42 protein-coding genes and 1 pseudogene (1 of these 43 running past the window's edge) are annotated in these 57,671 nt (G+C 73.1%); 32 read left to right on the top strand and 11 right to left on the bottom strand.

What is annotated here, in order from left to right; genetic code table 11:
• Window positions 1–9: the start of a GNAT family N-acetyltransferase gene (locus tag ABZ990_RS12785; protein ID WP_361229670.1), read on the bottom strand. 486 nt of this gene lie to the left of the window's left edge; 9 of the gene's 495 nt are visible here — the first part of the coding sequence; its start codon is at window positions 7–9; the stop codon falls past the left edge of the window.
• A gap of 60 nt (window positions 10–69) precedes the next feature.
• Between ABZ990_RS12785 and ABZ990_RS12780 the strand changes: the two genes are divergently transcribed.
• Window positions 70–873 (top strand): exodeoxyribonuclease III, encoded by an 804-nt coding sequence (locus tag ABZ990_RS12780; RefSeq protein WP_361229667.1) that lies wholly within the window; start codon window positions 70–72, stop codon window positions 871–873.
• A 126-nt stretch (window positions 874–999) separates the two neighbouring features.
• Here ABZ990_RS12780 and ABZ990_RS12775 read toward each other — a convergent pair whose 3' ends face one another.
• A complete protein-coding gene (locus ABZ990_RS12775; RefSeq protein ID WP_361229853.1) occupies window positions 1,000–1,614 on the bottom strand; it encodes a MerR family transcriptional regulator in 615 nt (204 codons plus the stop codon).
• Window positions 1,615–2,031: 417 nt separating this feature from the next.
• Between ABZ990_RS12775 and ABZ990_RS12770 the strand changes: the two genes are divergently transcribed.
• The 5 genes from ABZ990_RS12770 to ABZ990_RS12750 all read left to right on the top strand — a co-directional run bounded on the left by ABZ990_RS12770 (window position 2,032) and on the right by ABZ990_RS12750 (window position 6,669).
• Window positions 2,032–3,567, top strand: coding sequence for an NAD(P)/FAD-dependent oxidoreductase (locus ABZ990_RS12770; RefSeq protein WP_361229665.1), 1,536 nt, complete (start codon window positions 2,032–2,034; stop codon window positions 3,565–3,567).
• Between the two features lie 44 nt (window positions 3,568–3,611).
• Entirely contained in the window at window positions 3,612–4,646 is a 1,035-nt protein-coding gene (locus tag ABZ990_RS12765) for an alpha/beta fold hydrolase (RefSeq protein ID WP_361229851.1), read from the top strand.
• A complete protein-coding gene (locus tag ABZ990_RS12760) occupies window positions 4,643–5,524 on the top strand; it encodes an SDR family oxidoreductase (protein WP_361229662.1) in 882 nt (293 codons plus the stop codon). The genes ABZ990_RS12765 and ABZ990_RS12760 overlap by 4 nt, the downstream gene beginning before the upstream one ends.
• 176 nt (window positions 5,525–5,700) lie before the next feature.
• The gene (locus tag ABZ990_RS12755; protein WP_361229659.1) at window positions 5,701–5,880 is read left to right on the top strand and encodes a hypothetical protein; all 180 of its coding nucleotides are present in this window, start codon (window positions 5,701–5,703) and stop codon (window positions 5,878–5,880) included.
• Between the two features lie 237 nt (window positions 5,881–6,117).
• The gene (locus ABZ990_RS12750) at window positions 6,118–6,669 is read left to right on the top strand and encodes a GNAT family N-acetyltransferase (RefSeq protein WP_361229657.1); all 552 of its coding nucleotides are present in this window, start codon (window positions 6,118–6,120) and stop codon (window positions 6,667–6,669) included.
• On the opposite strand, the gene ABZ990_RS12745 is transcribed toward ABZ990_RS12750, so the two are convergent.
• Entirely contained in the window at window positions 6,612–10,829 is a 4,218-nt protein-coding gene (locus ABZ990_RS12745; protein WP_361229654.1) for a S41 family peptidase, read from the bottom strand. The two genes, ABZ990_RS12750 and ABZ990_RS12745, sit on opposite strands and share 58 nt — an antisense overlap.
• 331 nt (window positions 10,830–11,160) lie before the next feature.
• Between ABZ990_RS12745 and ABZ990_RS12740 the strand changes: the two genes are divergently transcribed.
• Together ABZ990_RS12740 and ABZ990_RS12735 are read left to right on the top strand one after the other, a co-directional pair.
• Window positions 11,161–11,733: a TetR/AcrR family transcriptional regulator gene (locus ABZ990_RS12740; protein ID WP_361229651.1), complete on the top strand. Its 573-nt coding sequence runs from the start codon at window positions 11,161–11,163 to the stop codon at window positions 11,731–11,733.
• A 130-nt stretch (window positions 11,734–11,863) separates the two neighbouring features.
• Window positions 11,864–14,137 (top strand): MMPL family transporter, encoded by a 2,274-nt coding sequence (locus tag ABZ990_RS12735; protein ID WP_361229648.1) that lies wholly within the window; start codon window positions 11,864–11,866, stop codon window positions 14,135–14,137.
• Window positions 14,138–14,270: 133 nt separating this feature from the next.
• Here ABZ990_RS12735 and ABZ990_RS12730 read toward each other — a convergent pair whose 3' ends face one another.
• Complete coding sequence (locus ABZ990_RS12730) at window positions 14,271–14,726, bottom strand: SsgA family sporulation/cell division regulator (RefSeq protein ID WP_361229645.1); 456 nt, start codon at window positions 14,724–14,726, stop codon at window positions 14,271–14,273.
• A 284-nt stretch (window positions 14,727–15,010) separates the two neighbouring features.
• Between ABZ990_RS12730 and ABZ990_RS12725 the strand changes: the two genes are divergently transcribed.
• From ABZ990_RS12725 to ABZ990_RS12705, 5 genes are all read left to right on the top strand, one after another.
• Window positions 15,011–16,153 (top strand): energy-coupling factor ABC transporter permease, encoded by a 1,143-nt coding sequence (locus ABZ990_RS12725; RefSeq protein ID WP_361229642.1) that lies wholly within the window; start codon window positions 15,011–15,013, stop codon window positions 16,151–16,153.
• Window position 16,154: 1 nt separating this feature from the next.
• Window positions 16,155–16,916: a cobalt ECF transporter T component CbiQ gene (gene cbiQ / locus ABZ990_RS12720; protein ID WP_361229640.1), complete on the top strand. Its 762-nt coding sequence runs from the start codon at window positions 16,155–16,157 to the stop codon at window positions 16,914–16,916.
• Window positions 16,913–17,737, top strand: a complete 825-nt coding sequence (locus ABZ990_RS12715) for an ABC transporter ATP-binding protein (RefSeq protein ID WP_361229637.1) — start codon at window positions 16,913–16,915, stop codon at window positions 17,735–17,737. Before cbiQ ends, ABZ990_RS12715 begins: the two co-directional genes overlap by 4 nt.
• A gap of 185 nt (window positions 17,738–17,922) precedes the next feature.
• Entirely contained in the window at window positions 17,923–19,119 is a 1,197-nt protein-coding gene (locus ABZ990_RS12710) for a serine hydrolase domain-containing protein (RefSeq protein ID WP_361229634.1), read from the top strand.
• Between the two features lie 7 nt (window positions 19,120–19,126).
• Window positions 19,127–19,924, top strand: coding sequence for an SDR family oxidoreductase (locus ABZ990_RS12705; RefSeq protein ID WP_361229632.1), 798 nt, complete (start codon window positions 19,127–19,129; stop codon window positions 19,922–19,924).
• 86 nt (window positions 19,925–20,010) lie between these two features.
• Here the strand turns inward: ABZ990_RS12705 and ABZ990_RS12700 are convergent, their stop codons facing one another.
• Window positions 20,011–20,667, bottom strand: a complete 657-nt coding sequence (locus ABZ990_RS12700) for a YdcF family protein (RefSeq protein WP_361229629.1) — start codon at window positions 20,665–20,667, stop codon at window positions 20,011–20,013.
• 255 nt (window positions 20,668–20,922) lie between these two features.
• On the opposite strand from ABZ990_RS12700, the gene ABZ990_RS12695 reads away from it, so the two are divergent.
• From ABZ990_RS12695 to ABZ990_RS12685, 3 genes are all read left to right on the top strand, one after another.
• The gene (locus ABZ990_RS12695) at window positions 20,923–22,656 is read left to right on the top strand and encodes a hypothetical protein (protein ID WP_361229626.1); all 1,734 of its coding nucleotides are present in this window, start codon (window positions 20,923–20,925) and stop codon (window positions 22,654–22,656) included.
• A gap of 311 nt (window positions 22,657–22,967) precedes the next feature.
• The gene (locus tag ABZ990_RS12690; RefSeq protein ID WP_361229623.1) at window positions 22,968–25,343 is read left to right on the top strand and encodes an FAD-dependent oxidoreductase; all 2,376 of its coding nucleotides are present in this window, start codon (window positions 22,968–22,970) and stop codon (window positions 25,341–25,343) included.
• Window positions 25,340–26,347, top strand: a complete 1,008-nt coding sequence (locus ABZ990_RS12685; protein WP_361229620.1) for a formyl transferase — start codon at window positions 25,340–25,342, stop codon at window positions 26,345–26,347. The genes ABZ990_RS12690 and ABZ990_RS12685 overlap by 4 nt, the downstream gene beginning before the upstream one ends.
• An 89-nt stretch (window positions 26,348–26,436) precedes the next feature.
• Here ABZ990_RS12685 and ABZ990_RS12680 read toward each other — a convergent pair whose 3' ends face one another.
• The 5 genes from ABZ990_RS12680 to ABZ990_RS12660 form a co-directional block, all read right to left on the bottom strand.
• Entirely contained in the window at window positions 26,437–27,327 is an 891-nt protein-coding gene (locus tag ABZ990_RS12680) for an EamA family transporter (protein WP_361229617.1), read from the bottom strand.
• A complete protein-coding gene (locus ABZ990_RS12675) occupies window positions 27,324–27,866 on the bottom strand; it encodes a YbaK/EbsC family protein (protein WP_361229614.1) in 543 nt (180 codons plus the stop codon). The genes ABZ990_RS12680 and ABZ990_RS12675 overlap by 4 nt, the downstream gene beginning before the upstream one ends.
• 134 nt (window positions 27,867–28,000) lie before the next feature.
• Window positions 28,001–29,668: a penicillin-binding transpeptidase domain-containing protein gene (locus ABZ990_RS12670; protein WP_361229611.1), complete on the bottom strand. Its 1,668-nt coding sequence runs from the start codon at window positions 29,666–29,668 to the stop codon at window positions 28,001–28,003.
• Between the two features lie 302 nt (window positions 29,669–29,970).
• Window positions 29,971–31,533, bottom strand: coding sequence for an MFS transporter (locus ABZ990_RS12665; protein ID WP_361229608.1), 1,563 nt, complete (start codon window positions 31,531–31,533; stop codon window positions 29,971–29,973).
• Between the two features lie 384 nt (window positions 31,534–31,917).
• Window positions 31,918–33,675, bottom strand: coding sequence for a phospholipid carrier-dependent glycosyltransferase (locus tag ABZ990_RS12660; RefSeq protein WP_361229605.1), 1,758 nt, complete (start codon window positions 33,673–33,675; stop codon window positions 31,918–31,920).
• Between the two features lie 235 nt (window positions 33,676–33,910).
• Here ABZ990_RS12660 and rsmI point away from each other — a divergent pair, with 235 nt between their 5' ends.
• From rsmI to ABZ990_RS12620, 8 genes are all read left to right on the top strand, one after another.
• Window positions 33,911–34,804 (top strand): 16S rRNA (cytidine(1402)-2'-O)-methyltransferase, encoded by an 894-nt coding sequence (rsmI, locus tag ABZ990_RS12655; RefSeq protein ID WP_361229602.1) that lies wholly within the window; start codon window positions 33,911–33,913, stop codon window positions 34,802–34,804.
• Between the two features lie 227 nt (window positions 34,805–35,031).
• Window positions 35,032–35,469: a hypothetical protein gene (locus ABZ990_RS12650; protein ID WP_361229600.1), complete on the top strand. Its 438-nt coding sequence runs from the start codon at window positions 35,032–35,034 to the stop codon at window positions 35,467–35,469.
• Window positions 35,470–35,606: 137 nt separating this feature from the next.
• Window positions 35,607–36,476, top strand: coding sequence for a TatD family hydrolase (locus ABZ990_RS12645; protein ID WP_361229597.1), 870 nt, complete (start codon window positions 35,607–35,609; stop codon window positions 36,474–36,476).
• 136 nt (window positions 36,477–36,612) lie between these two features.
• A complete protein-coding gene (locus ABZ990_RS12640) occupies window positions 36,613–37,761 on the top strand; it encodes a ubiquitin-like domain-containing protein (RefSeq protein ID WP_361229594.1) in 1,149 nt (382 codons plus the stop codon).
• Between the two features lie 512 nt (window positions 37,762–38,273).
• Complete coding sequence (gene rsmA / locus ABZ990_RS12635; RefSeq protein ID WP_361229591.1) at window positions 38,274–39,179, top strand: 16S rRNA (adenine(1518)-N(6)/adenine(1519)-N(6))-dimethyltransferase RsmA; 906 nt, start codon at window positions 38,274–38,276, stop codon at window positions 39,177–39,179.
• Complete coding sequence (locus ABZ990_RS12630) at window positions 39,176–40,075, top strand: 4-(cytidine 5'-diphospho)-2-C-methyl-D-erythritol kinase (RefSeq protein WP_361229588.1); 900 nt, start codon at window positions 39,176–39,178, stop codon at window positions 40,073–40,075. The genes rsmA and ABZ990_RS12630 overlap by 4 nt, the downstream gene beginning before the upstream one ends.
• Window positions 40,076–40,353: 278 nt before the next feature.
• Window positions 40,354–43,809: a hypothetical protein gene (locus ABZ990_RS12625; RefSeq protein WP_361229585.1), complete on the top strand. Its 3,456-nt coding sequence runs from the start codon at window positions 40,354–40,356 to the stop codon at window positions 43,807–43,809.
• Between the two features lie 299 nt (window positions 43,810–44,108).
• Window positions 44,109–45,410 (top strand): acyltransferase, encoded by a 1,302-nt coding sequence (locus ABZ990_RS12620; protein WP_361229582.1) that lies wholly within the window; start codon window positions 44,109–44,111, stop codon window positions 45,408–45,410.
• On the opposite strand, the gene ABZ990_RS12615 is transcribed toward ABZ990_RS12620, so the two are convergent.
• Complete coding sequence (locus tag ABZ990_RS12615; RefSeq protein WP_361229579.1) at window positions 45,407–46,084, bottom strand: Uma2 family endonuclease; 678 nt, start codon at window positions 46,082–46,084, stop codon at window positions 45,407–45,409. The genes ABZ990_RS12620 and ABZ990_RS12615 overlap by 4 nt on opposite strands.
• Window positions 46,085–46,207: 123 nt before the next feature.
• Between ABZ990_RS12615 and ABZ990_RS12610 the strand changes: the two genes are divergently transcribed.
• From ABZ990_RS12610 to ABZ990_RS12575, 8 genes and pseudogenes are all read left to right on the top strand, one after another.
• Window positions 46,208–48,031: an ABC-F family ATP-binding cassette domain-containing protein gene (locus ABZ990_RS12610; protein WP_361229576.1), complete on the top strand. Its 1,824-nt coding sequence runs from the start codon at window positions 46,208–46,210 to the stop codon at window positions 48,029–48,031.
• 186 nt (window positions 48,032–48,217) lie between these two features.
• Window positions 48,218–50,227, top strand: a complete 2,010-nt coding sequence (locus ABZ990_RS12605; protein ID WP_361229573.1) for a hypothetical protein — start codon at window positions 48,218–48,220, stop codon at window positions 50,225–50,227.
• 266 nt (window positions 50,228–50,493) lie between these two features.
• A complete protein-coding gene (locus tag ABZ990_RS12600; RefSeq protein ID WP_361229571.1) occupies window positions 50,494–52,377 on the top strand; it encodes a PQQ-binding-like beta-propeller repeat protein in 1,884 nt (627 codons plus the stop codon).
• Between the two features lie 401 nt (window positions 52,378–52,778).
• A complete protein-coding gene (locus ABZ990_RS12595; RefSeq protein ID WP_361229568.1) occupies window positions 52,779–53,558 on the top strand; it encodes a response regulator transcription factor in 780 nt (259 codons plus the stop codon).
• Window positions 53,559–53,744: 186 nt separating this feature from the next.
• Window positions 53,745–54,779, top strand: coding sequence for a galactose-1-phosphate uridylyltransferase (gene galT, locus ABZ990_RS12590; protein ID WP_361229565.1), 1,035 nt, complete (start codon window positions 53,745–53,747; stop codon window positions 54,777–54,779).
• The gene (gene galE, locus ABZ990_RS12585) at window positions 54,776–55,744 is read left to right on the top strand and encodes a UDP-glucose 4-epimerase GalE (protein WP_361229562.1); all 969 of its coding nucleotides are present in this window, start codon (window positions 54,776–54,778) and stop codon (window positions 55,742–55,744) included. The genes galT and galE overlap by 4 nt, the downstream gene beginning before the upstream one ends.
• Window positions 55,745–55,753: 9 nt before the next feature.
• Window positions 55,754–56,938 (top strand): galactokinase, encoded by a 1,185-nt coding sequence (gene galK / locus ABZ990_RS12580; RefSeq protein ID WP_361229560.1) that lies wholly within the window; start codon window positions 55,754–55,756, stop codon window positions 56,936–56,938.
• Window positions 56,939–57,543: 605 nt separating this feature from the next.
• Window positions 57,544–57,671, top strand: a pseudogene (locus tag ABZ990_RS12575) (DNA-binding response regulator); the annotation flags it as partial.

Here is a 57,671-nt window from a genome sequence, read left to right as displayed (position 1 = left end):
GATCTGCATGCCGTAAATCGCACTTCTGTTCGTTCGGAGCTCGGGTGGAGGTGCCGGTATTCTCCCGGGATGCTCACTGTGACCACCGTGAATGTCAATGGTCTGCGTGCCGCCGCCAAGAAGGGCTTCGTCGAGTGGCTGGCCGGCACCTCCGCGGACGCGGTCTGCCTCCAGGAGGTGCGCGCCGAGGAGGCGCAGCTGCCCGCCGCGGCCGGTGCCCCGGAGGGCTGGTTCGTCACCCATGCCCCCGCCGCCGCCAAGGGGCGCGCCGGTGTCTCGCTCTACACGCGGCGCGAGCCCGACGCCGTGCGCGTCGGCTTCGGCTCCGAGGAGTTCGACGGGAGCGGCCGCTACATCGAGGCCGATCTGCCGGGTGTCGTCGTCGCCAGCCTCTACCTGCCGTCCGGCGAGGTCGGCACCGAGCGGCAGGACGAGAAGATCCGCTTCATGGACGAGTTCCTGCCCTACCTGAAGGGGCTCAGGGAGCGGGCCGCCGCCGACGGGCGCGAGGTCGTCGTCTGCGGCGACTGGAACATCGCCCACCACGAGGCCGACCTCAAGAACTGGAAGGCCAACCAGAAGAACGCCGGCTTCCTCCCCGAGGAGCGGGCGTGGCTCGGCCGGGTCCTCGACGAGGGCGACGGCGGGTACGTGGACGTCTTCCGCGCCCTCCACCCCGACCAGGACGGTCCGTACTCCTGGTGGTCCTACCGGGGCCGGGCCTTCGACAACGACAGCGGCTGGCGCATCGACTACCAGATGGTGACGCCCGGGCTCGCCGCCAAGGCCGTCAAGGCGGAGGTCGAGCGGGCCGCCACGCACGCGGAGCGCTGGAGCGACCACGCGCCCGTCACCGTCGTCTACGAGCTGTAGACGTACGTACGAGCCGGGGGCCCGCGGCCCGGAGGGTTCGCGCGCGCCCCGGCTCCCCGCGCTCCGGCTTTTCGCGCCCTTGCGCCCCTGCGCCCCGGCTGTCCGGCTGTCCGGCCGGCCGGCGGGTCAGGGGCGCAGGCGTCGGTCCAGGGCGAGGGAGAGTTCCGCCTCCACCACGCTCTTGGCCAGCGGGCGCAGCCGGCGCGCGTCCTCGGGGCCGGCGTAGGTGCCGAGCAGCTCGGTGAACAGGTCCGCCAGTTCCTCCACGTGCTCGCGCACCCGTCCGCCCGCCTTCAGGACGGCGGCCAGCGGGACGCCCTCGCGCACGAGCGCGGCGGAGACGTCGAGGAGGCGGCGGCTGATGTGGACGATGTCCTGGCCGTCGGTGGCCAGGTAGCCGAGGTCGAGGGCCAGGGCCAGGTTCTCGGGGGTGACCTCGCCGGCGAAGTGGTCGGCCAGTTCCTCCGGCGTGAGGCGGACCGGCTCCTCCTCGGTGGGCGGGCCGAGTTCGAGGACCTCGCCGACGTTCCGTCCGGACTCGAAGGCGGCGGTGAGGTCGGCGATGCCGTTGAGGGTGTGGCCGCGTTCGAGGAGGGCGGCGATGGTGCGCAGACGGGCCAGGTGGTGGTCGTCGTACCAGGCGATCCGGCCCTCGCGGCGCGGTGGCGGGATCAGTCCGCGTTCACGGTAGAAGCGCAGGGTGCGTACGGTGATGCCGGCCTCGGCGGCCAGGTCGGCCATCCGGTACTCGCGTGTCGCTCCAGAGGGTCCCGCCGGCCCGGCCGTACCCGAAGGCACGGCGGCTCCTGCCGTCCCTGCTGCCCCCGCCGTTCCCGTTGTCCCGGCCGTTCCCGTGTCCGTCCGCGTCCCGCCGGAGCCGGGCGCGGGCGGGGTCTGCCCCGCGGTCTTCTCTGCGGTCTCCCCCGCGGTCCGGCCCACGGCCCGGCCCACGGCCCGGCTCACGGTCCGGCCCACGGGCTGTCCCGGGGTCCGTCCTGGGGCCTGTTCTCCCGATCGTTTCGCCACGGCCGCCAGCCTATGTTGTACCGCCGGTAACTTTCCCTCGCCCAACCCCTACCGCTTGGTATGTGGGTGCCCTACAGTCCAATCGTGCCAGTGATCGCTGGCGGAATCTTGGCCGGGCGCACGGGAGGCGGCGTGGCGAAGCACGAGCACGTACGAGTGGCGGTGATCGGATCGGGATTCGGTGGACTCGGAGCCGCCGTCCGGCTGCGCCGCGAGGGGATTACCGACTTCGTCGTCCTGGAACGGGCCGACTCCGTGGGCGGCACATGGCGGGACAACAGCTACCCCGGCTGCGCCTGCGACGTCCCCTCCCACCTCTACTCCTTCTCCTTCGCACCCAACCCCGACTGGCCGCGCACCTTCTCCGGGCAGCGCCACATCCGCGCGTACCTGGAGCACGTCACCGACACCTTCGGGATCCGGCCGCATCTGCGTCTGGGGCACGAGGTCGTGCGGTCGGTCTGGAACGCGGACGAACTGCGCTGGGACATCGAGACCAGCCGCGGCACCTTCTCCGCCGACGTCGTCGTCTCCGCCACCGGCCCGCTCTCCGACCCGAAGATTCCCGACATCCCGGGGCTCGCGGACTTTACCGGCAAGATCTTCCACTCCGCCCAGTGGGACCACGACTACGACCTCACGGGCAAGCGGGTCGCCATGGTCGGAACCGGCGCCTCCGCCATCCAGATCGTTCCCTCGATCCAGCCCCGGGTGAGCCGTCTTACCGTCTTCCAGCGCACACCCCCGTGGGTCATGCCCCGCGTGGACCGCGCCATCAGCGCCCCCGAGCGCTGGCTGCACCGGCAGCTGCCGTTCACCACGGCCGCCCGCCGCGGCCTGCTGTGGGGCATTCGAGAGCTGCAGGTCAGCGCGTTCACCAAGCGCCCCGACGAGCTGGGCCTGATCGAACGGCTCGCCAAGGCGAACATCGCCCGGGCGGTCAAGGACCCGGCCCTGCGGGCCAAGCTGACCCCCTCGTACCGCCTCGGCTGCAAGCGCATCCTGCTGTCCAACGCGTACTACCCGGCGCTCACCCGCCCCAACGTCGACGTCGTCGCCTCCGGCCTCAAGGAGGTCCGGGGGAACACCGTGGTCGCCGCCGACGGTACGGAGACCGAGGTCGACGCGATTGTCTTCGGCACCGGCTTCCACGTCACCGACATGCCGATCGCCGAGCGGGTCGTCGGTGCGGACGGCCGCACGCTCGCCGAGCAGTGGAAGGGCGGCATGGAGGCGCTGCGCGGCGCCACCGCCGCCGGGTTCCCCAACTTCATGACGATCATCGGCCCCAACACCGGCCTCGGGAACTCCTCGATGATCCTCATGATCGAGTCCCAGCTGAACTACATGGCCGACTATCTGCGCCGGCTGAACACGATCGGCGGGCGTTCGGCCCTCGACGCCCGGCCCTCCGCCGTCGGCGTCTGGAACCGCCGGGTGCAGTCCCGGATGCAGCGGACGGTGTGGAAGGCGGGCGGCTGCGACAGCTGGTACCTGGACGCCAACGGCCGCAACACCACGCTGTGGCCGGGCACGACCTCCGAGTTCCGGCGCGAGACGCGGTCCGTCGACCTCTCCGAGTACGAGGTGCTGCGCGCCCCCGAGACCCCTGAAGCCTCCGAAGCCACGGCGGCCGGCTCCACGCGCGCGAAGGAGGCGGTCCAGTGAGCCGGGTGGCCGGGGCGGCGAAGATTCCGCCCGTGCGTACGTCGATGGTGACCTCCGCCGACGGGGCGGCCGTCCATGTCGAGGAGTACGGGCCGGCCGGCGCGCCGGTCGTCGTCCTCTCGCATGGCTGGACCTGCAGTACCCGTTTCTGGGACGCGCAGATACGGGACCTGGCCGCCGACCACCGGGTTGTCGTGTACGACCAGCGGGGGCACGGCGGCTCCCCGGCCCCGGCCCCGGTCTCGGCTGGGGTTGGCTCCGGCGTCGGATCCGGGGCGGCGGGGGTCGGTACGACCGGCCGGGGCTACTCGACCGAGGCGCTCGCCGACGACCTGGAGGCCGTACTCGCGGCCACCCTCGGCCCCGGCGAACGCGCGGTCCTGGTCGGCCACTCCATGGGCGGCATGACCATCATGGCCGCCGCCCGCCGGCCCCTTCTGCGGCAGCACGCGGCCGCCGCGCTGCTCTGCTCGACGGGGCCCGCGCGGCTGACCGCCGAGGCACTCGTCGTACCGCTGGGGCCGGGCGGACTGCGGACCCGTCTCACCGGCGCCGTGCTCGGCGCGAAGGCGCCGCTCGGGCCGGTCACGCCGGTGTCCCGGCGGATCCTCAAGTACGCCACGATGGGCCCGGCCAGCCCGCCCGAGCGGGTCGACGCCTGCGCGCGCCTCGTGCACGCGTGCCCGCGCGGGGCCCGTTACGGCTGGTCGCAGGTGCTGGCGACGCTCGATCTCGACGCGGAGGTGCGGGAGCTGCGGCTGCCGGTGTCCGTGGTCGTCGGCAGCGATGACCGGCTCACCCCGCCCGTGCACGCCCGCCGCCTGGCCGCCGCGCTGCCGCACTGCACGGGCCTGACGGTGCTTCCGGGCATGGGGCATATGACACCCGTGGAGGCGCCGGAGGCCATCACGGGGCAGATCCGCGAACTGACCCTCGCGTACCTGGGAGTGAAGCAGGACGAGCGGGGGGAGCCTGCCGAGCCGGGCGAGCGGAGCGGTGCGGCCGCAGTGGCCGCAGCGGCGGCGGTGGACGGCGGCGGAGACGGAGACGGACGCGAGAACGAGGAGGCAGGGGCATGAGCAGGATGAACCTCGAAGGACAGGTCGCGGTCGTCACCGGCGGCGCCCGCGGTGTCGGCGAGCTCCTCGCGCGCAAACTCTCCGCGCGCGGCGCGAAGATCGCGCTGGTCGGTCTGGAGCCGGAGCTGCTGAAGGAGGTCGCCGGGCGGCTGCACACCGAGGCCGACTGGTGGCACGCCGATGTCACCGACCACGAGGCGATGGCGCGGGTGGCGGCGGAGGTGAAGGAGCGGTTCGGCAAGGTCGACATCGTCGTCGCCAACGCCGGTGTCGCGGCGGGCGGTCCGTTCGTGGACTCCGACCCGGTCGCGTGGCGGCGGGTCATCGAGGTCAATCTGATCGGCGGGGCCGTGACCGCGCGGGCGTTCCTGCCCGTACTGATGGAGTCGCGCGGCTACTTCCTCCAGATCGCCTCGCTGGCCGCGATGACACCGGCGCCGATGATGACGGCGTACTGCGCCTCGAAGTCGGGCGTCGAGGCGTTCGCGCACAGTCTGCGTGCCGAGGTCGCGTACAAGGGGGTGAAGGTCGGGGTCGGTTATCTGTCGTGGACCGACACCGACATGGTGCGCGGCGCCGATCAGGACGACGTCATGCGGGAGTTGCGGTCCCGGCTGCCGTGGCCGGCGAACCGCACGTATCCGCTCGGGCCGGCAGTGGACCGGATCGTCGCGGGGGTCGAGCGGCGCTCGGCCCATGTGTACGCGCAGTGGTGGCTGCGCGGCATGCAGTCGAGCCGCGGCTATCTGCCGGGCCTCATCGCCGGGGTCGGGCAGCGCGAGATGCGGCGCTTCGAGCCGCGCCTCGGGGCGGTGTCGAAGGGGCTGGTCGGCGCGGGCGGAGCGGCCGACGAACGGACCCGATCCGAACGGGTGTGACGGCGGCCCCGCCGTCGAGAGCGGAGCGAGGGCGGGGTGCGGGGGCGCGTCGGCGCTGTCGTGACCGCGCGTGTCTGATCGACATGCGCAGCGTGGTGGGCCGTGTCAGTCTGGTCGAGGCCCGAGGGGTACGAACCCCGGGCCTCCCCCCCCACCCCCGTCTAGGAGTGACGTTCATGGGCATCAAGGACCAGTTCCAGGACAAGGAGCAGCAGCTCCAGAGCCGCGGCAGGCAGCAGATGGGCAGCGCGAAGGACGAGGCGTCCGAGCGCGCGGCACAGGCCAAGGACCGTGCGCGGCAGGGCCGGAACAAGCCCCAGGGCGGTCAGGACGAGCCGCAGGACCGTCGGGGCTGACCCCGGCCCGCGAGTGAGGCGCACCCGGGACGCCGGGTGCGCCTTCGCGCGTCCGGGGTGGGGTCTGGGGGTGGGCCGGGACCGTGCCTGGGGCGGGCCGGGACCGTGCCTGGGGACGGGTCCGGGGGCGGGTCCGGGGTGGGGACATGGCGGAGTCGTAGTACGACAATCCGAGTTTAAAGAAGTCCTGTGGATAACTTGCTGCACGGAACCGGCCCGGTACGTACGGTGATCCACATGTCCGTCACAGAACTCGCCCTTGAGCGACTGCGATCCGACCACGCGCCCGCCCTGCTCGCCTTCGAGCGGGACAACCGGGCCTACTTCTCCGCGTCCGTGCCCGATCGCGGGGACGCGTATTTCGCCGGGTTCGACGCCCGGCACCAGGCCCTGCTCGACGAACAGGAGAGCGGGACGATCGCCTTCCATGTACTGGTGGGGGACGACGGGGAGATAGTCGGGCGGTTCAATCTCGTCGATCTGGCCGACGGGAGCGCCGAACTGGGCTACCGGGTGGCCGAGAAGGCCACCGGGCGCGGTGTGGCGACCGCGGGGATACGGGAGTTGTGCCGCCTGGCCCGGGAGGAGTACGGGCTGAGCCGGCTGACCGCCGTCACCACCCTCGACAACGGGCCGTCCCGGGCGGTGCTGACCCGGGTCGGGTTCGGTGCCGTCGGAGGGGTGACCCTCCCGGGCGCGGGCGGTGACGGCGGGGACCAGCCGGGGATCGCCTACGAGCTGGACCTCGGCGGCAGTCTGGGCCTGGAGAGGTCCGGCACGGCCTCGTAGCCGGGCGGGCTCGCGGCCGGGTTCTCCTCCAGCAGGGCCAGCGCCACGACGACGGCGTCGTCGAGCTGGGCGTGCCGGCCCTCGGCCCAGTCGAGCGGGGTGCGCAGGGCCGCGAGGTCCGGCGACACGCCGTGGTTCTCGATGGACCAGCCGTACTCGGGGAACCAGGCCGCGTTCATGGGGACGGTGATCTGGGTGCCGTCGCCCAGCAGATGGCGGCCCGTCATGCCGACGACACCGCCCCAGGTGCGCTGGCCGACGACGGGGCCGAGCCGGAGCAGCTTGAAAGCGGCGGTGATCATGTCGCCGTCGGAGGAGGTGGCCTCGTCGGCCAGGGCGACGACGGGGCCGCGCGGAGCGTTGGAGGTGTACGAGACGGGCTGGGCGTTACGGGTGAGGTCCCAGCCCAGGATCCTGCGGGTGAGTTTCTCTATCACCAGCTCGCTGATGTGGCCGCCGGCATTGCCCCGGACGTCCACGATGAGAGCCGGCCGGGAGACCTCCATGCGCAGGTCGCGGTTGAACTGGGCCCAGCCGGAGCCGCCCATGTCGGGGATGTGGAGGTAGCCGCAGCGGCCGCCGCTGAGTTCCCGGACGACGGCCCGCCGTTTGGCCACCCAGTCCTGGTAGCGCAGGGGCCGTTCGTCGATGAGGGGGACGACGGCGATCCGCCGGGGGGGACCCTCGCCCTCGGCGGGGCTGAAGGTGAGTTCGACGGTGGTGCCGCCCGTTCCGGAAAGGAGGGGGTAGGGGCCGGCGACGGGGTCGACGGGGCGGCCGTCGACATGGGTGAGGGCCGCTCCCTCACGGATGCCGGTGCCGGCGAGCGGCGAACGGGCCTTGGAGTCGGAGGAGTCGCCGGGCAGGATCCGCTTGACCGTCCAGTTGCCGTCCCGAGGAAGGAGATTGACACCGAGCAGGCCCTGCGGGCGCTGGTACTGGGGCGGCCCCTCGTTGCGCCGCGCCGGGGTGACGTACGCGTGGGAGGTGCCCAGCTCGCCGAGGACCTCGCGCAGGAGGTCGGCGAACTCGTCGGGTGAGGCGACCCGTTCGACCAGGGGCCGGTACTGGTCGAGCACGGCCGTCCAGTCGACGCCGCCCATGTCCGGTTCCCAGAAGTAGGCGCGGATGATCCGGCCCGCCTCGTCGAACGCCTGCCGCCACTCGGCGGCCGGGTCCACCTCGTGCACGATGCGCCGCAGATCGAGGTAGACGGTGGAGTCGGCGTCACCCATCTCGGCGGCGGGCACCGCCCGCAGGTCGCCCTCGTCGACCACGACGAGCCGGGAGCCGTCGCCGCTGAGGGCGAACCAGTCGAGGTGGCCCACGAGTTCGGTCTTGCGGGCCTTGGGGATGTTGTAGTGCTCCAGCGTGGGGCGGGGGGAGGGATCGGACGGATTGGCGAAGGTCTCGCCGAGCGCGCCGGAGATCGGCCAGCGCAGCCACACCAGGCCGCCGCCGGCGACGGGCTGGAGAGCGGAGTACTTGGAGGCGGTCACGGGGAAGGGCGTGACCCGGTCGGGGAGTCCCTCGACCTCGACGGTGACCGTGCCGTCCCCGGCGCCGGCCTCCTCGTCGGCGGGGTCCATACCGCCGCCGGCGGGCCGCCCGTCGGGGAGCAACGCGAAGGGAGAGGGAGTCGCGGAGGACAGCGGTACGAGATAGGGACGGCAGCCCAGCGGGAAGGACAGGTCGCCGGTGTGCACGTCGTACACCGGGTCGAAGCCGCGCCAGGAGAGGAAGGCGAGATAGCGGCCGTCGCGAGTGAAGACCGGGTTCTCGTCCTCGAAGCGCCCGTTGGTGACGTCCACGACGACACCGGCCCCGGTGCCGGAGATGCGAGCCATCTTGATGGAGCGCAGCGAGCGGCCGATACCGGGGTGGGACCAGGTGAGCCAGGCGCCGTCGGGGGAGAAGGCGAGGTCGCGGACGGGGCCGTTGACGGAGCGGATCAGTTCGGTGACCTGTCCGGCGCCGGTGTCCGAGGAGCCGCCGGAGGCTTCGGCGTCGGTTCCGGCGGCTGGGCTGGCGGGGCTGGTGGGGCTGGTCGGGCTGCCGGTGGGGCTGTCGGAGTCGGCGGGGGCACCGGAGCCGCTTGGGGCGGTCGAGCCGTCCGAGCTGCCTGGGGCAACCGGGTTGCTTGGGGCGCCCGAGCCGGTCGGAGTTCCTGTGGCGTTGAGGGCTTCGCCGGCCTCGGAGGTGGCGGCAGTCGCGGCGGCGGTGGGAGTAGCGGGGGCTTCGGGAGGTGACGCGTCGCCGGAGCCGTCGTTGCCCCCGGCGGTCCCGGCGGTCCCGGCGGTCCCGGCGGTCCCGGCGGTCCCGGCGGTCCCGGCGGTCCCGGCGGTCCCGGCGCCTGCCGGGGAGCCGGCGGGCGTGGGCGGGTTGGTGGTGGCGGAGGGTGGGGGCGGGGGTGGGGTGGGAGGGGAGGGGGAGGGGGAGGGGGAGGGGGAGGGGGCCCCCACCCCCTCGGTTTCCTCGGACTCCTTGGTTCTCCCGGCGCCCCCAGCCTTCTCGGTTCCCCCAGCCCTCTCGGCTCCCTCGGACTTCCCGGCCCCTGCGGGCCCCTCGGCGTCCGTCGCCCCCTCAGTCCTCGCCGGTCCGCCGGCCCCCGCAGTCCCCTCGGCTTCAGTCGCCCTTCCCGCACCCGCACCCGTGTCCGCGTCCACACTCGCCCCCGCCCCCGCCCCCGCAGCCGTACCCGTCCCCGTCTCCATCCCTGCACCCGCACCCGCACCCGCGCCGCCCCCCGAAGCCTCCTCAGCCCCGGGAGCAGCGACAGTGCCGTGGCTGCCCAGCGGCGAGGTGGTGAAGGGTTCCGTCAGGGGGAGTGGGGCGGCGGTGAGGGGGTCCGGTGGTGCGGAGGGGAGCACGTCGGTGAGGGCGAGGGGAGCGGTGCCGGGTTCCTCGGTGAGGTCGATCAGGAGAAGGCGGCCGTCGTTGGAGGCGATGGCGAGGCGTTCGCCGTCGGGGTCGGAGACCATCTCCTCGACCCGGCCGAGGACACCCGACGCCAGCCGGCGGGGTGCGCGGCCGCCGCTGGCGCGCGGCAGGTAGGCGATCTCGACGGCGTCCTCGCCGTCGGCGTCGGTGACGTAGGCGACCTGTCCGCTGCTGCCCAGCATCTCGGGCAGCCGGACCCGTACGCCGGGGGTGTCGGCGATGGTGCGGGCCGGGCCGTCGCGGTGGGTGAGCCAGTAGAGGCTGCCGCGCACGGTGACGGCGCTGGCCCGGCCGGTCTCGTCGACGGACAGGCCGTCGACGTGATGGGCGGCGGGCACCTGGTAGGGGCGCCGTCCGGTGCGCGGTCCGCCGAGGCGTACGTCGATGCGGCGCGGCCGGGCGCCGGCGGTCAGGTCGTCGACGATCCACAGCTCGCCCGCGCACTGGTAGACCACCCGCCGCCCGTCGCTGGACGCGCCCCGGGCGTAGAACTCGTCGTGGTCGGTGTGGCGGCGCAGGTCGGTGCCGTCCGGGAGGCAGGAGTAGAGGTTGCCGATGCCTTCGTGGTCGGAGAGGAACGCGATCCGGGTCCCGCCGGGTTCGCCGTCGGGCGCGGCGACGAACAGGGGGGCTTCGAGGTGGCCGCCGAGGTGGGGGAGGAGCCGTTCGCCGTGCAGCCACAGCCGGCCCATGGCGCCGCCGCGGTAGCGCTTCCAGGACGCGGGCTCGTGCGGGGGCGTGCCGGAGAGGAGCAGGGTGCGCCGCCGGCCGTCGAGGTCGGCGACGGCGATGTCGGAGACCGGCCCCCAGGGCATGCGGCCGCCGGGGGAGCCGTCGGTGGGCACGGTGTAGGCCCAGGAGTAGTAGGAGAACGGCTGGTTGTGCGAGGAGACGGCGAGGATGTCCCCGTCCGGGGACCATCCGCAGACCCGGGTGTCCGTGGAGCCCCAGTAGGTGAGCCGCCTGGACGGCCCGCCGTCCACGGGGGCGAGATGGATCTCGGGGTCGAGACTGCGCCAGCTCGTATAGGCGATGTGGCGTCCGTCGGGGGAGAAGCGCGGGTGGCCGATCCGGGTGCGGTCGACGGTGATCCGCCAGGCCCGGTCCGGCCGGTGGCCCTCGGGAGCGAGCGGCGCGACCCAGAGGTCGTCCTCGGCTGCGAAGCACAGCAGCTCGCCGTGGAGGTGCGGGAAGCGGAGGTAGGCGCGGTCGTCACTCACGTCCTCATGCTTTCCGCGTGAAGGGGGTGCGGCAACTCGTACGTCAGTCCCATCGTTCCCGCTCCGGCTGTGGTTCAGGACACGTACGAAACGGTTTCGTTTCGCTGAGAGGCCGGGGGTATCGTCGAGGGGTACGAGTACGAAACCGTTTCGTTCATCGTGGCCGTCCCCATCCCTCGATGCCCGCGCGGCTCGGACTCGTCACCCATCCCACACGCCCGGTCCCACCCGTCCCACCCCGTCCCACCCGTCCTCGTCTCGTCGACGTGTACGGACGCCGGGCGCGGACACCGGGGTACCGGAACACCGAGTACGGACCAGGAGGCCGGACATGGCACGCAGCAGGCTCACTCCCGAGCGGGAGACCGAGCTGTACGCGGCCGTGCTCGATCTGCTGCGGGAAGTCGGGTACGACGCGCTCACCATGGACGCCGTCGCCGCCCGTACCCACTGCAGCAAGGCCACCCTCTATCGCCAGTGGGGCGGAAAGCCCGAACTGGTCGCGAGGGCCCTGCGCCGCGGCAAGCCGGTCGCGCTCGCCGGGATCGACACCGGCACCCTGCGCGGTGACCTCATGGCGGGCCTGGAAGCGTCGGACGACTGCCGGCTGGAACAGGACTCCGCCCTGATGCGGGGCCTGATCCACGCGGTCCACCACAACCCCGAACTGCTCCAGGCGCTGCACGAACTGCTCATCGAACCCGAGATCACCGGGCTCGACGAGATGCTCGGGCGGGCCGTCCGCAGAGGCGAGATCGACGCCGGCAACCCGGCGCTGAAACTCGTTCCCCACATGATGATCGGCGCGTTCATCACCCGCCCGCTGATCGATGGGCAACCGGTGGACCTGGAGTTCCTCCGGTCCTACGTCGACGCCGTCGTGCTCCCTTCGCTCGGCGCCTGACACCCCCCGTAAGCCCCGAAAATCCCGCAAGTCCCGTAAACCCTGCCCCGCAAACCCTGACGTCGCACCGCTCACGCCGTCGGGCCGGCTCCCCATGCCCTGACCCCTCGATACCGGGAGTACGCCCCCCGTGGCCACGTTCCTCTACAAGCTCGGCCGGTCCGCCTTCCGGCGCCGCCGGCTCGTCGCCCTGCTCTGGGTGGCGCTGCTGGCGATCGCCGGAGTCGGCGCCGCCACCGCGCCGACCGCGACCTCCAGCTCCTTCTCCATACCCGGCACCGAGGCCCAGCGCGCCTTCGACCTGCTCGAAGAACGCTTCCCCGGCGCCAGCGCCGACGGCGCCACCGCGCGCGTCGTCTACCAGGCCCCGGCCGGCCAGAAGATGACGGACCCGGCGAACAAGGCCAAGGTCGAGCGCACGGTCGCCGACCTGAAGGCCGGTTCGAAGGAGATCGCCCAGGTCGTCGATCCGTTCGCGGTGAACGCGGTCTCCCAGGACGGCAGGACCGCCTACGTCTCCGTCGCGTACAAGGTCAACGCGATGGAGCTGTCGGACGCGAGCCGTGACGCGCTCAAGGAGACCGGCGCGAAGGCGCAGGGCCAGGGCCTGACCGTCGAGATCGGCGGCGACGCGCTGCAGAGCATGCCGGAGACCGGACCCGGCGAGGTCGTCGGCGTGGTCATCGCGGGCTTCGTGCTCGTCGTCACCTTCGGCTCGCTCGTCGCGGCCGGGCTGCCGCTGCTCACCGCGATCATCGGTGTGGGCATCGGTGTCTCCACGATCACCGCGCTCGCCAGCGTGCTCGACCTCGGCTCCACCACCTCCACCCTCGCGATGATGATCGGCCTCGCGGTCGGCATCGACTACGCGCTGTTCATCGTCTCCCGCTACCGTGCGGAGCTCGCCGAGGGCCGCGCCAAGGAAGAGGCCGCCGGGCGGGCGGTCGGCACCGCCGGTTCCGCCGTCGTCTTCGCCGGTCTGACGGTGGTCATCGCCCTGGTGGGCCTGGCCGTCGTCAACATCCCGATGCTCACCAAGATGGGTGTCGCCGCGGCCGGCACGGTCGTGATCGCCGTCCTCATCGCGCTCACCCTCATCCCGGCCCTGCTCGGCTTCGCCGGCGACAAGGTCGTCGGCCGCAAGGCGCGCAAGCAGCTCAAGGCCCAGGCCGCCGCCGAGGGTGCCGAGGGTGCCGACGGCGCCGACGGGACGGTCCGGCCGGAGGGCAAGCCGAACGCCGGCACCCGCTGGGCCCGGTTCGTCATCCGCCGCCCGCTGCTCGTCCTGCTCGTCGGCGTCCTCGGCCTCGGCGCGATCGCCGTACCGGCCGCGTCCCTGGAGATGGGCCTGCCCGACGACGGTGTGAAGCCCACCTCCACCACCGAGCGCCGCGCCTACGACCTGCTGTCCGACGGTTTCGGCCCCGGGTTCAACGGTCCGCTGCTCCTCGTCGTCGACGGCGACAAGGCCGCCGCCGACAAGGCCGTCTCCGCGGTCAAGGGCCTGGACGGCGTCGCGGCCGTCACCCCGCCGACCCCGAACAAGGCCGGCGACACCTCGATGATCACGGTCATCCCGAAGGACCGCCCGTCCTCCGTGGAGACCGAGCAGCTCGTCCACGACATCCGTGACACCACCGGTGACCATGTCCTGGTCACCGGCGCCACCGCGATGAACGTCGACTTCTCGCAGAAGATGAACGACGCCCTGCTGCCCTACCTGGCACTCGTCGTCGGACTCGCCTTCCTGCTGCTCATGGTGGTCTTCCGCTCGGTCCTCGTCCCGCTGAAGGCGGCCCTCGGCTTCCTGCTCTCCGTCGTCGCCGCCCTCGGCGCGGTCGTCGCGGTCTTCCAGTGGGGCTGGCTCGGCGGCCTGTTCGGGGTCGAGCAGACCGGCCCGATCATGTCGATGATGCCGATCTTCATGGTGGGTGTCGTCTTCGGTCTCGCCATGGACTACGAGGTCTTCCTGGTCACGCGGATGCGCGAGGCGTACGTCCACGGGGCGCGCCCCGGCGAGGCGATCGTCGACGGCTTCCGGCACGGCGCCCGGGTGGTCGGCGCCGCCGCGGTGATCATGATCGCGGTCTTCTCCGGCTTCATCGGCTCCAGCGAGCAGATGGTCAAGATGATCGGCTTCGGTCTGGCCGTCGCCGTCCTCTTCGACGCGTTCATCGTCCGGATGGCCATCGTCCCGGCCGTGCTCGCGCTCCTCGGCCACACCGCCTGGTGGCTGCCGAAGTGGCTCGGCCGCGTGCTCCCCAACGTGGACGTCGAGGGCGAGGGCCTGGTGGCGGAGGGTGCTCCGGCCGGAGCGGCCACGCCCGCGGCCACTGCCGGTACCGGTACCGGTACCGGTACCGACACCGAGTCCGACAAGGAACTCGTCACGAACCGCCGATGACGCGCGTGCGCCCCGGGGACGTCCCGGGGCGCGCCCGCCACCCCTCAGCTCCGGGGCCGCCGCACGAGCGGGCGGCCGGCTCCGGTCTCGCGCCGGGCCCGTGGGGACGGGGACACGGTGCGGTCGTACGCCGTCAGTGCGCCGGGAACGGTGCGCCGGCGGCGTACGTGTGTCTGAGGAACCGGGTGAGCGCGGTCGTGTCGAACTGCACCACCTCGACGCCGTCGGCCGTGTGGAACTCGACCACCGTCTGGACCCGCCCGCACGGCCACACCTCGACGTCCCCGCCCCGGGCCGGGGTGCGCAGCCCGGTCTCCAGGAGGGTGCGCGGGAAGGCCCACTCGACGTCGTCGGGGAAGCCGAAGCGCACGGTCGCGGGGTCGGTGCCGGGGTCGTAGCGCAGCCGGACCGGTACGGATCGGGTCAGCGGGTTGTCGCCGACGATCTGTCCCTGGGCCTGGTCGGCGATCTCGCGGAACGCGGCGGGGCCGGTGGATCCGGTGGGGCCGGTGGGTCCGGTGGGGCCGGGCGGAGGATCAGAGGTGCCTGTGGCGCCGGTGGTGGCCGTGATCCCGGGCGCCCCGGGCATCCCTGGCGTCCCGGGTATCCCTGGCATCCCGGGTACTCCGGCGGTGTCGAGCGGCCCGGCGGCTCCGGGGAGCCCCGGGTCGGCGGCCCCCGGTGTGTGTGCGGCGCGGGGTATGCGGGGCATGGGACGACTCCTCACACTCGTACGCGTCATCAGTAACGGGTACCCCGCTTTGCTCGAACGCAAGCCCGAACGCACGCGTGACCGGAGCGGGGTCTTCCGCTCGCTCCTGTCCGGTACGTGCTCTTGCAAACCATTCGCAGGAGCGCTCTATCATGCCGGTTGTGCATGTACCTGACGGATTTATCAACGCCCCCGTATCGGCCGCCGCCGGTGTCGTGGCCGCCGGTGCGGTCGCCCTCGCCCTGCGCGGGGCCCGTAGGGAACTCGGCGGTACGGCCACCGGCGGCCAGGGCCACGGCGGCGAGCGGACGGCCCCGCTGGCCGGACTCGTCGCCGCCTTCATCTTCGCCGTCCAGATGCTCAACTTCCCCGTCGCCGCCGGCACCAGCGGCCATCTCCTCGGCGGCGCGCTCGCGGCGATCCTCGTCGGGCCGTACACCGGTGTCCTGTGCGTCGCCGTCGTGCTGCTCATGCAGGGTGTCCTGTTCGCCGACGGCGGTCTGACCGCGCTCGGCGTGAACATCACCGTGATGGGCGTCGTCACCGTCGTCGTCGCGTACGGGCTCTTCCGCGGCCTGGTGCTCGTCCTGCCGCGCACCCGCCGCTCGGTCACCGTGGCGTCCTTCGTCGCCGCGCTGGTGTCCGTGCCGGCCGCCGCCACCGTCTTCACCGCGATCTACGCGCTCGGCGGCACCACCGACGTGCCGATCGGCAAGGTCCTGACCGCGATGGTCGGCGTCCATGTCCTCATCGGCATCGGCGAGGCCGTCATCACCATGCTGACCGTCGGCGCGGTCATCGCCGTCCGGCCCGACCTCGTGTACGGCGCCCGGGGCCTGACCACCCCGCTCAAGCTGCGCGTCGACGGCGAACTCGTCGACGCCGCTCCGACCGCTACCGCTCCGGCCACCGGCACCGCCACCCCGGCCGCCGCCCCGGCCGTACGGTCGTCCCGGAAGCTGTGGATCACCGGCGTCGGCACCGCCCTCGTCCTCGCCGGTTTCGTCTCCTTCTACGCCTCCGCGAGCCCCGACGGCCTGGAGAAGGTCGCCGCCGACAAGGGCATCGACGCCGAGGTCAAGCCGCACGCCGCGGCGGACTCCCCGCTCGCCGACTACGGGGTGAGGGACGTCTCCGACGCCCGCCTCTCCGGCGGTCTCGCCGGGGTGATCGGCGTGGGCGCGACCCTGGCCGTCGGCACCGGCGCGTTCTGGATCGTCCGTCGCCGGGGCACCGGCCGTACGACCCCCGCCCCCGCCCCCGCCACCGCCTCCACCTCCGCCTCGGCCGGGAAAGCCGTCTGACATGGGCGCCGGACACGCGCACAAGCTCTATCGGCAGGGCCACTCACCGGTCCACGCCCTGCCCCCGCACACCAAGCTCGCCGCCGTCTTCGCCTTCGTCGCCGTGGTCGTCGCCACGCCCCGCGAGGCGATGTGGGCCTTCGCGCTGTACGCGGTGCTGCTCGGCGTGGTCGCCGCGTGCGCCCGGGTCCCGGCCGGCTTCGTGCTGAAACGGCTGCTCATCGAGGTGCCGTTCGTGGCCTTCGCCGTGCTCATGCCGTTCGTGGTGCCCGGCGAGCAGACCACCGTCCTCGGGGTGTCGCTCTCCGTCCCCGGCCTCTGGGGCGCCTGGAACGTCCTGGCCAAGGGCACCCTCGGCGTCGCCGCCTCCGTCCTCCTCGCCGCCACGACCGAACTGCGCGCCCTGCTCCTCGGCCTCCAGCGGCTCCGGCTGCCGTCGCTGCTCGTCCAGATCGCGTCGTTCATGATCCGCTACGGGGACGTGATCACCGACGAGATGCGGCGGATGTCCATCGCCCGCCGCTCGCGCGGCTTCGAGGCGAGCGGAGTACGGCACTGGGGCGTCCTCGCCAAGTCCGCCGGCGCGCTCTTCATCCGCTCCTACGAGCGCGGCGAACGGGTCCATCTCGCCATGGTCAGCCGCGGCTACACCGGCAGCATCCCGGTCATCGACGAGGCCACCGCGACCGCCGCCCAGTGGCGGTACGCCGCCGCGCTCCCGCTCACCGCCCTGCTGATCTGCCTCCTCGGATGGACGCTATGACCTCCTCCTCCCGTTCCTCGGACCGTCTCTCAGGTCGTCTCTCGGGCCGTCCGTCGGACTATGCCTCGGATCCGTCCTCGGACCTGCCCTCCCTCGATGTACGCGGTCTGGCATATGCCTACCCGGACGGCCATCAGGCCCTCTTCGGCGTGAACCTCACCGTCGGGCGCGGCGAGCGGGTCGCGCTGCTCGGCCCCAACGGCGCCGGCAAGACCACCCTCGTCCTGCACCTCAACGGCATCCTGACCGGCGGCGCGGGCGGCGTCACCGTCGCCGGGCTGCCGGTGGAGAAGCGGAACCTGGCCGAGATCCGGCGCCGGGTCGGCATCGTCTTCCAGGACCCCGACGACCAGCTGTTCATGCCGACCGTCCGCGAGGACGTGGCCTTCGGCCCGGCGGCGGCCGGTGTGCGCGGTGCCGAACTGGAGGCGGTGGTGGCGAAGGCGCTGGCCCGGGTGGGCATGGCCGAGTTCGCGGACCGGCCGCCGCACCATCTCTCCTTCGGGCAGCGGCGCCGGGTGGCGGTCGCCACCGTGCTCGCGATGGAGCCGGAGATCCTGGTCCTCGACGAGCCCTCGTCCAACCTGGACCCGGCCTCGCGCCGCGAGCTCGCCGACATCCTGCGCACCCTGGACGTCACCGTCCTCATGGTCACCCACGACCTGCCGTACGCGCTCGAACTGTGCCCGCGCTCGGTGATCCTCAGCGACGGCGTGATCGCGGCGGACGGGCGGACGGCGGACATCCTGACGGACGAGGAGCTGATGGCGCGGCACCGGCTGGAGCTGCCGTACGGGTTCGTGCCGAGCTCGGTCGTCTGACCCGGCCGGCCCCGGCCGGGGAGCCGTCGCGGACCCGGGGCCCACCCGGGGCCGTGACCTCCCGGCCTCCGTACCCCCGGCCTCCGTGACCTCCCGACCTCCCGTCCCCAGGGCCCGGAATTCGGCGGACGGCCCACTCCGTTGCACCATGGAGGGTCGTACGGACGAGAGGAAGCGTGGGCCGGATGGACGTCCAGGGCACGGTGGCGGCGGGCTTCGAGCCGGTCAGGGATGCGTTCCGGCGCAACTTCGAGCAGCGGGGCGAGGCGGGCGCGGCCGTCTCCGTCTACCGCGACGGCACCAAGGTCGTCGACCTGTGGGCGGGCGCCAAGAACGCCGACAGCGGCAACACCAGTAACAGCGGCACCGCCGACCCCACCCCCTGGACGGCGGACACCGCGCAGGTCGTCCGTTCCGCGACCAAGGGTGTCGCCGCCGCCGTCCCCCTGCTGCTCCACCAGCGCGGTCTGCTCGACCTGGACGCCCCGGTCGCCGCGTACTGGCCGGACTTCAAGGCGGCGGGCAAGGACCGGGTGACCGTACGGCAGATGCTCGCGCACCGCGCGGGCGTGCCGGTCCTCGACCGCCGGCTGTCCCTCGCCGAGGCGATCGACCTCGGCGCCTCCACGCGCGCGATCGCCGCGCAGGCCCCCGTCTGGGAGCCGGGCACGGCGCACGGCTACCACGCCCACACCTTCAGCTGGCTGCTGTCCGGCCTGGTCCACCAGGTCACCGGCCGCACCATCGGCCGCTGGGTCGCCGAGGAGATCGCCGACCCGCTCGGCCTGGAGCTGTGGATAGGGCTGCCCCCGGAGCAGACCCACCGGGTCGGCCGGGTCGGTGTGGCCCCGGAGACCGAACCGGCCGACAGCCCGGCGCTCAAGATCCGGCCCAAGCCGGCCGTCACCGCCGCGTACGGCGACCCCGAGTCGCTGACCCGCCGGGCCTTCGACGTCATCGAGACCCGTCCCGACGAGAACGACCCGGCGTATCTGGCCGCCGAGCTGCCCGGCTCGGCCGGCGTCGCCACGGCCCGCGCGCTGGCCCGTTTCTACGCCGCCACGCTCGGCCCGGTCGACGGCGGCGGCGCCCGTCTGCTCGACCCGGAGACCCTCGCCCTGGCGCGTACGGAGGAGTCGGCGGGCCCCGACCGGGTGCTGGTCGTCGGTACCCGCTTCGGTCTCGGCTACATGCTGCACGGCGCCGCCGCGCCGTTCCTCGGCGCCGGTTCCTTCGGCCACCCCGGCCGGGGCGGCTCGCTCGGCTTCGCCGACCCCGAGACGGGGGTCGCGTTCGGCTATGTCACCAACGGCATGCGCAAGACGGTCACGGCCGATCCGCGTGCCCAGGCTCTGGTGCGGGCGGTGCGTTCGGTGCTGTGATCGCCGCATGACACCGTCACTGATACGCGAGCGGTTCGAAGGTCACGCGGCGCTGGTCACCGGCGCCGCCCGAGGGATCGGGGCGGCCACCGCCCGCAGGCTCGCGAGCGAGGGCGCCCGGGTCCTCGTCACCGACATCGACGAGGACGGCGCCCGGCGCACCGCCGAGGACATCCCGGGCGCGCTCGCCCTGCGCTGCGACGTCGGCGACCAGGCGTCGGTGGACGCGGCGGTCGCGTACGCCGCCGAGTCCTTCGGCGGCCTGGACGTCCTCGTCAACAACGCCTTCGCGCACAACCCGGCCGACACCGAGCGCTTCGAGGACGAGCCGGAGGAGAGCTTCCGGCGGCAGTTCGAGGTGACGTTCATGGGGGCGTTCCGCTGCGCGCGGGCCGCGCTGCCGCTGCTGGAGGCGGCGGGCGGGCGCGGGGCGATCGTCACGATCGGCTCGGTCAACGCCGAGGCCGACTTCGGCAGCCACGCCTACAGCGCCGCGAAGGCGGGCCTCGGCTCCCTCACCCGTACGCTCGCGGGCGACGCGGCGTCGCGCGGGGTCCGCGTCAACACGATCAACCCGGGCACCATCGCCACCCCCGCCTGGGCCGGCCGCGAGAAGGACCTCGCGCGTCTCGGCGAGCGCGTCTACCCGCTGGGCCGGGTCGGTACGCCGGAGGACATCGCGGCGGCCGTCGCGTTCCTGGCCTCGGCCGACGCGTCCTGGATCACGGGCATCACGCTGCGCGTGGACGGCGGTCTGCTCGCCGTCCCGACCCGCTTCTCCGAGATTCTCGGCTCCGAGGACTGACCGGCAGGATCCCCGGCAGGCCGCCGGCCGACGCGTCAGGCACCGGTCGGCGCGGACGTCACGAGCCGGACGTCACAACGTGGGCGTCACGACGCGTCCGGCACGAGCCGGCCGGTGAAGCCCCCGGCCCGCAGCCGCTCGTACGCGGCGGCGACCGGGCCGGGGATCTCCTGCTCGATCATGAAACCGCGCGCGGGATAGACCATGAGGCGCTGGACCGCGCCGACGAGCATGTCGAGGACGAGCCGGGGATCCCCGATCGAGTCGGTGTACGCGTCGAAGGCCAGGGGCGACGAGGCGCTGACCACCTCGACCCCGGGCCAGAGCCGGCGGGCCGTGGCGTAGGCCCGGCGTTCCTCGTACGGCTTGCTCACCAGCAGGACCGACGACACCTCGATGCCCCGCTCGGCGAGCAGCGCGCGCGAGAAGCGGATGTTCTCGCCGGTGTTCCGCGCCCGGGGCTCCACCAGCACCGCCGCCGCGGGCACGCCCAGCTCCAGCGCCCGCTCCCGGTAGTGCTCGGCCTCGCCGCGCGGCATCCGCTCCGCCGTGGTGCGGCTGGTGGCGCCGGTGAAGACGACGAGCGGCAGCAGACCGCGCCGGTACAGCCCGGCGGTCACCTCCGCCACCCCCAGGTCGTGGCTGCCGAGCCCGATGCCGACCGAGCAGGGCCGGGGCGTGTGCCCCATGCGCTGGAAGTCCCACAGCAGTCGCGCGTCGGCCCGGTCCTGTGCGGAGATCACCGCGTCGCCTCCTTGCCCTTGCCCTTGCCCTTGCCGGTGTCCGAGTCCACCACAGTGCCAGTGCCAGGCCCGGGGTGCCCGCGCCGGAAGGGAGACGGGGCGGCCTCATCACATCGGCCGCATCACTCCCGACAAGCGGTTCGGGTGAATCGGGTGGGCCGGGCGGGGGCGGCCGGGCGGGTCATGGTGCGGGGGCGTGGGCATGGGGAAGGTACGCCAGGGCATGACAGTGACCAAGACGGGCAGGTGTAGTACGTGAGCGCGGTCGAAGTGCCGGAGCACAGCGGGGCCGAGAGCCCGGTCCAGCCGGTTCAGCCTGCTGGACCGCCCGAACCGGAGTTCCCCGGGACCTGGGACGTCGTGGTGCCCGGAGTCGGCGAGGTGACCTGGAAGGGCTTCTACGAGGGCCCGTCCCGGCTGGACACGGACGAGATCGACGGCATCTGCCGTGCGCTTCTCGGCATCGGCCCCGAGGAGGTGCCGGCCGCCACCGGGCGCGAGCTGCGGCCGTACGTGTCGGACGGCTCGCCGGTCCGTTCCCTCGTACTGCACTCCGCGACCCCGATGCTGAACTCGCTGGAGGCCGATCTCGACGACACCGCCAACGGGCGGGTCGCCGACGACGTCGCCACCTATGTCGAGACCCGGGCGGTCAGCCTCGCCGGGCCCGGCGACCTGGTCGTGGGCCGGACCCGGCCGTGGCGGGAGGCCGCCCGGCTCGCCGCCGCGACGGACGGGGTCGAGGCCGTGGAGGTCCCCGGGATCGAGTACTACTACCTGTCGCACGCGCTGCTGCGGCTCGCGGCCACCGAGGGCGAACGGGCCCCGGCTCTCGCGCGGCTGATCGATGCCGTACGGAAGCGGCCGGAGACCCTGGTCCGGCTGTACGCCGTCGACCTGGAGATCCAGATCTTCCTGCTCTACCTCAAGCGCGCCGCCGGCGTCCCGGCCCTGCTGACCGACGCGAACAGCCACGAGGTGGGCAGCTACTGGAACACCAAGGCCCCGCTGCACCCGTCGGTCCCCGACGCGGCAGCCCTGTCCGTGGCCGGTCTCGCCCCGCACGAGATCATGCGGGCCGAGGCGGCCGTGGCGCCGCTCGGCCGCCGGCTCGGGGTCACCTGCCCGGTCGTGCCCGGATACGCCGTCGACGGGCGGACCCCGGACACCGCCACCGTCCGGGACGAACTGGTCGCGGCCGGCCGGCTGCTCGCCGAGCGGTACGGGATCGTACGGGGCTGTCTGAAACCGTCCGGCGGCGGCGCCGGCGCGCGGATCGTCGCCGGTCTCGACCTCACCGACCCCGAGACGCTCTCCCGGCAGGCGGAACGGGTGTGGCGGGCCCAGGAGACCTTCGTCCTGGAGGCCCATGTCGACTACCTCGAATCGCCGCTCGCGCCCGGGGTGTTCCTCTCGCCGTCCGGGCACGTCAGGGACGGTCATCTCGCCCCCGGACTGACCCTCCAGCTGACGAACGGCACCTCCTGGCAGGGCAACGTGTACTTCGAGGAGGAGCACGCGCGGCAGCTCGGTCTGTCCACCGCCGCGTACCGCTCCGTCCGCGATGCCCTCGCCGAACTGCGCGACGGGTTCGACGGACACGGACTGAGCCTGGTCACGGCCGGATTCGACTTCGCCGTCGGACGGCTCGGCGGCCGCTTCGGGGACGAGACCCAGGTGGTCCTCCAGGACCCCAACCTCTCCTCCCACGGCGCCGAGTACCTGCGCCTGTTCCGGGACCGGACGCTCGAACGGGGCGGGCCCGGCTGCGCCGTCACCCAGGTGGTCAACCCCGTCCTGGACCTGGCGGCCCTGCGCGCCCACGGCGAGGACCGGCCGCCCTGGTCGGAGGTCATCAGCTCGATCCCGGGCCGCTGGGGCATGCTCGCCGTCGCCGCCGACACCCCGCTGGAGGCCGGGGTACGGATGGCCGCCTGGCACGACGCCTGGACCGAGGCCGGACTGATCCGGCCCGCCCCCCGGCGCTGAGGTCTTCCGGCGCCGGGCACCGGCGCCGGACGCCGACGGTCCACGGGGAAGCGGGAAGAGGTACGCGGTACGCGGTACGCGGTACGCGGACACGGTACGCGGCGCGCGGACACACACGGATCCGCACACCGAGGTACGCCCGGGTCCGCGCACGGATCCACCCACGGATTCGTGTACGCATTCCCGCACGTGGGCGCGTGGGGGCAACCGGAAGCGGTCTTGTCCCCCCGCCTCACGCGTGACTACAGTCCCTTCCCGCACGGGCAAGACCACGAGGACTGTCGGCACTACGTTCGATGGGACGGGTCACCATGCGTTTTCTCATCATCTGCCCGGCCGCCGAGTCGCCGGAGGGCGTTCTGGGCGGACCGGTGCTCTACCGGCCGGAGCTGGGCGCGGCCGACGACGTCACCCTGGCGGACGCACTGTGCGCGGTACGCCCGAACGCCGTCGTCACCGACCGCGCGCTCGGCCCTCTGCCGCTGCGGGAATGGCGGCGGGCGATGCCGGACGACCCCGTCGTGGTCGTCCGGTGCGGCCCGGCGCGGGATCTGACCGGACGGGAGACGGCGGCGCCCGGCGTCCCCGCGATCACCGTCGCCGCCCCGCCGGTCCCCGCCGGGACCGGCGCCCCGGCCGGAGCGCCGCTGCCCGACGCGACGGGCGCCCCGATCCTCGACGCGACCGGCGCGCGGATCTCCGAGAGAACCCCCGAGGAAGCCTCCGCGGCGATCCCCGAGGCGATCCCCGAGGCGATCCCCGAGGCAAGCCCCGAGAGAACCCCTGGGGCAGTCCCCGAGGTGGCCCCCGAGGCAACCCCTCAGGGATTCCCCGAGGCAATCCCCGGCCGGTCCCCCGAGTGCGGCCCCCACGCGACTGCCGGCCCGCCGCTCCCCGGGATCACCGAAGAGACGCTGGTCAGGGCGTTGGGCGCGGCCGAGCGCTTTCTCCAGCGACAGGTCAGGAAGGCCGGACCACCGGGGCCCCCGCCCCACCCCGGCCCCTCTCCGAACCACAGCCGTTCCCATAGCCGCGCTCACAGCCGTACCCCCCTCCCCGCCCGCACCCACGCCCGCACTCCCGCGCCCGCCGGTCCGGAATCGGTTCTGCTGGTCGGCGCGGGCATCGTCAACCTGGTCACCGCGCAGCGGCTCCAGAGCGCCGGTTACGAGGTGGCGATCGTCGACGCCGGACCCGATCCGCGCGCGGGCGCGCCCTGGCAGCTGTACGGGACCTCCCGGGGCGGCGGCAACGCGCGGATGTTCACGCTCACCGAGATGGACGACTATCACGCGAAGTCCCCGTCCGACAGGGTCAGTCCGTTCGTCTTCGACCGGACCCCCGACGACTGCGGCTGGGACGTCCGCCGCCATCCGGACGAGCCGGCGGACCCCGCCGCGCGGCCCGGCGGACCCCGTCCCGACCCGGTCCGTATCGACACCCTCCGCCAGGAAGCGGCCCGTCCCGGAGCGAACCGGCCCGGCCCGACCCACGTCGAGGCCACCCCGTCCGCCACCGCCCCGTCCGCCGCCGCCCCCGCCGCGCATTCCCCCGGAGCCGCCGCCCGCGCCGACGCCGAAACGGCGTGGGTACGCGACTTCAAGAGCGTGCCCCCGTGGCTCGCCCGTACCTACAACGAGGACATCTTCGCCCTCAACCGCCGCAGCGAACGCCTGTGGCAGCGGTGGATGGAGACCCGGCCGGACCTGTTCGCGGACGTACGGCTGAGCCACGGCATCCTGCGGCTGTACGAGGACCCCGCCCATCTGGAGGAGTCCGTACGGCGGCAGGACGAGGTGGGGGCGACCCTCGCCCGCTACGGCCCCGACGAGGTCCGCGAACGGTTCCCCGCGCTCGCCGGGGCGGTGCCGGACGCGTACGCGGGCGGCATCATGGTCCGCGGGTTCACCGTGACCGTGCACGACTTCATGTCGGCCCTGTTGACCTCGCTCGAAGCGGGCGGCGCGCGGCTGCACTTCGGCCGCCGGGCCGACCGGATCCTGCGCACCCGGCACGGTGAGGTCAGCGGGGTGCTCACCCCGTACGGGGTGCACCGGGCCACCCACTACGTGGTGTCCCCGGGGGTCACGGGCGGAACGCTGACCCGGGACGCGGGCGCGCTCGGGCAGGTCCAGGGGGTGCTCGGCTGCTGGGCCTCGCTGCCCGACCTCGCCCCGGGGCTCGCGCACTCGCTGAAGGTGGGCCGGCGCGGCCATCTCACCGAGGACGCCAATGTCACCCTCGGCCGCGACGAGACCGGCGACCGGGTGCTCATCGTCGGCTCCGGCTACGGCTGGACGGGCGGCGACCCGGACAACATCGACGCACGGCATCTGGACCTGGTGCAGGCCGCGCTCGCCGACACCGCGCGCCGGCTGTTCCCGGCGGCGTACGAGGCGGCGGGCGGCGAGGAGGGCCTGATGAAGTCCCGTAAACACTGTGTACGGCCGTGGACCGCGTCGAACCTGGGCCTGTTCGACCTCGCCCCCGCCGAGGACGGGGTGCTGGTCCTGACGGGCGGGCACAACACCGGCGGGTTCGCCCAGGCGCCGGTGATCGCCGAGGCGGTGCTGAGCGCGCTGCGCGGCCGGTACCACCCGATGCACACGTTCTACCACCCGGACCGAGGCCACCGGGTGCTCGGCCCGCCGGCCCCGGACCCGCGCGAGAGGCAGGCCAGTCAGTGACGTCCACCAACGAACGACCCGGCGCGGCACCCCGGTTCGACCCCGACCGCACCCCCGACCGCACCTCCGACCGCAACTCTGACCACGACCCCGAGTTCGACCCCGATACGGACCCCGACGCGGACCCCGACCACGGCCACGAGACCGGCCCCGCCACTCTGGAATACCACCGGGCCGTCCCCGCCCCGGGCGGCGCCGGCACCCGGCTGCGGGTGGTGCTGCTCTGCTCGGACGACCCGCTCCACCGGTATCTGCGCAGCCTGCTCGCCGCCCGGCTCGACCTGGTGGCGACCCTCGTGGAGCCGGGCGGCGCGCAGCGGCGGCGGCAACTGCGCAAACGCCGCTACTACGATCTCGCGGCCCGCCGCTATCAGGAGTGGCGCAGCCGTCTCACCGGGCGTTCGAGCCGCCGGGCCCGGTTCTTCGACCGGCTCGCGGAGGGGCTGCCGGCCGTCGAGAGCCCCAGCCACACCGTCGAGTCCGTCAACGACCCGGAGGCCCGCGCGCTGGTCGCGGAGCTGGCGCCCGAACTCACCGTGGTCTGCGGCACGATGATCCTCGGCCGTCGGCTGCTCGCCTCGACCCCCGGGATCATCGTCAATCTGCACGGCGGCTGGCTGCCCGAGTACCGGGGCAACCACGGCTACTACTTCGCCTACAAGGCGGGCGACTGGGAACGCGTCGGCGCCACCCTCCACGTCGTGGACCCGGCCCTCGACACGGGTCCGGTGCTCGCCCGGGTGCGGCCCGAGACCCGGCCGCGCGACACCGACGAACGCCTCTCCGCGCGCGCCGGACAACTGGCCGCGCTCCGGCTGGTCGAACTGGCGCTGGCGTACGAGCAGGGCACGCCCCTGGCCGCCGTACCGCAGCCCGACCGGGGCACCACCTACCGGCACCGGGACCGTACGCCCGGCGCGGAGCTGCTGCTCTGGCTGCGCCGCCGGGCGGGACACCACCGGGTCCCGGTCCGGTCGGCGTTCCGCGACGGGGGCGGTGCCTGAGCCCGGGCCGTTCCCCCCGGCCCCGGGCCGTTCCCGACCCGGGGCCGGTACGCACCCTCGCGGGCGCCCCATTGCGGCCGCCCCCGTGCTCAACTCGCGTACAGCATCAGCCCGATGCCCACCACCATGAGTCCGGCGGCGGCGATGCGCGGGCCGCCGAAGCGTTCCTTGAAGAGGACCGCGCCGATGGCCGCGCCGACGATGATGGACGACTCGCGCAGCGCGGCCACCGGCGCGAGCGGGGCGCGGGTCTGGGCCCACAGGACGAGCGCGTACGCGGCGACGGACAGCAGGGCGGCCAGCAGCCCGCGTACGGCGTCGGGGCGCAGGGCTGGCCAGAGCCCGGAGCGGTGGCGCGCCAGGGCGTAGGCCGGGATGACCAGGCCCTGGACGAGCATCAGCCAGGCGATGTAGCCGAGCGGGCTGCCCGCCGCGCGCACCCCGAGGCCGTCGACGACGGTGTACGCGGCGATCGCGAGGCCCGTCGCGCCCGCCGCGATCAGTGCAGGCCAGTCGGCCCGGGCCCGCGCCCCGTCGGGCCCCGCGCCCGGGTCGCCCGGGCCGCTCTTGCCCCGGATGCCCCACAGGGCGAGCCCGGTCAGCCCCGCGCAGGCGACCGCGACGCCCGCGAGCTGGCCCGGGTCCGGGATCTCGCCGACGAACAGCGCGGCGAACAGCGTCACCACCAGCGGCGCGGTGCCGCGCGCGACCGGGTACACCTGGCCGAAGTCGCCGAGCGTGAAGCACCGCATCAACAGGGCGTAGTAGCCGATGTGCAGGGCGGCGGAGACGAGGAGGTACGGCCAGGCGCCCGCCGCCGGGAAGGGGACGAAACAGGCGGTGACCGCGCCGATCAGCGCGCCGCCGCCGGCGATCAGGGTGAACGAGAACAGTTGCTCGCGGATGCGCGCGGCGATCGCGTTCCAGCTCGCGTGCGTCACGGCGGCGGCCAGCACCGCCGCCACGACCAGCGGTGTCACGCCGTGCGCTCGCGGACGTCCACCAGGGTGCCGCCCGCGTGGGCGATCAGCGACTTCGGGTCCAGCGCGAACACGGTGTGCGGGGTGCCCGCCGCCGCCCAGACCACCGCGTGGTCGAGCAGTCCCCGGTCGGCGAGGACCCGGGTGCGGGTGCGGTGGCCGAAGGGCGGGACGCCGCCGATCGCGTACCCCGTCGTCTCCCGGACCACGGTCGCGTCCGCCCGGGTCACGGCCGTCGCGCCCAGCTCGGCCCGGACCCGCTCCACGTCGACCCGGGACGCGCCGTCCATGAGGACGAGCACCGGCTCCCCGTCGGCCGCGAAGATCAGCGACTTCACGATCTCGGAGGCGTGGCAGCCGATGGCGTCGGCGGCCTGCTGGGCGGTCCGGGTCGCGTCGGGGAAACGCCGTACCTCGACGTCGAGGCCCAGTTCCGCGAGCGCGGCGGCGAACCGGGGGTGGGCCTCGGCGGATCCGGCGGACGGGGATCCGGCGGCGGAGGAAGCGGAAGTGGCGTCGGGGGAGTCGGGTGTCGTCATGGCCGCACGCTAGCGGTACGTGCACAGGGCATGCGACGGTTTTCGACCCCGGTCCCGCCCCCTGGGACGACGAGGGGGCGGGACCGGGATCAGGGCCGGGACCGGGACCGGGGATCTCCGCTGTTTTTCTGCTCCTAGCGTGCGTTGAGGACCTGGGCTACCAGCGGACCCGCCGCGTCGCCGCCGTGCCCGCCGCTCTGGACGAAGGCTGCCGCCGCGAGGTCGTCCGCGAAGGCCGTGAACCAGGAGTCCGACGTCGCCTGCCCGTCGGCCTCGGCCGAACCGGTCTTGGCGCCCTTGTCGCCGCTGACCGAGGCCATCGTCCGGGTGCCCGTGCCGTAACCGGCCGTCGCCGTGAGCCGCATCATGTCCCGCAACTGCCGGGCCGCCGACGGCGACAGCGGCCGCTGGGCGGTGGCGAAGGGGCGCCCGTCGACCGAACTCGGCACCAGATACGGCTGCTTGAAGACGCCGGCCTTCGCGGTGGCGGTGATGGAGGCGATGTTCAGCGGGTTCATCTGGACGGTGCCCTGGCCGATGTACTGCTCGGCGGCGCCGCCGCCGGTCGCCTCGGGGATCGAGCCGTCGAAGGAGCCGATGCCGGTCTTCCACTCCAGGCCGATGCCGAAGACCTCCTTGGCCTCCCGCCCCAGCGCGAAGTCGTCGCCGTCGATCGCCTTCACGTCGTCGATCTTCTTGATGAAGGCGGTGTTGCAGGAGCGCGCGAAGCTCTCCTTGAAGGGCGCGTTGCTCAGTGAGAAACGGTTGAGGTTCGGGATGGTCCGGCCGTAGTACATGGCCTCGCTCGGACACTCCGCCGCCTGGTCCGCGCTCACCAGGCCCTTCTCCAGGAGCAGCGCCGCCGTCACGATCTTCAGCGTGGAGCCGGGCATCTTGCGGCCCATGAAGGCCGCGTTGAACTCCGTCGCCGGGTTGTTGGCGACGGCCCGTACCGCACCGGTCGACGGCTTGATCGCCACCACCGACGCCTCGGGGTAGCGCTGTACCTCGCGCTCGGCCGCCGCCTGCACATCGGCGTCGATGGTCGTCTGGAGCCTGCCCTCCTTGCCCTTGGAGAGCGTGAGCAGCGTGGTGTCCGGCACGTTCGGGTCGCCCGAGTCGACGACGAGTTCGACGCCCGGCTTCCCGCCCGTCGTGGAGCCGAACCGCTCGCGCAACTGGGCGAGGACGGGCCCGAGCGACGGGTACTTCTCCGCCGTCAGCACCCGCCCCTGGTAGTCGACGGCCTGGATCGCGCCGGTCTTCGACTCGCCCGTGCGCAGGCTCGCCGAAGCCGTCGTCAGCTTCGGGTGCAGCACGGTCGGGAACCAGTCGACCAGCGCCCGCCCCGTGGTGATCCCGCGCACCACGGTGAGCTCGGAGTCGTACGTCAGATCCTTGCTGACGCCCCCGTAGGTGACGGTCGCCTTCACCGTGAACGGCACCGTCGCCCCGTCCGCCGGGCCGGGGGTGATCTTCGCGGCGGAGACCTTGGCGTTCTCCTGGAAGCCGCTCAGCGCGGGACCGGCCGCGCCCGGATTGTTCGTCAGATGGGCCGCCTGGTCGGCTTCCCCGCCGGCCCAGGCCGCGAGGAAGTCCTTCGAGACCTCGGCGACCTCCTCGCGGGTGACCGGCCCCGTCTTCTTCGGCCCCGCACCGTCCCCGGCCTCGGACGCGGTGGAGACCGTGTCGGAGCCCCCGCCCGTCATCGTGTTCCAGAGGTTGTAGCCCCCGTACCCCACCCCGCTCGCCACGACGAGGAACACCCCGCCGACGATCGAGACCTTGGCCCCACTGCGCATGACGCGCTCCCTCCCCAGGTATGGCCTTGGACACGGCCCCGGGCGCGGCCTTCAGGGCCTCGCGCGGGGCCTTCGGGCCGTCATCCGGCCGAACCGGCCGGATTCCACCCCGCCGTCACCCTACGAGCACGCTCCGACACGGCGGGGCGGGGGTGGTGATCGTTACGGGAACGCGATCGTGCCGGGCTCCGGTTTCGAGGCCCCGGAACCCCGGTTCCAAGGCCCCGGAACGGCCTCCTGAGCCCCGGCCTCCCCCTGGGCTCCGGGCCGCAGCGGCTCGGGCGCGCGGTTGCTGCCGTGGCTCAGGCGGACGTGCCGTGCGGCCGGTCCGACGCATCCGCCGCGCGGGCGGGCCTGAGCGGGAGGGTGTGCGCGTGGGCGGCGGCCGCGGTGGCGTAGTCGGCGGTCGTGGCCGGGCCCGCCTTGCGGAACCGGCCGACCAGGAGGGCCAGGGCGATCCCGAACGCGCAGAACAGGGCGAGGCCGATGGACGACCGGGAGAAGCCGGCGGCGAGGGCGTCCGCCGTGGCCGACGGGCCGGAGTGGTGGCGGGTGTAGACCGCGCTGAAGAGGGCGGCGGTGACGGCGGTCAGGACCGCCGAGCCGATGTAGCGGCCCATGTTGGAGATCCCGGAGGCGGCGCCGACCTGGTCCTTCGTCACGCAGGCGGTGGCGACCGAGGAGGCGGGGCCGTTGGCGAGCCCCAGTCCGACGGCGAGGACGACCAGGGGGACGACGAAGGTGGCGTACCCCCAGGACGCGTCGGTGAAGGCGAAGACGGAGAACGCGGCCGTCGCGATCCCGAACCCGCCGGCGATGACCGTCCGGGCGCCGAGCCGGTCGACGAACCGGGTGATCAGGGGTGCGGTCACCACGATGCCCACCGCGGCGGGGAGCGTCGCCACGCCCGCCTTCAGCGGGCTCATGCCCAGCCCGTCGGGGTTCTGGAAGTACAGGCTGCAGATGTACATGATCGCGTTGAGGCAGCCGGCCACCACCAGGATGGCGACGCTCGAACCGACCAGGATCCGGTTACGGAGCAGCGCCAGGTCGATCAGCGGGGCGCGGACGCGTTTCTCGACGAACGCGAAACCGGCGAGGGCCACGGCCGAGACGACGAGGCACACCAGGGTCGGGGCGCTGAGCCAGCCCCAGTTCGCGCCCTCGGTCACCGCGAAGACGAACGGGACGAGGACGGCGGCGATCAGCGCCGTGCCCGCGAGGTCGACGGAGCGGGGCCGCGCGGGGTCGCGGGACTCCGGGACCGTACGGAGGGTCAGCGGGACGCAGGCGGCGGCGATGACCGCGTCGATCCAGAACAGGCCCTGCCAGCCGGTGACGTCGACCAGCACACCGCCGAGCAGCGGCCCGGCGGCGGCCCCGGCGGCCGAGGCCGCGCCCCACAGGGACACCGCCCGCAGCTGCGCGTCGCCCGAGGCGGCCGCCGACAGCAGGCTGAGCCCGCAGGCCAGGATCGTCGAGCCGGCCGCGCCCTGGATCGCCCGGCCCGCGATCACCATCGCGCCGCTGCCGCTCAGGGCGATCAGTACGCACGAGGCCACGAACAGCAGCAGACCGCCGAGGAAGACCCGGCGGCGGCCGAAGATGTCGCCGAGGGCGCCCGAGGTGACGATCACGGCCGCGCCGACCAGCGCGTAGCCGGTCACGGCCCACTGGAGGGTGGCCAGGGACGCGCCGGTGTCCTCGCTGATGGCGGGCAGCAGGATGCTGACGGCGGAGGTGTTCGCGTTCACGACGAACGTGGAGACGCAGGTCGCCGCCAGCACCCCGGCCGCTGCGGGCGCGTCCGCCGGGGCGCCCGTGCGGGAGCCGGCGGGGGAGCCGGTGCCGCCGCCCGCGCTCACGGGGTCGCCCCGGGACGGCAGTGCGGGTGGGTGTGGGTCAGCGGGTGGGTGTGCGTCATGAGAACCGGTTCCCCGTGCGGTCGTAGGGTCCGTCGCCGACGCGAGCACCCTAGAACCGGGGCCGGGATCCGGGCGGTAGCCGCTCCGCCCGGCGGCCGGTGTTCACCCGCGTGTCGCGCTCAGGACGGGCCGGGTGCCACCGTCGTCGGCCATCACCGGCCACCATCACCGGCCACCATCGACGGCGACAGAAGCCGACAGAAGTCGACCGAAGTCGACTCCCAACGACCGGCAATGACAGACAACGATCGGCAGCGGCCACCGACGTGAAAGAGGGCACGGCCGAACGGCCGCGCCCTCTTTCGTTTTTCGCCTTCCGCCCCGCTAGACCCAGGTGTCGAGCCACATCCGGTGCCGCCACGCGTCCAGCGGAATCGGCGTCCCGGTATACAGCGGCCAGAAATAGATGAAATTCCAGACGATGAGCAGAACGAGTACGCCCGCGCCCACCACACCGAAAGTCCGGCGCCTTTCCGAGGAACCCGGCGGACCCACGATCGCACCGATCATCATCGCCACCGCGAGACACAGGAACGGCACGAACAGCACCGCGTAGAAAAGGAAAATGGTGCGTTCCTGATAAAGGAACCAGGGCAGCCAGCCGGCCGCGATGCCGCAGGCGATGGCGCCCGCGCGCCAGTCGCGGCGGAAGACCCAGCGCCACAGCACGTACAGGATCGCGAAGCAGGCCGCCCACCACAAGAGCGGTGTACCGAGGGCCAGTACCTCCTGCGCGCACTTCTCGCCCGCGTCGGCGGGGCAGCCGTTGACGCCGGGGGCGGGGGACTCGTAGAAGTACGAGACGGGACGGCCGAGGACGATCCAGCTCCACGGGTTGGACTGGTACGTGTGCGGCTCGTGCAGGCCCACGTGGAACGCGTAGACCTCGGTCTCGTAGTGCCACAGGCTGCGCAGCCACTCCGGCAGCCAGCCCCACGTGCCCCCGCCGCCGGTGGTCAGGTCCTGCTGCTTGGCCCAGTGCCGGAAGTAGCCGTTGTCGGTGGCCAGCCAGCCGGTCCAGGACGCCACATAGGTGGCGATCGCGACCGGCACCACCGACACGAACGCCGGGACGAGATCGCGCCGGGCGACCGTCGCGTACGGGCGGACCGCGCCGGCCGTCCGGCGCGCGCCCACGTCCCACACCACCGTCATCAGGCCGAACGCGACCATGACGTACAGGCCGTTCCACTTGGTGCCGGCGGCCAGGCCGAGCAGCACACCGGCGGCGAGCCGCCACGGCCGCCAGCCGAGGTTCAGCGTCCGGGCCACCGTGTCGTCGGGCCGCAGCAGACCGTCCTCGCCGGCCGGCAGCGCCCCGGCGAGCCGGGCGCGGGCCCGGTCCCGGTCGATCACCAGCGCGCCGAAGGCGGCGAGCACGAAGAACATCAGCACCAGGTCGAGCAGCGCGGTGCGGCTCATCACGAAGTGCAGGCCGTCCACCGCGAGCAGCAGACCCGCCAGACAGCCGAGGAAGGTGGAGCGGAACAGGCGGCGGCCGATCCGGCACAGCATCAGCACGGACAGGGTGCCGAGCAGTGCCACCATGAAGCGCCAGCCGAAGGGCTCGAAGCCGAACAGCTTCTCGCCGAGGCCGATCACCCACTTCCCGACGGGCGGGTGGACCACGTACCCGGGGTCGGTCGGCACGAGCACCGAGCCGGGGTCGGTGAGGATCGTCTTGTCGATGTCCTTCGGCCAGGCGCCCTCGTAGCCCTGGTTGATCAGGGCCCAGGAGTCCTTGGCGTAGTACGTCTCGTCGAATATCACCGCGTGCGGCTTGCCCAGGTTCCAGAACCGCAGCACGCCGGCGACCAGCGCCACGAGCAGCGGCCCGCCCCAGGCGGACAGCCGCACGATCCGCTCGGCGCCGGCCGGGGAGACCCCGATCGTCTCCCACAGGCGGGGCGAGGGGCGGGTGTACGGCGGGACGAGGCGTTCCCGCAGGCCGAGGGCGAGCGGGCCGGTCGCGGGCGGCCGGTAGCCGAAGCGCCGCAGCCGGTGTGCCCACGAAGAGGGCTCGGCCACGGTCGGTGCCATGGGGTGCGGACCCTCCGGGGCCTCGGGCGCGGTACTGGTCATCGCGCCATCGTAGGGAACGCGCCTCGGCCAGGTCGCCTGTCCGGACGAGCCGGATCCAGCGTGGGGCCGTCCGGTGCGGCTTGGCGAGGCCGTCCGATGCGGCTTGGCGGCGGCGCGCGGGCCGGGCCGGCGGCGGCTCCCGGACCGGCCCGTGAAGCGCCCGGACCGCGCCCGGACCGGCCCGGCCGCCGCCCGGACTGGGAGGAACGGGGCCCGGGCTGGGAGGATGGCCCGTGTGACTGGAACGCTCGTACTCGCAGGGACCCCCATCGGCGACATCGCGGACGCCCCGCCCCGTCTCGCCACCGAGCTGGCGCGCGCGGACATCGTGGCCGCCGAGGACACCCGCAGGCTGCGCGGCCTGACCCGGGCGCTCGGCGTGCACACCGAGGGCCGTGTCGTGTCGTACTTCGAGGGCAACGAGTCGGCTCGTACGCCCGAACTCGTCGAGGCGCTGGCCGGCGGGGCCCGGGTGCTCCTCGTCACGGACGCCGGGATGCCGTCCGTGTCCGACCCCGGCTACCGCCTGGTCGCGGCCGCCGTCGAGCAGGACATCAAGGTCACCGCCGTCCCCGGCCCGTCCGCCGTGCTCACGGCGCTCGCGCTGTCCGGGCTGCCCGTGGACCGTTTCTGCTTCGAGGGCTTCCTGCCCCGCAAGGCGGGCGAGCGGCTGTCCCGACTCCGTGAGGTCGCCGCCGAGCGCCGCACCCTCGTCTACTTCGAGGCCCCGCACCGCCTCGACGACACCCTCGACGCGATGGCCGAGGTCTTCGGCGCCGACCGGCGGGCGGCCGTCTGCCGTGAGCTGACCAAGACGTACGAGGAGGTCAAGCGCGGCCCGCTGGGCGAGCTGGCCGTCTGGGCGAAGGACGGCGTACGGGGCGAGATCACCGTCGTCGTCGAGGGCGCCCCGGAAGCCGCCCCGGCCGAGCTGGACGCCGACGAGCTGGTGCGCCGGGTGCGGGTGCGCGAGGAGGCGGGCGAGCGCCGCAAGGAGGCCATCGCGGCGGTGGCCGCCGAGGCGGGCCTGCCCAAGCGCGAGGTCTTCGACGCCGTCGTCGCCGCGAAGAACGCCGACGCGAAGAGTGGCGCGGGGAAGAGCGGCGCCGGGAAGAACACCGACGCGTAGAACGCCCCGCCACGGGAGGCGACCACGGGAGGCGACCGCGGCTGACCGTCCGCTACCGGCCCCGAGGACGGTAAAGGGCTAACCTGAAAAGCAAAGCGGTACCCCGGCGGATAGGCCGGGCGAGGGGCCTTTTGGCAAGGAAACGCCAAAGCGCGTCCATGGTTGTTCCGGCGCTGATGCGTTCCGACTCGAAAAGGCGTCCACTGGATCAGTGGAGAGGAGCTGGAATGAGTGAGATCACCGGCACCGGAACGCCCGTCGCCCACGAGGCATACGCCTTCGCCTGCATGCGATGTGGTTACGGATGGGAGCAGGCGTACGTCATCGAGCACCACGTCGACGCCCGCGGACACGCGTATGTCGTCTACAAGGCCGACGGAGAGCGGGTTCCTTCCCCGCTTTCGAAGCCGACCTGCATGAACTGCGGAAGCCACGTCGTGCGCATCATGCGCTCGGGGCAGGTGTCCTCGGTCCTCGACCTGATGGCCCCGCGTGAGCGCCACCACCGCGGCGCGCACGCCACCCGCCCGGTGGGTCCGGCCGGCCCCATCGGACAGGAACTGACCGAGGACGACACGGACACCACGGCGGGCGCCGACCGCCCGCCGGTGCCGCACCACTGGCACCTGTCCGACCTGCTCCACCCCTTCCGGTCCCGCCGGTAACCCCCCTCGTTCCGGCCCGCCACCTCCCTCGCCCCTCTCTCCCCGTTCGAGCGGGAGGGGCGTGGGGCGGTGCGTGCGGGAACGAGCGGGATCGGGGGACAGGGGGTCGGGGGTACGTCCTCACTTACGATCACCCCATGACCGCCAAGGACGCCCCGCCTCCCCTGCCCGAGCCCCTTCTCGTCCCCGTCGCGGACTCGCACACCCACCTCGACATGCAGTCCGGCACCGTCGAGGAGGCCCTGACCAAGGCCGCCGCCGTCGGCGTCACGACCGTCGTCCAGGTCGGCTGCGACATCAAGGGCTCGCAGTGGGCCGCCGAGACCGCCGCCGCGTACGAGAACGTGTACGCCGCCGTCGCCCTGCACCCCAACGAGGCCCCCCGGATCGTCCTGGGAGACCCGGACGGATGGTCGCGTCAGGGGGCCCGCGAGGCGGGCGGCGACGCCGCCCTGGACGACGCGCTCACGGAGATCGAGCGGCTGGCCGCTCTCCCGTACGTGCGGGCCGTCGGCGAGACCGGACTCGACTACTTCCGTACGGGCCCCGAGGGCATGGCCGCGCAGGAGCGTTCCTTCCGCGCCCACATCGAGATCGCGAAGCGGCAGGGCAAGGCGCTGGTCATCCACGACCGCGAGGCCCACGCCGACGTGCTGCGCGTCCTCGACGAGGAGGGCGCGCCCGAGCGGACCGTCTTCCACTGCTACTCCGGCGACGCCGAGATGGCGGAGATCTGCGCGGCGAAGGGCTACTACATGTCGTTCGCCGGCAACGTCACCTTCAAGAACGCCCAGCCGCTGCGCGACGCCCTCGCCGTCGCCCCGCTGGACCGCGTCCTCGTCGAGACCGACGCCCCCTTCCTGACCCCCGCGCCCTACCGGGGCCGCCCGAACGCCCCGTACCTGATCCCGGTGACCGTCCGGGCGATGGCGGCGGTGCGCGGGATCGCGGAGGAGGAGCTGGCGGAGGCGCTCGCGGTGAACACGGCGCGCGCGTTCGACTACTGACGGGTCCGGCGGTGATGCCGCCGGGCGCTCACCGGGCCCCGGTGACGCCGGCTCACATCACCACCGCATAACGATCGCGTGGAGTAGCCGCGCCGTCATCGAGCGCGACCGGCCCCGGGGCTAGGGTCCCGGCCTCGTGAGCACTCGATCCGGCGCGGGCACCGGCCGCCGCCGCAAGGCGCCCCCGCCCGCCGCCGACGGACTGCGCCGGGCCGTCCCCCAGGCCCTCGTCGTCGCCTGCCTCGCCGGCGGCACCAGCGCCTTCGTCGCCCACGACAAGACCGTGCATCTCTCCGTCGACGGCGTCCCGCGCACCCTGCACACCTTCGCCGGCGACATCGGCGAACTCCTCGCCGAACAGGGCCTCAGTGCCGGCGCGCACGACATCGTCGCCCCCGCGCCCGGCGCCGCCCTCTTTGACGGCGACGAGGTCGCCGTCCGCTACGGCCGCCCCGTCGCCCTCACCCTCGACGGGCAGCGCCGCCAGGTGTGGACCACCGCCCCTACCGTCGACGGCGCCCTGCGCCAGCTCGGCGTCCGCGCCGAAGGCGCCTACCTGTCCGTGTCCCGCTCCGCGCCCATCTCCCGCCGCGGCCTCGCGCTCGACGTCCGCACCGAGCGCACCGTCACCTTCCTCGCGGACGGCCGCGAGCGGACCATCCGCACCAACGCGGCCACCGTCCGCGAAGCCGTCGACGAAGCCGGCATCGTCCTCACCGGCCACGACACCACCTCCGTACCGCCCGGCTCCTTCCCCCGCGACGGCCAGACCGTCAGCGTCCTGCGGATCACCGGCCGCGAGGAGATCCGCGAGGAACCCGTGCCGTTCGCCGTCGAACGGACCCGCGACCCCGCGCTCTTCGCCGGGACCGAAGTCGTCGAACGCCAGGGCGTGCCGGGCGTACGCCGGGTCACGTACGCCGTGCGCACCGTCAACGGCGTCCGGGAGAAACCCCGCCCCACCGGCGAGGAGACCGTCCGCGAACCCGTCACCGAACGGATCCGCGTCGGCACCCGCCCGCTGCCCGGCTCCGTCGCCGGAGCGGACGGGCTGAACTGGGGCGCGCTCGCCGCGTGCGAGTCGGGAGGGCGGGCCGACGCGGTGGATCCGTCCGGGACGTACGGGGGGCTGTACCAGTTCGACGCGGGGACGTGGCGGGCGCTCGGGGGGTCGGGGGTGGCGCAGAACGCGCCGGCGGCGGAGCAGACGTACCGGGCGAAGCGGTTGTACGTGAGCAGGGGGGCGGCGCCGTGGCCGCATTGCGGGTCGCGGCTGTTCGGGTAGGCGCGGGGCGCTGCGCGCTGCGGTGGGGGTGGGCGTCGCGTGGTGCGGGTGGGCGTGGCGTGGCGTGGTGGTGCGGGGCGCGTTCGGGGTTGCGGGGTGGCGCGCGTGGGTTGTGGTGGGTGCGCGTGGGCCGGTCCGGGGGTCGCGTTCTGCACTGCATGATTTACGGCGCGGAGCCCTTGCTTGTGCGTGAAGCGCCCTTCTTCCGCGCCACAAATCACGCTTTACGTTTCGAACACGACCCCCTTCCCGGCCCCCGCTCCCGTCCGCGTCGTGGCGCACCACCCCGCACCCCGTCCGCTTGAGTGGGGTGGGAGGTGGTCCGCCTCCGGCTGTGGGGGAGGGGTGGGTGGGGGTGGACGTGGTGGGTTCCGTTCGCTGGAGGGAGAGGGGTGGGGGGAGGGGTGGGGAGAGAGAAAGAGGGGGAGGAAAGAAGGGCGATCTCGGGGGTCCTGCCCGTCCTCGTGGGCTCCGCGCCGCGGGTCCGTGCCGACAGGCCCTACGCTGTACCGGTGAGCACCACCACCGGCCCCGACAGCCCCGACGCCCTCCTCGGCCCCGCCGACATCCGTGAGCTGGCCGCCGCCCTCGGCGTCCGGCCCACGAAGCAGAAGGGCCAGAACTTCGTCATCGACGCCAACACCGTGCGGCGGATCGTCCGCACGGCAGAGGTGCGGCCCGACGACGTGGTGGTGGAGGTGGGCCCCGGGCTCGGCTCCCTCACCCTCGCGCTGCTGGAGGCCGCGGACCGGGTGACGGCCGTCGAGATCGACGACATCCTCGCCGCCGCGCTGCCCGCCACGATCGCGGCGCGCATGCCGGAGCGCAAGGACCGTTTCGCGCTGGTCCACTCCGACGCGATGCTGGTCCGCGAGCTGCCCGGGCCCGCGCCGACCGCGCTCGTGGCCAACCTGCCGTACAACGTCGCCGTGCCGGTCCTGCTGCACATGCTGGACCGGTTCCCGACCATCGAGCGCACCCTCGTCATGGTCCAGGCCGAGGTCGCCGACCGGCTGGCCGCGAAGCCCGGCAACAAGGTGTACGGCGTGCCGTCGGTGAAGGCCAACTGGTACGCGGAGGTCAAGCGGGCCGGTTCCATCGGCCGTAACGTCTTCTGGCCCGCGCCCAACGTCGACTCGGGTCTGGTCTCCCTGGTGCGGCGCACCGAGCCGGTCGCCACCACCGCCTCGAAGCGCGAGGTCTTCGCCGTCGTCGACGCCGCGTTCGCGCAGCGCCGCAAGACGCTCCGGGCCGCGCTCGCGACCTGGGCGGGATCGCCCGCCGCCGCCGAGGAGGCCCTGGTCGCGGCCGGGATCTCGCCGCAGGCGCGGGGCGAGGCGCTGACGGTCGAGGAGTTCGCCCGGATCGCCGAGAACAAGCCCGCGCAGGAGATGCGGGAGAAGGAAGCCACGGCATGAGCGGCGGCGTCACCGTACGGGTCCCGGCCAAGGTCAATGTCCAGCTCGCGGTCGGCGCCGCGCGCCCCGACGGGTTCCACGACCTCGCCAATGTCTTTCTCGCCGTCTCCCTGTACGACGAGGTGACGGCGACGCCCGCCGACACGCTGACGGTCACCTGTACCGGCCCCGACGCCGACAAGGTGCCGCTGGACCGTACGAACCTGGCCGCGCGGGCCGCCGAGCTGCTCGCCGCCCGCCACGGGATCTCCCCCGACGTACGGCTGCACATCGCGAAGGACATCCCGGTCGCCGGCGGCATGGCCGGCGGCAGCGCCGACGGCGCGGGCGCGCTGCTCGCGTGTGACGCCCTGTGGGGTCTGTCCACGCCGCGCGCCGAGCTGCTGGAGATCTGCGCGGAGCTGGGCAGTGACGTGCCGTTCAGTCTGGTCGGCGGCGCGGCGCTCGGCGTCGGGCGGGGCGAGCGGCTGACGGAACTTCCGGTCGGCGGCGACTTCCACTGGGTGTTCGCGGTCGCCGACGGCGGTCTGTCCACCCCGGCGGTGTACGGCGAGTTCGACCGCCTCACCGAGGGCGTCGACGTGCCGGAGCCGGCCGCCTCGGCGGTCCTGCTCGACGCGCTGCGCACCGGCGACACCGCCGCGCTCGCGGGCGCTCTCGCCAACGACCTCCAGCCCGCCGCCCTGTCGCTGCGCCCCTCGCTCGCCGCGACCCTCGCGGCCGGCACCGAGGCGGGCGCCCTGGCGTCGCTGGTGTCCGGTTCGGGGCCGACCACCGCGTTCCTGGTGAAGGACGCGGACGCCGCCGCCGTGGTCGCCGACGCGCTGATCGCCTCGGGCACCTGCCGTACGGCACGGGTGGCGACCTCCCCGGCCACCGGAGCCACCGTCCTCTAGAACTCACTGATGGTCGGGCGGGGGCTTCCGGGCCCCTTCCCGGCAGTCGGGGGTACGGGCCCCTGGCCCCCCGGCCCCCGACCCCGGCGTCGAGGTCACGGTCCGTCGGATGCCTCCTCCGCTCCCTCCGGCGGTCGGGTCACGCCCCCTCAGAAACTCCCCGCCACCCTGCCCCGCGGATGAGCGTTACGGCACTCGGCTCCAATGCGGCAGTCTTTGGGGGTACGTGGCACTTTGTCAGGTAGTCACATTTATGTCGTGACTGTCTGATGCGGTGTATGAGGAAAAGACGACCCCCTTCCGCGCCCGGCCGGCCCACGCCGCCCGGGCGCGCCTCCCGCTTCGCCGCGTTGGCCCTGGCCCTCGTGGTCGGCGCGGGAGCGCCCCTCGCGCTGAGCGGCACCGCTGGCGCCGAGCCGAAGCCCCAGCCGAAGCCGAGGGCGGGCGCCGAGCCCAAGCCCCAGCCGAAGCCGCGGGCCGGCGGCTCGCCGCTGCTCAACGAGACGTTCACCGGGACCGAGGCTCCGGAGTTCACCGGCGTGGGGCCCGCGTGTCTCACCGGCGCGCCGACCGCCGGCGCGCCGCCGTCCAGCGGCCACCCGCTGGGCGGGTGCATGGTCACGGCGGTGGGGCCGGTGCCGCCGAACAACGCGGCACCCGACGGCTTCCTCCGGCTGACGGACGCCAGCCACTTCCAGAGCGCGGCCGTCCTCTACAACCACGCCATCCCCGCCGGGCACGGTCTGGACGTCTCCTTCGACCAGTACCAGTACGGCAGCACGACCCCGGTCCGCCCCGCCGACGGGATCTCCTTCTTCCTGGTCGACGGCGCCGCCTCGCTGACCCACCCCGGGGCCTTCGGCGGCAGCCTCGGCTACGCCCAGCTCCGCGAGGGCAACAACCCGTCGCTTCCCATGCAGCCGGGCGTCGACCACGGCTACCTCGGCGTCGGTCTCGACGTCTACGGCAACTACTTCGGCGACGGAGAGGCGCGCGGCAACGGCTGCGCGCAGCGCTCGCCCACCTTCGAGGCGTGGCCGCCGCCGGCCCCCAACATGATCACCCTGCGTGGTCCGGGCAACGGTGGCATCGGCTACTGCTTCATGACCGCGACGACGAACAACACCACGACCACCCCGCCGTGGCCGTCGACCCTGCCGGGAGAGCTCCAGGGCCCGACGACCGAGATCCCGGCGGGCTCCACCCCCGCCGAGGCGGCGGCGATCCTGGAGGCCGACCGGCGCCGGATCAACGTGCACATCACCGCCGGGGCCAACCCGCAGCTCACGGTGTCCGTGGACTTCAACGACGGCAACGGTCCGCAGCAGGTGCTGTCCACCCCCGCGCCGCTGCCCCTCCCGCTGACGTACAAGTTCGGCTTCGCGTCCTCGACCGGCGCGAACACCGACGTCCACCTCATCCGCAACGTGGTCGTCACCAGCGCCGAGGAACTCCCCGAGCTGAACCTCGTCAAGCAGGCCAGGCTGCCGCTGCCCGGCGACCTGGGCGTGGGGTCGCAGGTGCCGTACGACTTCGTCGTCACCAACTCGGGGACGACGCCGATCAACGACCTGGTCGTCACCGACCCGAAGGTCAGCCCGGTGGTCTGTCCCACGACGGATCTCGCGGTCGGACAGACCATCACCTGTTCCGGTACGTACACCGTGACCGCCGCCGACGTGGCCGCCGGCGCCATCCTCAACACCGCCATCGCGTCGGGTACGTCGGACGGCGAACCGGTCGAGTCGCCACCCTCCTCGGAACGGGTGCCGCTCCAGCGGCCCCCCGGCATCGAGATCGAGAAGAACGTGGAGACGCCCGGGCCCTACTCGGTCGGGCAGACGGTCACCTACCGCTACACCGTCCGCAACACCGGCGGCACGGAACTGACCGGCGTCACGGTCCACGACGACAAGGTCACGGGCATCACCTGCGAGTCGACCACGCTGGCCCCCGCGGAGGAGCCGGGTGACAGCACCAGCTGCACCGGCACCTATGTGATCACCAGCGCGGACGGTACGGAAGGCTCGGTCACCAACACCGCCACGGCGACCGGCAGCTCCGACGGGACCACGATCACCTCGCCGGAGACCGAGGTGACCCTCCCCATCGGGCAGCCGCACATCACCATCGCCAAGTCGGTGACGTCGACCGGCCCGTACCAGCTGGGCTCGCGAGTCGACTACTCCTACACCGTCACCAACACCGGCACCACCAACCTGACCAATGTGCAGGTCCTGGACGACCACGTCACCTCGGTCACCTGCGCGGCGACGACGCTCGCGCCGGGTGCCTCCACCACCTGCACCGGCTCGTACACGATCACCCAGGCCGACATCGACCAGTGCCGGGAGTCCGGGGAGCCGGACTGCGTGATCACCAACGTGGCCCAGGCCGGCGGCGCCGACCCGCAGGGCGAGGAGATCGTCAGCGATCCCGACCAGGCCAGCGTCGGCATCTCCCTGCCGGAGCCGCACATCACGGTGGACAAGCGCGTGACGTCGACCGGCCCGTACCAGGTGGGGTCGGAGGTCACCTACGGCTACACCGTCACCAACACCGGCAACGTCCAGCTGACCAACGTGCAGGTCAGCGACGACAAGGCCGCCTCCATCACCTGTGAGGCGACCACGCTGGCGCCCGGCGCCTCCACCGAGTGCACCGGTACGCACACCATCACCCAGGCCGACGCCGACGCGTGCGGCACCACCCGGCCGTGCATGCTGACCAACGTGGCCCGCGCGAACGGCACGGACCCGTCGGGCGACCCGGTCGTCAGCGAGCCCGACCAGGCCAGCGTCGAGATCCTCATCGGGGAGCCGCACATCTCCCTGAACAAGCAGGTCGTCTCGGAGGGCCCGTTCCAGGTCGGATCGACGGTCGACTACATGTACACCGTCACCAACACCGGCACCGCCCCCCTGCACAACGTGCGGGTGAGCGACGACCGGGTCACCCACGTCGTCTGCGACGCGATCGACCTGGACCCCGGTGACTCCACCGTCTGCCAGGGCACGTACACGATCACCCAGGCCGACATCGACGCGTGCAAGGCGGCCGGCGCGACCACCAGTTGCGTCATCACCAACGTGGCCCGGGCGACCGGCACCGACCCGCGCGGTCAGGACGCCACGAGCGATCCCGGCGAGGCCAGCGTCACCGTTCCGATCGGTCAGGGCGCTCTCACCGTCGCCAAGCGGGTCGTCTCGCGCGGACCGTTCCACGTCGGTTCGGTGGTCGAGTACGCGTACACCGTCACCAACTCCGGCACCGCGCCGCTTGAGGACGTACGGGTGAGTGACGACCTGATCTCCGAGGTCACCTGCGAGGCGACCACGCTCGCACCGGGCGCCTCCACCACCTGCACCGGTACGTACACCGTCACCGAGGAATCCCTCGACAAGTGCGCCGACCGGGGCAAGGACGCCAAGGGTGCCAAGGAAGCCAAGGGCACCAAGGAGACCAAGGGCGACAAGGGCGGCAAGGGCGGTGGCCACGGCAAGGAGTGCGTGATCACCAACGTGGCCCGGGCGACCGGCACGGACCCGGAGGGCCACGAGATCACCAGCCCGCCGGCCGAGGCCCACATCACCGTCCTGGTGAAGAAGCCCTGCGAGTACGGCGACGACTACGGCGACTGCCACGAGTACGGCGACACCTACGGCGACGACGAGCGCAAGGCCGAGCCCAAGGGTGAGAGCCAGGGGAAGGAGAAGAGCACCGCCGGGCACTGAGACCGGTCGAGGTCGGTCGAGGTTGGTTGAGATTGGTTGAGATTGGTTGAGACCAGTTGGGACCGGTTGAGATCGATTGAAGTCGGGTTGAAGTCGGGCTGAAGCCGATTTGGCCTCGGCCGAGACCAACAGACGCTCGGACAGACCTCCGGCGCCGCCCCTTGAGAGGGGCGGCGCCGGAGGCGTTTCCGTGAACGGCCGGACCGTGGTGCTCGCCTCGCCCACCCCGCTCGTACTCATGCGCGAGATGAGTACGTGAGCGCTGACCCCGGGCCCGCCCGGCCCGGCACCGTACCCCCATGGGAATCAGCGCTCGGGAACTCGCCGCCGCCACCCCGGCGTCGCGCGACCGCTACATCGACCTGCTGCGGGTGGCCTCGCTCGCCGTCGTGGTCCTCGGCCACTGGCTGATGGCCGCCGTCACCCCCGACGGGCAGGTCGGCAACCTCCTCGCCGTCGTCCCCGGCCTCCAGCTCCTGACCTGGGCCCTCCAGGTCATGCCGGTCTTCTTCTTCGTCGGCGGCTTCTCGCACGCCCTCGCCCACCGCTCACGGCCGCGGTACGCGGGCTTCCTGCGGGCCCGGCTGCAACGGCTGCTGCGCCCGACCATGGTCTTCATCGCGGTCTGGGGCGCGCTCGCACTCGCCCTCCAGCTGTTCGCCGCCGACGGCGCCGGGCACGGCCTCACGGGGGTGGCGCTGCGCCTGGTCACCCAGCCGCTGTGGTTCATCGGCGTCTACCTCGCCATGGTCGCCTTCACCCCGCCTCTGCTGCGGCTGCACGGGCGGTACGGCTGGGGCGCCTTCGCCGGCCTCGTGCTGGGCGCGGTCCTGGTCGACGTGCTGCGGTTCGCCTTCGGGGTGCCGTACGTCGAGTTCCTGAACTTCGCCCTCGTCTGGCTCGCGATCCACCAGCTCGGCTTCCTGCGCGCCGACGGCCTGATCCGCCGTCCCGCCGTCCTCGCCGCCGCCGGTCTCGCGGGCGCGGTGCCGCTGGTGGCCCTCGGGCCGTATCCGCTGTCCATGGTCGGCATGCCGGGCGAGAAGATCTCCAACATGGCCCCGCCCACCCTGGCCCTGCTCTGCCACGGCCTGTGGCTGGTCGGCGCGGTCGAGCTGCTGAGGGGCCCCGGCACTCGCCTCGCCGCCCGTGCCAGGGTCTGGCGGGCGGTCGTCGCCGCGAACGGCGTCGCGATGACCGCGTTCCTGTGGCATCTGACGGCCATGCTCGGCGTGTATGGGGCGATGCTCGCCCTCGGCGTCCGCTTCCCCGCACCCGCGACCGGCACCTGGTGGGCCCAGGTCCCGCTGCGGATCGCCGCCGCCGTCCTGCTCACCGCGCTGCTCGTCGCCGTCTTCCGCCGCTTCGAACAACCGGCCCCGCCGACCCCCTCGGACGGCACGGGCGGCCCGCTCGCCGCCCTCGGCATCACCCTCGCCCTGCTCGGCGTCCTCGGCCTGTCCATGACCGGCTTCGGCGGCCTCCTCGAAGGCCACACCGCGACCCTGATCGCGGTCCGGGTGACCGCCCCGGCGGCGGTGGCGATGGCGCTGGCGGGCTGGTTCCTGGTGGAGCGGGCGGGACGGGGCGGGAGTTCCTAAAGCTCGTCGACGGCGGTCAGATCGATGTCGATGGGATAGGGGACCGAGAGCTTCAGCCGGTCGCGGTAGATGCCGGTGGGGACATAGGTCCCGGTGACCGGGTCACGCTCGTGGACCCGTACGACCGGGCGCTCCTCCTCGCCCTCCATCTCCACCAGCCAGAAGTGCGCGATGCCGGCCGCCGCGTACTTGTGCGGCTTGGTGGTGCGGTCACGGGACTCCGAGTCCGGCGAGACGATCTCCACGGCCAGCACGACCCCGGAGACGGGGAACGAGGTCTGGTCGAGACCGCCGACGACCTCCTCACGGACCACGACGATGTCCGGCTCGGGGGCGTTCGCACGGTCGATGACCACGGTCATCCCGCTGTAGACACGCACCCCGCGCGGCGCGCTCGTGCGCAGCGCCTCGCCAAGGAGCGAGGTCATCACGCCGTCGAAGCGGCGCCGCCGCGCGGCGAAGACCAGGCTCGCGTCGATCAGCTCGGTGTGGCGCGGCAGACCGGGCAGCGTCATCAGGTCGTCCACCGTCCAGCCCCCGGCGGGCGGCCTCGGCCAGGAGGGCGGATCCGGCCAGACCAGGTCCGGCCAGGGCGGATCCGGCACCGCGTCCGGCTCTGTGTCGATGTCCCCGGACGAGTGGGCCGCCGGCCCGGACCCCGTGGTTTCTCCCATGGGGCCGATTCTCCGGACCGGGTCCCCGGGCCGCCGTCCGTTTCCGCCCGCGTCATTACAAAGAGTGAGGCATACCCCGCACCGTCTACCCTTGAACGTCTACCCATCCCGTACAGGAGTGAAATGGCCGTCAACCTGGTCAATGTCGAGTCCGTCAGCAAGGTGTACGGCACCCGTGCACTGCTGGACGGGGTGTCGCTCGGCGTCTCCGAAGGGGACCGGATCGGTGTCGTCGGGCGCAACGGCGACGGCAAGACCACCCTCATCCGGATGCTCGCCAAGCTGGAGGAGGCCGACACCGGCCGGGTCACGCACAGTGGCGGGCTGCGGCTCGGCGTGCTCACCCAGCACGACTCGCTCGACCCGAAGGCGACCATCCGCCACGAGGTGATCGGCGTGATGGCCGACCACGAGTGGGCGGGCAGCGCCAAGATCCGCGACGTGCTCACCGGGCTGTTCGGCGGGCTCGACCTGCCGGGCTTCGAGCAGGGCCTCGACACCGTCATCGGCCCGCTCTCCGGTGGCGAGCGGCGGCGCATCGCGCTCGCCAAGCTGCTCATCGAGGACCAGGACCTGATCGTCCTCGACGAGCCCACCAACCACCTCGACGTCGAGGGCATCTCCTGGCTCGCCGAGCACCTGCGCAACCGTCGTTCCGCGCTCGTCTGCGTCACCCACGACCGCTGGTTCCTCGACCAGGTCTGCACCCGGATGTGGGATGTGCAGCGCGGTGACGTCTACGAGTACGAGGGCGGCTACTCCGACTACGTCTTCGCCCGCGCCGAGCGGGAGCGGATCGCCGCCACCGAGGAGGTCAAGCGGCAGAACCTGGTCCGCAAGGAGCTGGCCTGGCTGCGCCGAGGCGCCCCGGCCCGTACCTCCAAGCCCCGTTTTCGGATCGAGGCCGCCAACGCGCTCATCGCGGACGTGCCGGAGCCGCGCGACACCGGCGAGCTGATGAAGTTCGCCAACGCCCGCCTCGGCAAGACCGTCTTCGACCTGGAGGACGTGTCCGTCACCGCCGGTCCGAAGACCCTCCTCAAGCACCTCACCTGGCAGCTCGGCCCGGGCGACCGGATCGGCCTGGTCGGCGTCAACGGCGCCGGCAAGACCTCGCTGCTGCGCGCCCTCGCGGACGCCGCCGTCACCGAGGGCGAGCAGCAGCCCGCCGCGGGGCGGATCGTCGTCGGCAAGACGGTGCGGCTCGCGTACCTCTCGCAGGACGTCACCGAACTCCCCGCCGAGCTGCGCGTCCTGGAGGCCGTGCAGCAGATCCGCGACCGGGTCGACCTCGGCAAGGGCCGGGAGATGAGCGCCGGGCAGCTGTGCGAGCAGTTCGGCTTCGGCAAGGAGAAGCAGTGGACGCCGGTCGGCGACCTCTCCGGTGGTGAGCGGCGCCGGCTCCAGCTGCTGCGGCTCCTCATGGACGAGCCCAACGTCCTCTTCCTCGACGAGCCCACCAACGACCTCGACATCGAGACGCTGACCCAGCTGGAGGACCTGCTGGACGGCTGGCCCGGCTCGATGATCGTGATCTCCCACGACCGGTTCTTCGTGGAGCGCACCACCGACCGGGTCCTCGCGCTGCTCGGCGACCAGACGCTGCGGATGCTGCCGCGCGGGATCGACGAGTACCTGGAGCGCCGCCGCAAGATGGTCGAGCCGGCCGCCGCCCCGGCGTCCGCCCCGGCCGCTTCGGCGGGTGGCGCGGCCGGTCAGAAGCCGGGTGTGTCGGCCGCCGACGCGCGCGCCGCGAAGAAGGAACTCCAGAAGGTCGAGCGCCAGATGGACAAGATCTCGGCCAAGGAGTCCACGCTGCACACCCGGATCGCCGAGAACGCCACGGACTTCGAGAAGGTGGCCAAGCTCGACGCCGAACTGCGCGGGCTGGTGGCCGAGCGCGAGGAGCTGGAGATGCGCTGGCTGGAGCTGGCCGAGGACGCGTAGGAAGACGCGGGGTCCACTTCTCCGCGAGCCCTGCGGGCGTGGAGAAGTAGAGAAGTCGTAGAAGTCGAGTAACGACGGCATCACAGGCCGGTTCGCCCTTGGGAACAAGGCGCGGACCGGCCACTTTTGAGCCATCCTCCGAGTGGTAGAAAGAAAAACCGCTCATATTCAAGGGGGATCCGCGCTGTGACCCAGCCGCCGAGCAACCAGCCGCCGGGCTTCGGCGCACCGAACCCGGACTCCAACGTGCCGCCCGTGCCGCCGGCTCCGCCGCAGGCGCCCGCGGCTCCGCCCACGGTGCCCGCCACACCCGTTGCACCCGCGACGCCCCCGCAGCAGCCGCCGGCGGCCCCCGGCCCGGTGCCCCCGGCCGGTCAGCCCGGTCAGCCCGCACAGCCGGGTCAGCCCGCGCAGCCCGGCGGCCCCTACGGGTACCCGCAGCAGCAGCCCGGTCCGTACGGCCAGCCCGCGCAGCCGGGCCCCTACGGTCAGCAGCCCGGCCCCTACGGGTCTCCGCAGCAGCCGAATCCGTACGGTCAGCCCGGCCAGCCCGCCGCCCAGCCGGGCCCCTACGGGTACCCGCAGCAGCCGCAGCAGCCCGGACCGTACGGTCAGCAGCCCGGTCCCTACGGCCAGCAGCAGAACCCTTACGGCGGCGCCGGCTATCCGACCGCGCAGGCCCCGATGCAGGGCATGCCCCTGACCGGTCCGGCCGACGGCGGGGCCGGGGGCGGGGGCGGCAAGAACCCGTTCAAGGGCAAGCCCGGCGTCATCGTCGCCGCGGCGGCGGCCGCGTTGCTCGTGGTCGGCGGCGGCACCTGGCTGGCGCTCGGCAGCGGCGACGACGACAAGCCGGTCGCGAACCCGACCGAGTCCCCGGTCGGCCCGAAGCCCACCGCCTCGGTCGACAAGGGCGACGGCAAGGGCGACGGCGACGACGGCAGCGCGGACAACCTCAACGCGCAGCGCGAGAGCGGCGAGGCCAAGGTCGAGTGGCTGCTCAAGAACAACGTCGACGTGCCCCGCAACGGCTCCGACGTGTACGGCCCGTGGATCGTCGGCGACACCGTCGTCAAGGCCATGTACAAGGGCATCGACGGCTACAGCCTCGCCGACGGCTCCTCCAAGTGGCACGTCGACGTGCCCTTCGAGCTGTGCGCCGCCCCGCCGGAGCCGTCCGCCGACGGCCTGATGGCCTTCGGCGTCAAGGACGGCGCGGGCGACCGCGCCAAGTGCCTCCAGCTGCAGCAGGTCGACCTCAAGACCGGCAAGGCGGGCTGGAAGAAGTCCATCCCCAAGCCCACCGGCCTGTTCGCCTTCTCCGACAACACCCTCGCCATCAGCGGCAACACGGTGACCGCGTCGGGCACCAGCTCCGCCTACGGCTTCTCCCTCGCCGACGGCAAGCAGCTCTTCGCCTCGCCGACCAGCGGCTGCAAGCCGTACGCGTACGCGGGCGGCAGCAAGCTGATCGCCGCCTCCAAGTGCCCGTCCGGGGACGTGAAGAAGGAGTCGCACGCGATCAGCGAGATCGACCCCGCCACCGGCGCGGCCAAGTGGACCTACAAGCTCCCGCTGACCTGGGAGATCGACCGGGTCTACTCCGTCGACCCGCTGGTCGTCTCCACGGTCCAGCGCGACGAGGACAGCACCCAGAAGAAGTGGTCGATCTTCTCGCTCACCTCGGGCGGCAAGCTGCGCTCGCAGATGAAGGCGGGCGGCTCGGACCGCTTCTCCCCGCGCTGCGGCGGCGGCATCATCGTCTTCGGCAAGAACCTCCAGGGCTGCACCGGGGTCGCCGCCGACGCGAACACCTTCTACATGGCCACCGAAACCGACATCGGCAAGTCGAACGAGGTCGTCGCCTTCGACCTGAACAACGGCGCGATCAAGTGGCGTTCCAAGGCACCCGCCGAGCAGTCCATGAAGCCGCTGCGCATGGAGGGCTCCGAGGTGCTGGTGTACGTCGAGCCCCGCTACGGCAAGGGCAGCGCGCTCGAGACGATCGCCCCGACGGGCGGTGCGCCGAAGGTGCTGCTCAAGGGCCAGGTCGGACTGACCTCGATCGAGAGCTCCTTCTACAACACCGCCTACGCGTACGCGAACGGGACGTTCGTGATCGCGTCCGGCCGGATCTCCGGCTCCAACGACAAGGCGGAGCTGGAGACCAAGTCGATGATGGCCTACGGCAAGTGACATGCCGAGGGTGAGTTCACCCGGGCGGTCCCGAGGGGCCGTCCCCGGGGGACCGCCCGGGTGAGCCGTCCGCGGGAGAGGCCCGGGGGACGGGTGGAGACGTTCGGCATATGCCGTTCCACCCGGCCCCCGGGCCTGTGAAGTCCCGCCCGTGAAGCCGTGCATATGACGCACTGTTCGCTCCGTCCGCCCTGCCTCTCCCGCCTCTCCCGCTCCTCCCGTCTCTCCCGCCGTTCCCGCCCCGACCTTTCCGAGGTACGTACGCCATGACGCAGCCGCCGCCCCCGCCGAACCAGCCCCCCGGGCCGCCCCCGGGCGGCTTCGGGGCACCGCAGGACCCCCCGCCGGGCGGGTTCGGCGCGCCGCAGGAGCCCCAGCCCGGCGCGTTCGGCACCCCGCCGCCGCCCGGCCACCCCGGTCAGCCGGGCCAGCCGGGCCAGCCGGGTCAGCCCGGGTACGGATTCCCGCAGGCGCAGCCCGGCCAGCCGCCGGTGCCGCCGCCGTACGGCTATCCGCCGGGCCCGCCCCAGCCCCAGCAGCAGCCGCCGCAGCCGCCCACCATGCCGCAGCAGCAGTACGGCTTCCCGCAGGGCCCGCCCCAGCCGCAGTCGTACCAGCAGTTCCCCACCCAGCCGATGCAGCCGGGGCAGCCGATGCAGCCCGGGCAGCCGGTGGCGCCCGGGGGGCCCGGCGGGCGCAAGAAGCTGTCGACCCAGATGAAGATCGTCATCGCGGCGGCCGCCGCGGTCGTCCTGCTGGTCGGCGGCGGCCTGGTCTACGCCGGTCTCGGTGACGACTCCACCGGCCCCGCGGGCACCGCCGGCGGCGCCACGGGCGGCGGCAAGGACGGCGGTTCGGGTGGAACGGACGGGCCCGGCAAGGAGAAGGCACCGGCCGACCCGAAGTCGAAGCTCGCGTTCAAGGTCGACCTGCCCAAGGTCCCGGACGTCACCGACGCCTCCGGCGCCTGGCTCACCGACACCACGTACGCGAAGGCGGGCGTGAACTCGATCGTCGGCTACGACCCGGACAAGGGCACGCCGAAGTGGACGCTGCCGCTGACCGGTCAGATCTGCGCCGCCTCCGCGCACATGACGGCCGACTTCAAGGTCCCGATCCTCTTCGAGGCCACGAAGCGGACCGCGCCGCGCTACTACCAGCCCTGCACCGAGGTCGGCCTGGTCGACCTCGCCAGCGGCAAGCTGGTGTGGTCCACCTCGATCACCGGGGGCACCGCCGGTGACAAGAAGGCCACCTTCAGCGAGGTGACCGTGCACGACCGGACCGTCGCGGCCGGCGGTCTCGACGGCGGCGCGGGCTTCGACCTCGCCAACGGCAACCCCCGCTGGAAGCCGCAGGTCAACGCGGACAACTGCGAGGACGCGGGCTACGGCGGCGGCGAGGGCGGCCTGGTCGCGGTCCGCAAGTGCGGCTCGTACGACGACCCGGCCGTCAGCATCCAGACTCTCGACCCGATGACGGGCGCGCCGAAGTCGGAGTACAAGATGCCGCGCGGCGTCGACTTCGCGTCGGTCGTCTCCGCCAAGCCACTCGTCGTCGCGGCGGAGGTCGGCGACGTCGAGGGCGACGGCAGCGGTATCTCCGACTTCTTCTCGATCGACGAGACGACCGGCAAGCTGAAGGCCAAGATCACGGCAGACCCGGCCCGTTACGCGGGCCGCTGCCGCTCCAACAGGGTCGAGGGCTGCACACAGCTTGCCGTCGGCAACAACAAGCTCTACGTGCCGACCGAGGAGCACGAGGGCAGCACCGGCGAGTACGGCGACGAGACCAACGAGGTCGTCGCCTTCGACCTGGACACCGGCCGTCTCGCGCCGGAGAAGGCCGACGCGGGCGACGGCTACACCCTGATGCCGCTGCGCATGGACGGCGGCAACGTCATCGCGTACAAGCTGCCCCCGTACAACAAGGGCGGACAGATCGTGTCCATCGACGGCGGCTCGATGAAGCAGACGGTGCTGATGCAGAACCCGAACGAGAAGCCGGTCCGGGACATCGAGACCGGTTTCAGCGTGACCGGCGCCGAGTTCCTGTACGGCGACGGGCGCTTCTTCGTGTCGGACATGCTGATCAGCAAGCGGCCGATCGGCAGGGAATACCTGGTCGTCGCCTTCTCGGCGGCCGGCTGACCGTACGCACATCCGTACCGCCGCCCGTACGCGGCGGCCGGCCGGTTTCGGGGCCCCTTCCCTGGCGGGAGGGGCCCCGCGCGTTTCCCGCACCGACGAGGTCCGGCCGATGCGCGCGAACAGGGCGGCGGAGGGCCGGGGAGTGTGTACCGTGCCGGGTCAGGGTCTGTGCGGGGGGCCAGGGCCGGATAGGCCGGGGCGTCTGGTGCATGGGGCCTCCCCAGGCCCGCCCGGGCCTAGGGGACGGATGGCAAGGCGCCGGAGTGTCTTGATAGCGGAGCTATCCAGGCATTTCGGCAACGCAGCCAGGTGCCGTGCCAGGCGTCATGGCCCCGGCCAAGGCCCGCCGTACAGACACTAGGGCCGGGGGAGGCTTGGCCCGGGTCCAGGGAGGAAGACCGATGGGGGTTCGGCTCATGGTGGTCGACGACCACCGTCTGCACGCGGAGGCGCTGGCCTCGGCGCTGAAGTTGCGCGGGCACCGGGTGCTCGCGGCGGCGGCGCCGGTTTCGGGGGTCGCGGACCTGGTGGTGAGCCGGGCGCCGGAGGTCTGTCTGCTCGGCACGTCCTCGCCCGCCGAGCCGGGGGTCTTCGACCCGGTCGTACGGATCCGGCGCGAGCGCCCGCAGACCGCCGTGGTGGTGCTCGGTCCGGTGCCGTCGCCGCGCGGGATCGCGGCCGCGTTCGCGGCCGGGGCGGCGGGGTACGTCCGGCACGACGAGCGCATCGAGGGGGTGGAGCGCGCCCTGGTGAAGGCCCGGGCGGGCGAGGCGGCGGTGGCGCCGCAGCTGCTCCAGGGCGCCTTCGCGGAGCTGTTGCACCCGGTGGCGCAGCCGGACGACGAGGGGCAGCGGCTGCTGCGGCTGCTGACGCCGCGTGAGGCGGAGGTCCTGGTCCGGGTCGCGGAAGGCGAGGACACCCGGGGGATCGCGGCGGGCATGGCGATCGCGCCGAGCACGGCCCGTACGCATGTGCAGCGGGTGCTGATGAAGCTGGGCGTCGGTTCGCGCCTCGAAGCGGCGGCGCTGGCGGCGCGGACGGGGCTGCTCGACCGGGTCCCGGCGCCGGGGGCGGCGACCGGCGCGGGGTTCGGGGCGTTCGGTGCCGGGGCCGGCCTGCGGCCCGGCGCGGGCCCCGGCGGGGGAACCGGCCTCGGCTTAGGCGGCGCCGCGCGCGGCTGACCCGCGCCCCGTGCGCGAGGAGACCCCCACGGCGGGACAGCCAGGACGGGACAGCCAGGACGGGACACCCGCCCCGGAACACCCACCCCGGACCCCCCACCCCGGAACCCCCACGGCGGGACGTATTGCGCGGCGATGTTGGATCGTGGTTTTTTGTGAAGGGTTCTGTTCGATGGAGGCCCCGCCGTGAAGAAGACCGTCACCCGCCTCGCCGACGGGCGCGAGCTCATCTACTTCGACGCCCGTGACGACACCGTCCGCACCGCCGTCGACCCGCGCCCCCTCGCGCCCGTCGCCTCCGCCTCCGAGATCCGCCACGACCCGCTCCTCGACGAACACGTGGCCATCGCCTCGCACCGCCAGGCCCGTACGTACCACCCGCCCGCCGACGCCTGCCCGCTCTGCCCCGCCACCGGCGACCGGCACGGCGAGATCCCCGCGGACGCCTACGACGTCGCCGTCTTCGAGAACCGCTTCCCCTCCCTCTCCGGTGACAACGGCCGCTGCGAGGTCGTCTGCTTCACCTCCGACCACACCGCGTCCTTCGCGGACCTCACCGAGGACCGGGCCGCCCTCGTCCTCGCCGCCTGGACCGACCGCACCGCCGCCCTCGCCGCCCGCCCCGGCGTCCGGCAGGTCTACTGCTTCGAGAACCGCGGCACCGAGATCGGCGTCACCCTCGCCCACCCCCACGGCCAGATCTACGCCTTCCCCTTCACCGCCCCACGCACCGCCACCATGCTGCGCACCACCGCCGCCCACCGCGCCCGCACCGGCCGGAACCTCTTCGACGACGTCCTCGCCCGCGAACGGGCCGGCGAGCGGGTCGTGCTCGCCGGCGCGCACTGGACCGCGTTCGTGCCGTACGCCGCCCGCTGGCCGTACGAAGTGCACCTCTACCCGCACACCCGCGTCCCCGACCTCACGGCCCTCGGCGACGCCGCCCGCGCCGAACTCCCGTCCCTCTACCTGGAACTGCTGCGCCGTTTCGACCGCCTCTTCGGCCCCGGCGCCCCGCCCACCCCGTACATCGCGGCCTGGCACCAGGCCCCCGCCGACAGCCGTGCCGAGTTCGCCCTGCACCTGGAGCTTTTCACCGTCCGCCGAGCCTCTGGCAAGCTGAAGTACCTCGCGGGCACCGAATCCGGGATGGGCGCCTTCATGAACGACGTCTCCCCGGAGTCCGCGGCCGACAGACTCCGAGAGGTGGCAAGCAGTTGAGTAAGTACCTGGTGACGGGTGGAGCCGGCTACGTGGGCAGCACGGTCGCCACGCACCTGCTGGAAGCGGGGCACGAGGTCACCGTCCTCGACGACCTCTCCACCGGCTTCAGCGAAGGCGTCCCCGCCGGCGCCGAGTTCATCGAGGGCCGTATCCAGGACGCCGCGCGCTGGCTGGACTCCTCCTACGACGGCGTCCTGCACTTCGCCGCGTTCTCTCAGGTCGGCGAGTCCGTCGCCAAGCCCGAGAAGTACTGGGACAACAACGTCGGCGGCACGATGGCGCTCATCGCCGCGATGCGCGACGCCGGCGTACGGCAGCTGGTCTTCTCCTCGACCGCCGCCACCTACGGCGAGCCGAAGACCGTGCCGATCACCGAGTCCGCGCCCACCGCGCCGACCAACCCCTACGGCGCGACCAAGCTCGCCGTCGACCACATGATCACCGGCGAGTGCGCGGCCCACGGCCTCGCCGCCGTGTCGCTGCGCTACTTCAACGTCGCCGGCGCCTACAAGGAGTGCGGCGAGCGCCACGACCCCGAGTCGCACCTCATCCCGCTCGTCCTCCAGGTCGCCCTCGGCAAGCGCGCGGCCATCAACGTCTACGGCGACGACTACCCGACGCCCGACGGCACCTGCGTGCGCGACTACATCCACGTCGCCGACCTCGCCGAGGCACATCTCGCCGCGCTCGGCGCGATGAAGCCCGGCGAGCACCAGATCTGCAACCTCGGCAACGGCAACGGCTTCTCCGTCCGCGAGGTCGTCGAGACCGTCCGCAAGGTCACCGGGCACCCCGTGCCCGAGGTCATGGCCGAGCGCCGCGCCGGCGACCCGGCCGTCCTCGTCGCCTCCGCGGACGCCGCGCGCGAGCGGCTCGGCTGGACCCCGTCCCGCTCCGACCTCGCGGCCATCGTCGAGGACGCGTGGGCGTTCGCGCAGAAGAAGGAAGCCGAACAGGAGTAAGGAGTACGCATGAGGATCGCGGCGGAGTTCGACGCGCTGTACGGGGCCCGGCCCGAAGGGATCTGGGCCGCGCCCGGACGCGTCAACCTCATCGGTGAGTACACCGACTTCAACGAGGGCTACGTGCTCCCGCTGGCTCTGCCGCACACCACCGTGGCCGCCGTCGCCCGCAGGGACGACGGCGTGCTGCGGGTGCACTCCCGCGACGCGGCCGGGGGCGTGGTGCGGGTCGACCCGGCCGATCTCGCCCCCGGGCGCGTCCCCGGCTGGGCCGCGTACCCCGCAGGTGTCGCCTGGGCGCTCCGCGACGCCGGGCACGCCGTCGGCGGCGCCGATATCCATGTCACCTCCACCGTGCCCACCGGCGCCGGGCTCTCCTCCTCCGCCGCGCTCGAAGTCGTCACCGCGCTCGCCCTGAACGACCTCTACGGCCTCGGCCTCTCCCGGCCCGAACTCGCCGTCCTCGCCCAGCGCGCCGAGAACGACTTCGTCGGCGTGCCCTGCGGCGTCATGGACCAGATGACCTCCGCCTGCGCGACCGAAGGCCACGCCCTCTTCCTCGACACCCGCGATCTGTCGTACCGGCAGATCCCGTTCGACCTCGCCGCCGCCGGACTACGGCTCCTCGTCGTCGACACCCGCGTGAAACACGCGCTCGGAGACGGCGCGTACGCCGAACGGCGCGCCGGGTGCGAAGCGGGCGCGCGGGCGCTCGGAGTGCGGACGCTGCGCGAGGTCGACGTGACGCGACTGGACGACGCGCTGCGCGAGGTGGACGCGATCGGGGACGGCGCCGACACGGTGCGCGGATACGTCCGGCACGTCGTCACCGACAACGACCGCGTCGCACGCGTCATCCGGCTCCTGGACGGCGGCGACCCGCGCGCCGTCGGGCCGCTCCTCGTCGAAGGACACGCGTCGCTGCGCGACGACATGAAGGTCTCCTGCGCCGAACTGGACCTGGCGGTGGAGACGGCGGTCGGCGCGGGGGCGCTCGGGGCGCGGATGACCGGCGGCGGGTTCGGGGGCTCGGCGGTCGTGCTGGTGGAGGACGAGGCGGTGGACGCGGTCGCGAAGGCGGTGGGGGAGGCGTTCGCTTGTGCGGGGTACGGGGAGCCGGGGGTGTTCGAGGCGGTGGCGTCGGCGGGGGCGGGGCGGGGCGCTGCGCGCTGCTGTGACGGTGTGGGGCGGTAGCGCTGCGGTGCGGGGTGGGCGTCGCGTGGGTGGGCGTGGGCGTGGGCGTGGCGTGGTGGTGCGGGGCGTGCGGGGCGTGGGGGCGCGTTCGGGGTGCTGGGGCGGTGCGCTGGGGGTTGTGGGTGGGTGCGCGGGGGCCGGTCCGGGGGTCGCGTTCTGCACTGCATGATTTACGGCGCGGCCGCCTTTGTAGTGCGTGAAGCGTTCTTTTTTCGCGCCACAAATCACGCTTTACGTTTCGAACACGACCCCCTTCCCGGCCCCCGCTCCCGTCCGTCGTCCGCGCACCGCCCCGCACCCCTCCCGCTTGAGTGAAGGGGTGGGCGGGGGTGGGTTGTCTCCCCCTGATGCGGGTGGGGGTGGGGGGTATGTGTGGGAGGGGTGGGGGACTTCGGGGAATTCGCCTCGTGCGGGGGCGGGCTGCTTGTACGTTGGTGCGTGGCAGCGGTGGGGGCCGGTGCCGATCAGGGGTATCGAGACCCGCCGGGTACGGCGCCCGGGGCGGGGTAACTGTCAGGGCACGGCGGCGGCCGTGCGCGTCGACGGGCCCGCCCCCGGCGCCGTACCCGCGCCGGGCCTGCCTCATCCACTCTTGGGGGTTTCCATTGGCCCGAATCCGGGTTCTGGTGGTGGACGACCATCGCGTCTTCGCCGAGTCGCTGGCCGCCGCCCTCGCGGCGGAGCCCGATGTCGAGGTGGCCGCCGCGGGACGCGGCGCCGCCGCGCGGCGGGC

The sequence above is a fragment of the Streptomyces sp. NPDC046203 genome (assembly GCF_040646255.1).
In the GTDB taxonomy this organism is placed as follows: Bacteria; Actinomycetota; Actinomycetes; order Streptomycetales; family Streptomycetaceae; genus Streptomyces.
Note: the sequence above shows the minus strand (reverse complement) of the source record. Positions and strands in the feature narration are given on the sequence as shown.

What these genes read in the sequence shown, in the direction of transcription:
- ABZ990_RS12780 (WP_361229667.1), top strand. Translation starts at nt 70, where the DNA reads ATGCTCACTGTGACCACCGTGAATGTCAATGGTCTGCGTGCCGCCGCC.
- ABZ990_RS12775 (WP_361229853.1), bottom strand. Translation starts at nt 1,614, where the DNA reads ATGGCCGACCTGGCCGCCGAGGCCGGCATCACCGTACGCACCCTGCGC.
- ABZ990_RS12765 (WP_361229851.1), top strand. Translation starts at nt 3,612, where the DNA reads ATGGTGACCTCCGCCGACGGGGCGGCCGTCCATGTCGAGGAGTACGGG.
- ABZ990_RS12760 (WP_361229662.1), top strand. Translation starts at nt 4,643, where the DNA reads ATGAGCAGGATGAACCTCGAAGGACAGGTCGCGGTCGTCACCGGCGGC.
- ABZ990_RS12755 (WP_361229659.1), top strand. Translation starts at nt 5,701, where the DNA reads ATGGGCATCAAGGACCAGTTCCAGGACAAGGAGCAGCAGCTCCAGAGC.
- ABZ990_RS12750 (WP_361229657.1), top strand. Translation starts at nt 6,118, where the DNA reads ATGTCCGTCACAGAACTCGCCCTTGAGCGACTGCGATCCGACCACGCG.
- ABZ990_RS12740 (WP_361229651.1), top strand. Translation starts at nt 11,161, where the DNA reads ATGGCACGCAGCAGGCTCACTCCCGAGCGGGAGACCGAGCTGTACGCG.
- ABZ990_RS12730 (WP_361229645.1), bottom strand. Translation starts at nt 14,726, where the DNA reads ATGCCCGGGGCGCCCGGGATCACGGCCACCACCGGCGCCACAGGCACC.
- cbiQ (WP_361229640.1), top strand. Translation starts at nt 16,155, where the DNA reads ATGGGCGCCGGACACGCGCACAAGCTCTATCGGCAGGGCCACTCACCG.
- ABZ990_RS12715 (WP_361229637.1), top strand. Translation starts at nt 16,913, where the DNA reads ATGACCTCCTCCTCCCGTTCCTCGGACCGTCTCTCAGGTCGTCTCTCG.
- ABZ990_RS12710 (WP_361229634.1), top strand. Translation starts at nt 17,923, where the DNA reads ATGGACGTCCAGGGCACGGTGGCGGCGGGCTTCGAGCCGGTCAGGGAT.
- ABZ990_RS12705 (WP_361229632.1), top strand. Translation starts at nt 19,127, where the DNA reads ATGACACCGTCACTGATACGCGAGCGGTTCGAAGGTCACGCGGCGCTG.
- ABZ990_RS12690 (WP_361229623.1), top strand. Translation starts at nt 22,968, where the DNA reads ATGCGTTTTCTCATCATCTGCCCGGCCGCCGAGTCGCCGGAGGGCGTT.
- ABZ990_RS12675 (WP_361229614.1), bottom strand. Translation starts at nt 27,866, where the DNA reads ATGACGACACCCGACTCCCCCGACGCCACTTCCGCTTCCTCCGCCGCC.
- ABZ990_RS12670 (WP_361229611.1), bottom strand. Translation starts at nt 29,668, where the DNA reads ATGCGCAGTGGGGCCAAGGTCTCGATCGTCGGCGGGGTGTTCCTCGTC.
- ABZ990_RS12660 (WP_361229605.1), bottom strand. Translation starts at nt 33,675, where the DNA reads ATGACCAGTACCGCGCCCGAGGCCCCGGAGGGTCCGCACCCCATGGCA.
- ABZ990_RS12650 (WP_361229600.1), top strand. Translation starts at nt 35,032, where the DNA reads ATGAGTGAGATCACCGGCACCGGAACGCCCGTCGCCCACGAGGCATAC.
- ABZ990_RS12645 (WP_361229597.1), top strand. Translation starts at nt 35,607, where the DNA reads ATGACCGCCAAGGACGCCCCGCCTCCCCTGCCCGAGCCCCTTCTCGTC.
- ABZ990_RS12630 (WP_361229588.1), top strand. Translation starts at nt 39,176, where the DNA reads ATGAGCGGCGGCGTCACCGTACGGGTCCCGGCCAAGGTCAATGTCCAG.
- ABZ990_RS12625 (WP_361229585.1), top strand. Translation starts at nt 40,354, where the DNA reads ATGAGGAAAAGACGACCCCCTTCCGCGCCCGGCCGGCCCACGCCGCCC.
- ABZ990_RS12620 (WP_361229582.1), top strand. Translation starts at nt 44,109, where the DNA reads ATGGGAATCAGCGCTCGGGAACTCGCCGCCGCCACCCCGGCGTCGCGC.
- ABZ990_RS12615 (WP_361229579.1), bottom strand. Translation starts at nt 46,084, where the DNA reads ATGGGAGAAACCACGGGGTCCGGGCCGGCGGCCCACTCGTCCGGGGAC.
- ABZ990_RS12610 (WP_361229576.1), top strand. Translation starts at nt 46,208, where the DNA reads ATGGCCGTCAACCTGGTCAATGTCGAGTCCGTCAGCAAGGTGTACGGC.
- ABZ990_RS12600 (WP_361229571.1), top strand. Translation starts at nt 50,494, where the DNA reads ATGACGCAGCCGCCGCCCCCGCCGAACCAGCCCCCCGGGCCGCCCCCG.
- ABZ990_RS12595 (WP_361229568.1), top strand. Translation starts at nt 52,779, where the DNA reads ATGGGGGTTCGGCTCATGGTGGTCGACGACCACCGTCTGCACGCGGAG.
- galK (WP_361229560.1), top strand. Translation starts at nt 55,754, where the DNA reads ATGAGGATCGCGGCGGAGTTCGACGCGCTGTACGGGGCCCGGCCCGAA.